At 50.0% G+C, this 57671-nt stretch carries 51 protein-coding genes, 4 tRNA genes, 1 rRNA gene, 3 pseudogenes and 1 other annotated feature (1 of these 60 running past the window's edge); of the genes and pseudogenes, 49 read left to right on the top strand and 10 right to left on the bottom strand.

Annotation, left to right across the window (positions count from 1 at the left end; genetic code table 11):
* Both pyrG and eno read left to right on the top strand, forming a co-directional pair.
* Positions 1 to 165: the final stretch of a glutamine hydrolyzing CTP synthase gene (pyrG, locus tag IEV89_RS10735; protein ID WP_188473398.1), read on the top strand. Its footprint begins 1473 nt before the window's first position; the window shows 165 of its 1638 coding nt (coding positions 1474-1638); its start codon lies off the left edge, out of view; it ends in the stop codon at positions 163 to 165.
* 80 nt (positions 166 to 245) lie between these two features.
* Entirely contained in the window at positions 246 to 1550 is a 1305-nt protein-coding gene (eno, locus tag IEV89_RS10730) for a phosphopyruvate hydratase (RefSeq protein WP_188473397.1), read from the top strand.
* An 89-nt stretch (positions 1551 to 1639) separates the two neighbouring features.
* Here the strand turns inward: eno and IEV89_RS10725 are convergent, their stop codons facing one another.
* The gene (locus IEV89_RS10725) at positions 1640 to 2440 is read right to left on the bottom strand and encodes a MurR/RpiR family transcriptional regulator (protein ID WP_188473718.1); all 801 of its coding nucleotides are present in this window, start codon (positions 2438 to 2440) and stop codon (positions 1640 to 1642) included.
* Between the two features lie 204 nt (positions 2441 to 2644).
* Between IEV89_RS10725 and IEV89_RS10720 the strand changes: the two genes are divergently transcribed.
* The 3 genes from IEV89_RS10720 to queE all read left to right on the top strand — a co-directional run bounded on the left by IEV89_RS10720 (position 2645) and on the right by queE (position 5665).
* A complete protein-coding gene (locus IEV89_RS10720; protein ID WP_188473396.1) occupies positions 2645 to 4198 on the top strand; it encodes a maltose/glucose-specific PTS transporter subunit IIC in 1554 nt (517 codons plus the stop codon).
* Complete coding sequence (locus IEV89_RS10715; protein WP_188473395.1) at positions 4195 to 4893, top strand: N-acetylmannosamine-6-phosphate 2-epimerase; 699 nt, start codon at positions 4195 to 4197, stop codon at positions 4891 to 4893. Before IEV89_RS10720 ends, IEV89_RS10715 begins: the two co-directional genes overlap by 4 nt.
* A 100-nt stretch (positions 4894 to 4993) precedes the next feature.
* On the top strand, positions 4994 to 5665 hold the full coding sequence (gene queE, locus IEV89_RS10710) for a 7-carboxy-7-deazaguanine synthase QueE (protein ID WP_188473394.1): 672 nt from the start codon (positions 4994 to 4996) through the stop codon (positions 5663 to 5665).
* A gap of 12 nt (positions 5666 to 5677) precedes the next feature.
* Here queE and queD read toward each other — a convergent pair whose 3' ends face one another.
* The gene (queD, locus tag IEV89_RS10705; protein WP_188473393.1) at positions 5678 to 6037 is read right to left on the bottom strand and encodes a 6-carboxytetrahydropterin synthase QueD; all 360 of its coding nucleotides are present in this window, start codon (positions 6035 to 6037) and stop codon (positions 5678 to 5680) included.
* Between the two features lie 223 nt (positions 6038 to 6260).
* Between queD and IEV89_RS10700 the strand changes: the two genes are divergently transcribed.
* The 4 genes from IEV89_RS10700 to IEV89_RS10685 all read left to right on the top strand — a co-directional run bounded on the left by IEV89_RS10700 (position 6261) and on the right by IEV89_RS10685 (position 11816).
* Positions 6261 to 7268 (top strand): hypothetical protein, encoded by a 1008-nt coding sequence (locus IEV89_RS10700; RefSeq protein ID WP_188473392.1) that lies wholly within the window; start codon positions 6261 to 6263, stop codon positions 7266 to 7268.
* A gap of 217 nt (positions 7269 to 7485) precedes the next feature.
* Positions 7486 to 9288, top strand: a complete 1803-nt coding sequence (gene cysJ, locus IEV89_RS10695) for an NADPH-dependent assimilatory sulfite reductase flavoprotein subunit (RefSeq protein WP_188473717.1) — start codon at positions 7486 to 7488, stop codon at positions 9286 to 9288.
* Between the two features lie 27 nt (positions 9289 to 9315).
* Complete coding sequence (gene cysI, locus IEV89_RS10690) at positions 9316 to 11052, top strand: assimilatory sulfite reductase (NADPH) hemoprotein subunit (RefSeq protein ID WP_188473391.1); 1737 nt, start codon at positions 9316 to 9318, stop codon at positions 11050 to 11052.
* A 32-nt stretch (positions 11053 to 11084) separates the two neighbouring features.
* Positions 11085 to 11816 (top strand): phosphoadenylyl-sulfate reductase, encoded by a 732-nt coding sequence (locus IEV89_RS10685; protein ID WP_188473386.1) that lies wholly within the window; start codon positions 11085 to 11087, stop codon positions 11814 to 11816.
* A gap of 140 nt (positions 11817 to 11956) precedes the next feature.
* Here IEV89_RS10685 and IEV89_RS10680 read toward each other — a convergent pair whose 3' ends face one another.
* A complete protein-coding gene (locus IEV89_RS10680; RefSeq protein WP_188473383.1) occupies positions 11957 to 12985 on the bottom strand; it encodes an aminopeptidase in 1029 nt (342 codons plus the stop codon).
* A 300-nt stretch (positions 12986 to 13285) separates the two neighbouring features.
* Here IEV89_RS10680 and cysG point away from each other — a divergent pair, with 300 nt between their 5' ends.
* The 13 genes from cysG to rpoS all read left to right on the top strand — a co-directional run bounded on the left by cysG (position 13286) and on the right by rpoS (position 24507).
* Positions 13286 to 14710: a siroheme synthase CysG gene (gene cysG / locus IEV89_RS10675; protein ID WP_188473381.1), complete on the top strand. Its 1425-nt coding sequence runs from the start codon at positions 13286 to 13288 to the stop codon at positions 14708 to 14710.
* Positions 14711 to 14719: 9 nt separating this feature from the next.
* Positions 14720 to 15628 carry a sulfate adenylyltransferase subunit CysD gene (gene cysD, locus IEV89_RS10670; RefSeq protein WP_188473379.1) on the top strand — a complete coding sequence of 303 codons (909 nt, stop codon included), beginning with the start codon at positions 14720 to 14722 and terminating at the stop codon, positions 15626 to 15628.
* Positions 15629 to 15640: 12 nt separating this feature from the next.
* Positions 15641 to 17068, top strand: a complete 1428-nt coding sequence (gene cysN / locus IEV89_RS10665; protein WP_188473377.1) for a sulfate adenylyltransferase subunit CysN — start codon at positions 15641 to 15643, stop codon at positions 17066 to 17068.
* Position 17069: 1 nt separating this feature from the next.
* Complete coding sequence (cysC, locus tag IEV89_RS10660) at positions 17070 to 17690, top strand: adenylyl-sulfate kinase (RefSeq protein ID WP_188473375.1); 621 nt, start codon at positions 17070 to 17072, stop codon at positions 17688 to 17690.
* Between the two features lie 61 nt (positions 17691 to 17751).
* The gene (locus tag IEV89_RS10655) at positions 17752 to 18108 is read left to right on the top strand and encodes a DUF3561 family protein (RefSeq protein ID WP_188473373.1); all 357 of its coding nucleotides are present in this window, start codon (positions 17752 to 17754) and stop codon (positions 18106 to 18108) included.
* 164 nt (positions 18109 to 18272) lie between these two features.
* Positions 18273 to 18596: a cell division protein FtsB gene (gene ftsB, locus IEV89_RS10650; protein ID WP_188473371.1), complete on the top strand. Its 324-nt coding sequence runs from the start codon at positions 18273 to 18275 to the stop codon at positions 18594 to 18596.
* A gap of 2 nt (positions 18597 to 18598) precedes the next feature.
* Complete coding sequence (ispD, locus tag IEV89_RS10645; RefSeq protein ID WP_188473369.1) at positions 18599 to 19318, top strand: 2-C-methyl-D-erythritol 4-phosphate cytidylyltransferase; 720 nt, start codon at positions 18599 to 18601, stop codon at positions 19316 to 19318.
* The gene (gene ispF / locus IEV89_RS10640; protein WP_188473366.1) at positions 19318 to 19791 is read left to right on the top strand and encodes a 2-C-methyl-D-erythritol 2,4-cyclodiphosphate synthase; all 474 of its coding nucleotides are present in this window, start codon (positions 19318 to 19320) and stop codon (positions 19789 to 19791) included. The genes ispD and ispF overlap by 1 nt, the downstream gene beginning before the upstream one ends.
* Before the next feature lie 19 nt (positions 19792 to 19810).
* Complete coding sequence (truD, locus tag IEV89_RS10635) at positions 19811 to 20857, top strand: tRNA pseudouridine(13) synthase TruD (RefSeq protein WP_188473716.1); 1047 nt, start codon at positions 19811 to 19813, stop codon at positions 20855 to 20857.
* Entirely contained in the window at positions 20838 to 21602 is a 765-nt protein-coding gene (surE, locus tag IEV89_RS10630) for a 5'/3'-nucleotidase SurE (RefSeq protein WP_188473364.1), read from the top strand. The genes truD and surE overlap by 20 nt, the downstream gene beginning before the upstream one ends.
* The gene (locus IEV89_RS10625; RefSeq protein ID WP_188473362.1) at positions 21592 to 22218 is read left to right on the top strand and encodes a protein-L-isoaspartate(D-aspartate) O-methyltransferase; all 627 of its coding nucleotides are present in this window, start codon (positions 21592 to 21594) and stop codon (positions 22216 to 22218) included. Before surE ends, IEV89_RS10625 begins: the two co-directional genes overlap by 11 nt.
* A 244-nt stretch (positions 22219 to 22462) precedes the next feature.
* On the top strand, positions 22463 to 23455 hold the full coding sequence (gene nlpD, locus IEV89_RS10620; RefSeq protein WP_188473360.1) for a murein hydrolase activator NlpD: 993 nt from the start codon (positions 22463 to 22465) through the stop codon (positions 23453 to 23455).
* 50 nt (positions 23456 to 23505) lie between these two features.
* Positions 23506 to 24507 carry an RNA polymerase sigma factor RpoS gene (gene rpoS / locus IEV89_RS10615; RefSeq protein WP_188473358.1) on the top strand — a complete coding sequence of 334 codons (1002 nt, stop codon included), beginning with the start codon at positions 23506 to 23508 and terminating at the stop codon, positions 24505 to 24507.
* A 114-nt stretch (positions 24508 to 24621) separates the two neighbouring features.
* Here rpoS and mutS read toward each other — a convergent pair whose 3' ends face one another.
* On the bottom strand, positions 24622 to 27177 hold the full coding sequence (mutS, locus tag IEV89_RS10610) for a DNA mismatch repair protein MutS (protein WP_188473356.1): 2556 nt from the start codon (positions 27175 to 27177) through the stop codon (positions 24622 to 24624).
* 227 nt (positions 27178 to 27404) lie between these two features.
* On the opposite strand from mutS, the pseudogene IEV89_RS22025 reads away from it, so the two are divergent.
* The 16 genes and pseudogenes from IEV89_RS22025 to luxS all read left to right on the top strand — a co-directional run.
* A pseudogene (locus IEV89_RS22025) lies at positions 27405 to 27624 on the top strand (tyrosine-type recombinase/integrase); the annotation flags it as partial.
* A gap of 133 nt (positions 27625 to 27757) precedes the next feature.
* A complete protein-coding gene (locus tag IEV89_RS10605) occupies positions 27758 to 28984 on the top strand; it encodes a mechanosensitive ion channel family protein (RefSeq protein WP_188473354.1) in 1227 nt (408 codons plus the stop codon).
* Positions 28985 to 29205: 221 nt separating this feature from the next.
* The gene (mltB, locus tag IEV89_RS10600) at positions 29206 to 30318 is read left to right on the top strand and encodes a lytic murein transglycosylase B (RefSeq protein WP_188473352.1); all 1113 of its coding nucleotides are present in this window, start codon (positions 29206 to 29208) and stop codon (positions 30316 to 30318) included.
* A 178-nt stretch (positions 30319 to 30496) separates the two neighbouring features.
* Positions 30497 to 30991 (top strand): nicotinamide-nucleotide amidase, encoded by a 495-nt coding sequence (gene pncC / locus IEV89_RS10595; RefSeq protein WP_188473350.1) that lies wholly within the window; start codon positions 30497 to 30499, stop codon positions 30989 to 30991.
* 110 nt (positions 30992 to 31101) lie between these two features.
* Positions 31102 to 31830 (top strand): annotated as a pseudogene (locus IEV89_RS10590) (recombinase RecA family protein).
* A 99-nt stretch (positions 31831 to 31929) separates the two neighbouring features.
* Positions 31930 to 32604, top strand: a complete 675-nt coding sequence (gene recX / locus IEV89_RS10585; RefSeq protein WP_373283370.1) for a recombination regulator RecX — start codon at positions 31930 to 31932, stop codon at positions 32602 to 32604.
* A gap of 137 nt (positions 32605 to 32741) precedes the next feature.
* Positions 32742 to 35369 (top strand): alanine--tRNA ligase, encoded by a 2628-nt coding sequence (alaS, locus tag IEV89_RS10580; protein WP_188473348.1) that lies wholly within the window; start codon positions 32742 to 32744, stop codon positions 35367 to 35369.
* A 256-nt stretch (positions 35370 to 35625) separates the two neighbouring features.
* The gene (gene csrA / locus IEV89_RS10575) at positions 35626 to 35811 is read left to right on the top strand and encodes a carbon storage regulator CsrA (RefSeq protein ID WP_002444426.1); all 186 of its coding nucleotides are present in this window, start codon (positions 35626 to 35628) and stop codon (positions 35809 to 35811) included.
* Positions 35812 to 36126: 315 nt separating this feature from the next.
* A tRNA-Ser gene (locus tag IEV89_RS10570) sits at positions 36127 to 36219 on the top strand.
* Positions 36220 to 36227: 8 nt separating this feature from the next.
* A tRNA-Arg gene (locus tag IEV89_RS10565) sits at positions 36228 to 36304 on the top strand.
* A gap of 113 nt (positions 36305 to 36417) precedes the next feature.
* Positions 36418 to 36494 (top strand) — tRNA-Arg (locus IEV89_RS10560).
* Positions 36495 to 36680: 186 nt separating this feature from the next.
* Positions 36681 to 36757, top strand: a tRNA-Arg gene (locus IEV89_RS10555).
* A 306-nt stretch (positions 36758 to 37063) separates the two neighbouring features.
* On the top strand, positions 37064 to 37630 hold the full coding sequence (yqaB, locus tag IEV89_RS10550; RefSeq protein ID WP_188473346.1) for a fructose-1-phosphate/6-phosphogluconate phosphatase: 567 nt from the start codon (positions 37064 to 37066) through the stop codon (positions 37628 to 37630).
* On the top strand, positions 37627 to 38055 hold the full coding sequence (locus IEV89_RS10545) for a YqaA family protein (RefSeq protein WP_188473344.1): 429 nt from the start codon (positions 37627 to 37629) through the stop codon (positions 38053 to 38055). The genes yqaB and IEV89_RS10545 overlap by 4 nt, the downstream gene beginning before the upstream one ends.
* Positions 38056 to 38139: 84 nt before the next feature.
* Positions 38140 to 39705: a glutamate--cysteine ligase gene (gshA, locus tag IEV89_RS10540; protein WP_188473342.1), complete on the top strand. Its 1566-nt coding sequence runs from the start codon at positions 38140 to 38142 to the stop codon at positions 39703 to 39705.
* A gap of 154 nt (positions 39706 to 39859) precedes the next feature.
* A complete protein-coding gene (luxS, locus tag IEV89_RS10535) occupies positions 39860 to 40375 on the top strand; it encodes an S-ribosylhomocysteine lyase (protein ID WP_188473340.1) in 516 nt (171 codons plus the stop codon).
* Between the two features lie 78 nt (positions 40376 to 40453).
* Here luxS and IEV89_RS10530 read toward each other — a convergent pair whose 3' ends face one another.
* Positions 40454 to 41743: an HlyC/CorC family transporter gene (locus IEV89_RS10530; RefSeq protein WP_188473338.1), complete on the bottom strand. Its 1290-nt coding sequence runs from the start codon at positions 41741 to 41743 to the stop codon at positions 40454 to 40456.
* 34 nt (positions 41744 to 41777) lie between these two features.
* On the bottom strand, positions 41778 to 42572 hold the full coding sequence (locus tag IEV89_RS10525; RefSeq protein WP_188473336.1) for a cytochrome C assembly family protein: 795 nt from the start codon (positions 42570 to 42572) through the stop codon (positions 41778 to 41780).
* A gap of 163 nt (positions 42573 to 42735) precedes the next feature.
* On the opposite strand from IEV89_RS10525, the gene ffh reads away from it, so the two are divergent.
* The 5 genes from ffh (at position 42736) to rplS (ending at position 46362) form a co-directional block, all read left to right on the top strand.
* The gene (ffh, locus tag IEV89_RS10520) at positions 42736 to 44097 is read left to right on the top strand and encodes a signal recognition particle protein (protein ID WP_188473334.1); all 1362 of its coding nucleotides are present in this window, start codon (positions 42736 to 42738) and stop codon (positions 44095 to 44097) included.
* A gap of 189 nt (positions 44098 to 44286) precedes the next feature.
* Positions 44287 to 44535, top strand: a complete 249-nt coding sequence (gene rpsP, locus IEV89_RS10515; protein WP_104924471.1) for a 30S ribosomal protein S16 — start codon at positions 44287 to 44289, stop codon at positions 44533 to 44535.
* An 18-nt stretch (positions 44536 to 44553) separates the two neighbouring features.
* Positions 44554 to 45102, top strand: coding sequence for a ribosome maturation factor RimM (gene rimM, locus IEV89_RS10510; RefSeq protein WP_188473332.1), 549 nt, complete (start codon positions 44554 to 44556; stop codon positions 45100 to 45102).
* An 81-nt stretch (positions 45103 to 45183) separates the two neighbouring features.
* Positions 45184 to 45927, top strand: coding sequence for a tRNA (guanosine(37)-N1)-methyltransferase TrmD (trmD, locus tag IEV89_RS10505; RefSeq protein ID WP_188473330.1), 744 nt, complete (start codon positions 45184 to 45186; stop codon positions 45925 to 45927).
* A 78-nt stretch (positions 45928 to 46005) separates the two neighbouring features.
* Positions 46006 to 46362 (top strand): 50S ribosomal protein L19, encoded by a 357-nt coding sequence (rplS, locus tag IEV89_RS10500; RefSeq protein WP_188473327.1) that lies wholly within the window; start codon positions 46006 to 46008, stop codon positions 46360 to 46362.
* 128 nt (positions 46363 to 46490) lie between these two features.
* Here rplS and IEV89_RS10495 read toward each other — a convergent pair.
* Positions 46491 to 46963, bottom strand: a pseudogene (locus IEV89_RS10495) (GNAT family N-acetyltransferase).
* Between the two features lie 305 nt (positions 46964 to 47268).
* Between IEV89_RS10495 and IEV89_RS10490 the strand changes: the two are divergent.
* Complete coding sequence (locus IEV89_RS10490) at positions 47269 to 48345, top strand: 3-deoxy-7-phosphoheptulonate synthase (protein WP_188473325.1); 1077 nt, start codon at positions 47269 to 47271, stop codon at positions 48343 to 48345.
* A 7-nt stretch (positions 48346 to 48352) separates the two neighbouring features.
* Positions 48353 to 49474: a bifunctional chorismate mutase/prephenate dehydrogenase gene (gene tyrA, locus IEV89_RS10485; RefSeq protein ID WP_188473323.1), complete on the top strand. Its 1122-nt coding sequence runs from the start codon at positions 48353 to 48355 to the stop codon at positions 49472 to 49474.
* Positions 49475 to 49532: 58 nt separating this feature from the next.
* Here tyrA and pheA read toward each other — a convergent pair whose 3' ends face one another.
* From pheA to bamD, 3 genes are all read right to left on the bottom strand, one after another.
* On the bottom strand, positions 49533 to 50690 hold the full coding sequence (gene pheA / locus IEV89_RS10480; protein ID WP_188473316.1) for a bifunctional chorismate mutase/prephenate dehydratase: 1158 nt from the start codon (positions 50688 to 50690) through the stop codon (positions 49533 to 49535).
* Between the two features lie 53 nt (positions 50691 to 50743).
* Positions 50744 to 50868 (bottom strand) — a sequence feature (Phe leader region).
* A gap of 130 nt (positions 50869 to 50998) precedes the next feature.
* Complete coding sequence (raiA, locus tag IEV89_RS10475; protein WP_188473314.1) at positions 50999 to 51343, bottom strand: ribosome-associated translation inhibitor RaiA; 345 nt, start codon at positions 51341 to 51343, stop codon at positions 50999 to 51001.
* A gap of 319 nt (positions 51344 to 51662) precedes the next feature.
* Entirely contained in the window at positions 51663 to 52397 is a 735-nt protein-coding gene (gene bamD, locus IEV89_RS10470; RefSeq protein WP_188473312.1) for an outer membrane protein assembly factor BamD, read from the bottom strand.
* A gap of 130 nt (positions 52398 to 52527) precedes the next feature.
* Between bamD and rluD the strand changes: the two genes are divergently transcribed.
* The 4 genes from rluD to IEV89_RS10450 form a co-directional block, all read left to right on the top strand.
* Positions 52528 to 53505 carry a 23S rRNA pseudouridine(1911/1915/1917) synthase RluD gene (rluD, locus tag IEV89_RS10465; RefSeq protein ID WP_188473310.1) on the top strand — a complete coding sequence of 326 codons (978 nt, stop codon included), beginning with the start codon at positions 52528 to 52530 and terminating at the stop codon, positions 53503 to 53505.
* Entirely contained in the window at positions 53505 to 54251 is a 747-nt protein-coding gene (gene yfiH / locus IEV89_RS10460) for a purine nucleoside phosphorylase YfiH (RefSeq protein ID WP_188473308.1), read from the top strand. Before rluD ends, yfiH begins: the two co-directional genes overlap by 1 nt.
* A gap of 121 nt (positions 54252 to 54372) precedes the next feature.
* Complete coding sequence (gene clpB / locus IEV89_RS10455) at positions 54373 to 56946, top strand: ATP-dependent chaperone ClpB (RefSeq protein ID WP_188473306.1); 2574 nt, start codon at positions 54373 to 54375, stop codon at positions 56944 to 56946.
* Between the two features lie 460 nt (positions 56947 to 57406).
* Positions 57407 to 57671 (top strand): 16S ribosomal RNA (locus IEV89_RS10450); the annotation flags it as partial.

Raw genomic sequence — 57671 nt, 5'->3', positions numbered from 1 at the left:
TCTGGCGATAAGCAACTGGTGGAAATTATCGAGTTACCGAACCATCCATGGTTTGTGGCTTGCCAGTTCCACCCTGAATTTACGTCAACGCCGCGTGATGGTCATCCGTTGTTTGCAGGCTTTGTGAAGGCTGCCGGTGAGTATCAGAAGCGTCAGGTAAAATAAAATACCAGACAAGTGATACGGAGCAATATGCCCAAATCACTTGCCTGAAGCTTTAGTTAACTTGTACTGAGGAAATCATAATGTCCAAAATCATTAAAGTCATTGGTCGTGAAATCATCGACTCCCGTGGTAACCCAACCGTAGAAGCTGAAGTTCATCTGGAAGGCGGTTTTGTTGGTCTGGCAGCTGCACCATCAGGCGCATCTACTGGTTCCCGTGAAGCACTGGAACTGCGTGACGGTGACAAATCTCGTTTCCTCGGCAAAGGCGTAATGAAAGCCGTTGCTGCAGTAAATGGCCCGATTGCTCAGGCTGTAATGGGTAAAGATGCGAAAGACCAGGCTAACATCGACAAGATCATGATCGATCTTGATGGTACCGAGAACAAATCTCAGTTCGGTGCAAACGCGATTCTGGCTGTTTCCCTGGCTGCTGCTAAAGCGGCTGCTGCTTCTAAAGGTCTGCCACTTTACGCTCACATCGCAGAACTGAACGGCACCCCAGGCAAATACTCTATGCCACTGCCTATGATGAACATCATCAACGGCGGCGAACATGCTGATAACAACGTTGATATCCAAGAGTTCATGATTCAACCTGTTGGCGCAAAAACGCTGAAAGAAGCTGTTCGCATGGGTTCTGAAGTGTTCCACACCTTGGCTAAAGTTCTGAAGTCTAAAGGCATGGGAACTGCTGTTGGTGACGAAGGCGGCTACGCGCCAAACCTGGGTTCTAACGCAGAAGCTCTGGCTGTTATCGCTGAAGCGGTAAAAGCTGCAGGCTATGAGCTGGGTAAAGACATTACTCTGGCAATGGACTGTGCGGCATCAGAATTCTACAAAGACGGTAAATACGTTCTGGCTGGCGAAGGCAACAAAGCTTTCACTTCTGAAGAGTTCACTCACTTCCTGGAAGACCTGACCAAACAATACCCAATCGTTTCTATCGAAGATGGCTTGGACGAATCCGACTGGGATGGTTTTGCTTACCAGACTAAAGTTCTGGGCGACAAAATCCAGCTGGTTGGTGACGATCTGTTCGTAACCAACACCAAGATCCTGAAAGAAGGTATCGACAAAGGTATCGTTAACTCCATCTTGATCAAATTCAACCAGATCGGTTCACTGACCGAAACTCTGGCTGCGATCAAAATGGCGAAAGATGCTGGCTACACTGCCGTTATCTCTCACCGTTCAGGCGAAACCGAAGATGCAACTATTGCCGACCTGGCAGTAGGTACTGCAGCGGGCCAAATCAAAACCGGTTCTATGAGCCGTTCTGACCGTGTTGCTAAATACAACCAGCTGATTCGTATCGAAGAAGCGCTGGCTGCACAAGGTACACCTGCACCGTTCAACGGTCTGAAAGAAGTTAAAGGTCAGTAATTATTGCCCCGTAACGCTTTCCTGAAAAACCCGCTCCGGCGGGTTTTTTTATGCCTGAAATTCAGGAAACGATGCGGGAAAGGTGTGGGTTACAGCAACAAAGAAAGCGTGGCACTGGCACTATGTTCGCTGGCCTGCAGATAAGCAGGGGAGAGCGTTAACAGCTGATTGATCAGTAATTCTACCAGCAACATCCCGCCAACTTTTGATGTTAGTAATCCCGCCGTCAGCGGGCCTTCCGGCTTGGCGGCGACCAGTAAAATATCCGCCAGTGAGGAAAGCGGGCTGCGCAGCGTATTGCTGATGCCGATGATAGTGGTACCCTGACGCTTCGCCAGTTCTGCCGCGTGCAGCACATCTTTGGTGGATCCTGAGCTTGAAATCACCACCACAATATCCCGTTTGTCCAGACTCACTGCGTTCATCGCTGCACGATGCATATCGGCAAAACATTGTGACGTTTTGCCCAGACGCAGCAACTTGTAACCCAGATAGTCCGCCACAATGGCGCTGGCGGCGACGCCATACACCTGCACGGAACGCGCATTATGGATGTGCAATGCCGCATCTGCCAATACCTGACGATCGAGCAGTTTACCGGTATCGCGCAGGGCGGCGATGCTGTCTTCGATCAGCGTCTGGACGTCGTCACCCCCTTCAGGGGCCTGCTGCGCCGGGTTCTGACGTGTCTCCAGCGCGAGCCCCATCTTGAACTCGGTAAACCCCTTGCACCCCAGTTGGCGACAAAGCCGGGTGACGCTGGCCTCGCTGGTGTCACTTTCACGCGCCAGTTCAGTGATGGTCAGGTAAAGCACGCGCTGCGGCTGTTCCAGCACAAAACTACCCAGCTTATGCAACGTCGGACTGTAATTCTCCAGCCCCTGACGCATTCGCAGTAATAGCGTGCCTGTTTCCTTGGTCTGACTCACTCGGCTCTCCTCAGAATAATTGACCTCCCTAGTTTGGCTGATGTGACGCAGTTAACGCCAGAAGAATTCCGTATGGATAACGTTGTGCATTTGATGGTAATTATTATTTTATTTATATAGTGTGGTGAAAATAATTACCACAACAACACAACGCGGAGTCATCTCATGTCAATATTCAATGGTTCAGGGGGCGGGGCGTGGTTCGAAAGAGCCCAAAAGTTTGGCAAGTCTTTCATGTTGCCTATCGCGATTTTGCCCGCAGCCGGATTGCTGTTGGGGATCGGCGGGGCGCTCTCTAATCCCAATACGTTATCTGCATATCCGTTTCTGGATATCCCGGCGTTACAGGCGATTTTCATCGTCATGGCCAGTGCCGGTTCTATCGTCTTCGCCAATCTGGCGGTGCTGTTTGCCGTCGGGGTCGCGGTCGGACTGGCGCGCAGTGACAAGGGAACGGCGGGATTATCGGCGCTGCTGGGGTATCTGGTGATGAACGCAACCATTAACGCCATCCTGATCCTCAAAGGCCAGCTCGCCACGACCAGTCTCAGCGCCGCAGGGCAGGGCATGGCGCTCGGCATCCAGACGCTGGAAACCGGTGTCTTTGGCGGTGTGGTAATTGGTCTTGTAACGTGGTGGCTGCACAACCGTTATAACAAAATCGAGTTACCGCAGTTTCTCGGGTTTTTTGGCGGTTCGCGCTTTATACCGATCATCTCTTCCCTTGCGGCCATCGTCGTGGGTGCGGTGATGTTCTTCATCTGGCCACATTTCCAGAAAGTGATTTTTAGTATGGGCGGGCTGGTGGATGCCACCGGTTACCTCGGCACCTTCATTTATGGCTTTGTGCTGCGCATGCTCGGTCCGTTCGGCCTGCATCATATTTTCTATCTGCCGTTCTGGACTACCGCACTCGGCGGCAGCGAGGTGGTGAATGGGCATCTGGTAGAAGGGACGCAGCGGATCTTCTTCGCCCAGTTGGCGGATCCAAATACGCAGCAGTTTTATATCGGCACCTCACGGTTTATGTCCGGGCGCTTCATTACCATGATGTTTGGTCTGGTGGGGGCGTGTCTGGCGATGTACCACACGGCGCGGCCTGAGAACAAAAAGCGCGTCGCAGGGTTGCTGCTCTCGGCCGCACTGACCTCCTTTCTGACCGGGATCACCGAACCGATTGAGTTCTCGTTCCTGTTTGTCGCACCGATGCTTTATGTCCTGCACGCGGTGTTCGACGGGCTGGCATTCATGATTGCCCACATTTTGCAGATCACTATCGGGCAGACTTTCTCCGGCGGCTTTATCGATTTCATTCTGTTTGGCGTTTTACAGGGCGAAAGCAAAACGCATTGGATGTACGTCCCGCTGGTCGGCGTGCCGTGGTTCGCGCTTTATTACTTCTCTTTCCGTTACCTGATCAGGCGCTTCAACCTGAAAACGCCGGGACGCGATGAGGTTGAAATTCAGCAGGATAACGTCGTGACTGATCGCGCCGGACTGATTATCGAAGCACTCGGCGGCGCGACCAATATTGCGGAGCTGGATTGCTGCGCAACCCGTTTACGTATCAGCGTCCGCCAGGCTGCCGACGTGAATGAAAGTAAGCTGAAGTCCAGCGGAGCAAGGGCCGTGCTGATCCGCGGGAACGGAATTCAGGTCATTTACGGGCCGCATGTCACGATCATTAAAAATGAAATTGAGGAGATGTTGGGAGTATGAATCAGTCAATGTTAACAACCATCAGGGGAAAACTGGTGGTGTCCTGTCAGGCGCTGGACGACGAACCGCTGCACAGCGATTTTATTATGAGCCGCATGGCGCTGGCCGCGATGCAGGGCGGGGCTGCGGGCATCCGCGCCAACAGCGTCGCGGATGTCAAAGCTATTCGCGCCACCGTACCCTTACCGGTTATCGGGATCATCAAGCGTGATTATCCCGCCAGCGACGTGTACATCACAGCAACCCTGAAGGAAGTGCGTGAACTGATGGCCGTGGCACCGGATATGATTGCGCTTGATGCCACTGCTCATCAGCGCCCCGGCGAATTACAACTCGCCGGGCTGGTACAACGCATTCGTGAAGAGTTTCCCGCTGTATTATTGATGGCAGACGTCGCGACTGTAGAGGAAGCGCAGAACGCGCAGACGTTAGGGTTTGATTGTATCGGCACGACGTTGCACGGCTATACTCAGGAAACGCAGGGCAGCAAACTCTGGCATGACGACTTCGCCTTCCTGCGACAGGTGCTGGCGCATTGCGATACGCCGGTCATTGCCGAGGGAAACGTGGATACACCTGAAATGGCGGTGCGATGCTTAACGCTTGGGGCGCACTCTGTTGTGGTCGGTGGTGCAATCACTCGCCCGCAGCAGATCACGCAAAGTTTTACCGATGCCATTCACTCTGCGGGCTGACAGATATTTTTGCAGACATTTCCGCTGCGCCCCGTGTTTGGCGCAGCGCCTGTGATCTGCGATAATGCGCGCTGACTTTTTAGAGATGACTGAGAAAACGATGCAGTACCCGATAAATGAGATGTTCGAAACCCTGCAAGGGGAAGGTTATTTTACCGGCGTGCCGGCGATCTTTGTGCGCCTGCAAGGCTGTCCGGTGGGTTGCAACTGGTGCGACACCAAACACACCTGGGATAAAATTGCCGATCGGGAAGTCGATATGCAGCGCATTCTGGTCAAAACCGAAGAAAGCGATGCCTGGGGCAACGCGACCTCAGAGCAACTGCTCGACGTCATCGTGCAGCAGGGTTATACCGCGCGTCATATCGTGATCACTGGCGGTGAGCCCTGTATTTACGATCTGATGCCGCTGACCCTGCTGCTGGAAAAGAACGGTTTCAGTTGCCAGATTGAGACCAGCGGAACACATGAAGTGCGCTGCTCGGTGAATACCTGGGTGACGGTTTCGCCAAAAGTGAATATGCGCGGTGGCTACGATATTCTGCCGCAGGCGCTGAAGCGTGCTGATGAAGTGAAACATCCGGTGGCGCGCCAGCGTGATATCGACGCATTGGATGAATTGCTGGAAACGCTGACCGACAGTAAAGCGCGCATTATCGCCCTGCAGCCGATCAGTCAAAAAGAAGAAGCCACCAAACTTTGCATTGCGACCTGCATAGCAAGGAACTGGCGGTTATCAATGCAAACCCACAAGTATCTTAACATCGCATAAATCGCGATGTTTTTATCCGCGGTAAACGCAACCCGCTGTGCAGGTTTCTTTCACGCGCACGGCGGAAAGCAAAGGTAACTTCGGCTTCATCTCATTCCAGATCCATTCGGCCAAGACTTCGCTGGTCGGGTTTTCTAATCCCGCAATGTCATTCAGATTGTAGTGATCCAGGCGCTCGAGGGTTGGGTTGAACGCAGCTTTCAGTTCGGCGAAATCCATCACCCATCCGGTATACGGATCCACTTCACCGGTAATTTCTATACGCACAGTGAAAGAGTGCCCGTGAAGACGGCCGCATTTATGGCCAGCCGGGACGTGCGGTAAATGATGTGCGGCTTCGAACTGAAAATCTTTAAATAATGTGGTGGTCATGGCATGGTCTCATTGCTCAAAAAACGCGGCATAGTACCCGAAATCAGCCTTTCACGCCACGAATACCCTCATCCTTCGTGGTTGCAGAGGTTGGCTGCAACACGAAGGATTTTAGGCATATCAAGAAGCCTGTGGCTGTACAAGGCGTTACCAACCGTTGCTTTACTCACCCCGTTTCACTGGCTTAAAGTGAAGCCAATGGATTAGTCTGTTGAGGGTTTGAATGATTACTGTGCTGCGTTGCGCTCTATTATCGCTGCTGTTCTCGGCAGGTGTCAGGGCGGAAACCTCTCTACCGCCTGTTGCGACCGCCTTACCCGAAGCGGTTGCCGCTAAATCGGCGGTTAAAGCTGCGGTGGCGGTGGCGACACCGACTACGAAGGCTGCTGCGCTGACCTTTCCGTCGGGGTCTGGTAGCATGCGCATCCCGCTTGGGCAGGGCAAAAAGTCACTGGAAGTTTTCACCTATCAGCCCGCAGGCGCCGATGCGACCACGCCGATTGTGATGGTGATGACCGGTGTTGACCGTAATGCGGTCACTTACCGTAATGACTGGGTGACCGTAGCGGATCAATACCATTTACGGGTGGTCGTGCCGCGTTTTAGCGAACAAGAGTTTCCTGGCGCTGCCGGTTATAATCTGGGTAATCTGGTGGATGGCAAAACGCATCATAAACTTCCGCCTTCCCAGTGGGCGTTCACTATTGTTGATACTCTATTCAGCCAGTTACAGAAAGAGGGCATCACCAGTCAGCCACAATATTATTTGTTCGGTAACAGTGCTGGATGCCAGTTCGTCCACCGCATGTTGACGTTGCTGCCTCAGCCTCAGGTAAAAGCTGCCGTCTGTGCTGCCGCTGGCTGGTGGACGCTGCCAGACACCGATCAGCACTGGCCTTATGGGTTACGGCAGTCGCCGGTCGCCGTTAGCCAGCAACAGTTAGACAGTTACTTTGCCAAACCGATGCTGATTGCCGTCGGCAGCGAAGATGACGATCCCGAAAACCATTTATTGCGCCGTTCAAAACAGGCGATGGCGCAGGGCAGTAACCGCCTCGAACGGGCTGAAAGTTACTTCACCACGTCCCAGCAACGAGCCGAGCAAAATAATACGCCATTTAACTGGCATTTTATCGACTTATCCGACACCGGACACAGCGGCATTAAAATGTCAGTCTTTGCTGCCGGGCAATTTGCCTGGTTCGAACAGCATGGCGGATTCCATCTGTAAACCGTGTCTGTGAAAAACGAATGTAAACCTCGTTCTTGCGGGGTTTTCTTTCTACCACTTTTAGCGGTTATTCCTATCGTAAAAACCACTTAGTCATTTTGGTTATTATTTATTTCCATCACTTCTTTAATTGTTACCATCTGGCTGGTTAATCTACCCACTCTCCAGGCCTTTATGTTGGCCGGAATGGCTTATGCATAAGGGAATTCGTACCGTAATGACGACTCAGGCTCCTCCAACTTCTTTGCTCCCGCTATCGCCGGAGCAACTGGCCCGCCTTCAATCGGCGATTGGTGAATACTCACCCACCCAACTGGCCTGGCTCTCTGGTTATTTCTGGGGAATGGTCAATCAGCAACCGGGCGCAGTGGCCGCTCCGGCACCGGTGCAGGCTTCCGCGTCGGTCACCCTGATTTCTGCGTCGCAAACCGGTAACGCCCGTCGTGTCGCCGAACAGTTACGCGATGATCTGACGGCTGCAAAAATTAACGTCAACCTGGTGAATGCCGGTGACTATAAATTCAAACAAATTGGTCAGGAAAAGCTGCTGCTGATCGTGGCCTCTACGCAGGGCGAAGGCGAACAGGCGGAAGAAGCGGTCGCGTTGCATAAGTTCCTGCAATCCAAAAAAGCTCCGAACATGAAAGACACGGCTTTTGCGGTGTTTGCACTGGGCGATACGTCCTACGAATTCTTCTGTCAGGCGGGTAAAGACTTTGATACCCGTCTGGGCGAGCTGGGCGCAGAACGTCTGTTAGACCGTGTCGATGCCGATGTCGAATATAAAGAAGTGGCAGAAGAGTGGCGTAAACGTATTGTGGCGGTGCTCAAACAGCGTGTGCCTGCTGATACCCCTGGGCAGCCTGTCGCAACGCTTGCCGGTGCTGTCAACCAAATCGACAGCAGCCCCTATACTAAAGAGCAACCACTGACCGCACTGCTGTCAGTAAACCAAAAAATAACTGGCCGTAACTCAGACAAAGATGTGCGCCATATCGAAATTGATCTCGGGGACTCCGGCCTGCGTTATCAGCCGGGCGATGCGTTGGGTATCTGGTTTGAAAACGATCCAGCGCTCGTACAAGAATTAGTGGAATTACTGTGGCTGGAAGGTGATGAGCCGGTTGACGTGAATGGCACCCAATATGCTCTTCGCGAAGCTTTGCAGCATCATATTGAACTGACCCAGAATACTACGCCGATCGTCGAGAAATATGCCACCTTATGCCGCGATGAAAAGCTCACGGCGATGCTGGCAGATAAGCATATGTTACAGCAGTTCGCGCAAACTGTGCCATTCGTGGACATGGTGCGCCGCGCGCCGACCGAACTGGACGCGCAACAACTGGTGGATTTGCTGCGTCCGCTGACGCCGCGCCTGTACTCCATCGCCTCTTCGCAGGCCGAGACCGAATCTGAAGTTCACATCACCGTTGGCGTGGTGCGTTACGACATCGACGGCCGCCCGCGCTCTGGCGGAGCATCCGGCTATCTGGCAGACCGCCTGGAAGAAGACGGCGAAGTGAAAGTCTTCATTGAGCACAACGATAACTTCCGCCTCCCGGCCAACCCGGAAACGCCGGTCATTATGATTGGTCCCGGCACCGGTATCGCGCCATTCCGCGCCTTTATGCAACAACGTGAAAACGATTCAGCGCCGGGCAAAAACTGGCTGTTCTTCGGTAATCCGCACTTTACCGATGATTTCCTCTACCAGGTCGAATGGCAGCGCTACGTTAAAGATGGCTTGTTGACGAATATCGATCTGGCGTGGTCACGCGATCAGGCTGAAAAAGTCTACGTGCAGGACAAACTGCGTGAGAAAGGCACGGAAGTCTGGCAATGGTTGCAGGAAGGTGCGCACGTGTATGTTTGCGGCGATGCCAACCGTATGGCGAAAGACGTAGAGCAGGCTTTACTTGAAATCATTGCCGAAAACGGCGTGATGGATCTGGAAACGGCCGACGAATATTTAAGTGAATTGCGTCTGGATCGCCGCTATCAGCGTGACGTTTATTAACGAATTTGAGCAATGAGCGAAAACCTTATGAGCAATAAATTGTGGAGCGAACAGAATCCCGGCCCCGGCCCTTTGATCGTCGATGCCCCGCTGGCCGATGCTGAGCGCCTGAAAAAGGAAAGTCATTTCCTGCGCGGGACCATTACCGAAGATTTAAAAGACGGCCTGACCGGCGGTTTCAACGGTGACAACTTCCTGTTGATCCGTTTCCACGGCATGTATCAGCAGGATGACCGTGATATCCGCGCCGAACGCGCCGAGCAAAAGCTCGAACCTCGTCACGCCATGATGCTACGTTGTCGTTTGCCGGGCGGGGTGATGACGCCTGCGCAGTGGCTGGGCATCGACAAATTTGCCGATGACAGCACGCTCTACGGCAGCATCCGTATTACTAACCGTCAGACGTTCCAGTTCCACGGCATCCTGAAGCCTAACGTTAAACCGGTGCATCAGTTGCTGAACAAACTGGGTCTGGACGCGCTGGCGACCGCCAACGACGTGAACCGTAACGTCTTGTGTACATCGAACCCGGTAGAGTCTGAGCTGCATCGCGAAGCTTACGAGTGGGCGAAAAAACTCTCTGAGCATCTGTTACCGCGCACCCGTGCGTACGCCGAAGTGTGGCTGGATCAGGAAAAAGTCGAAACCACCGATGAAGAGCCGATTCTGGGGTCCACTTACCTGCCACGTAAATTCAAAACGACCGTGGTCATCCCACCGCAAAACGACGTGGATCTTCACGCCAACGATCTTAACTTTGTGGCGATCGCCGATAACGGCAAACTGATCGGCTTCAACGTGCTTGTCGGTGGCGGATTATCTATCGCTCACGGTGACAAAGCGACGTATGCCCGTACCGCCAGTGAGCTGGGGTTTATTCCGCTGGAAAATACGCTGGCTGTCGCTGAAGCCGTGGTCACCACGCAGCGCGACTGGGGCAACCGTACCAACCGTAAAAATGCTAAAACCAAATACACACTGGAACGCGTTGGTGTGCCGGTCTTCAAAGCCGAAGTCGAAAAGCGCGCGGGCATTCAGTTTGCGGAAGTTCGTCCTTACGAATTCACCAGCCGCGGCGACCGCATCGGCTGGGTTAAAGGCATCGACAACCAGTGGCACCTGACGTTGTTTATCGAAAATGGTCGTATTCTGGATTATCCAGGCAAACCGCTTAAAACCGGTTTGGCAGAAATCGCCAAGATCCATAAAGGTGATTTCAGGCTTACTGCTAATCAGAACCTGATCGTCGCTGGTGTTGCCGAACAGGATAAAGACGCGATTGAAACGTTAGCCCGTAACCATGGGCTGATCGACGATAGCGTCAGCGATCAGCGCAAAAACTCGATGGCCTGCGTCTCCTATCCAACCTGTCCATTGGCGATGGCCGAAGCAGAGCGGTTCCTGCCGGAGTTTGTTACCAAGGTTGAAGGCATTATGCATAACCATGGCGTCGGAAAAGAGCACATTGTTCTACGCGTTACCGGCTGCCCTAACGGTTGTGGTCGTGCGCTGCTGGCTGAAATTGGCCTGGTGGGTAAAGCGATGAACCGTTACAACCTGCATCTGGGCGGTAACCGTGCGGGTACGCGGATCCCTCGCATGTATCGCGAGAACATTTCCGATACTGAAATCTTGACCATCATCGATGAACTGGTGGGGCGCTGGGCCGAAGAACGTGAAGCAGACGAAGGTTTCGGTGATTACGTTATCCGTGCAGGGATCATTCGTCCGGTACTCGATCCGGCCCGGGATTTTTACGATTAACTGTACGGCTGAATCTGAAAGACGGAGAGTGTATGAGTTTGCTTACTCTTGCTGCATTGAATGAGTTACCCAAGTCTGGACAGGCGCTTGCGCTGGCCGAAACCAATGGTCAGTTGGAAAAGCTGTCTGCACAGGAGCGTGTGCAATGGGCGCTGGAGAATATGCCCGGCGAATTCGCATTGTCCTCCAGTTTCGGTATTCAGGCGGCGGTGTGCCTGCATCTGGTCACTCAGCAGAAACCTGATATTCCGGTGATCCTGACGGATACCGGTTATCTGTTCCCGGAAACCTACCAGTTTATTGATGCGTTAACGGAACAGCTGAATCTGAACTTGCAGGTGTTCCGCGCGGAGCACTCTCCGGCCTGGCAGGAAGCGCGTTACGGCAAACTGTGGGAGCAGGGCGTAGAAGGGATCGAGCGCTACAACGACATCAATAAAGTTGAACCGATGAACCGCGCACTGGAAACACTTGGCGCGAAAACCTGGTTCGCGGGACTACGCCGTGAACAGTCAGGGAGTCGAGCCCACTTACCGGTATTGGCAGTGCAGCGTGGGGTGTTTAAAATCCTGCCGATCATTGACTGGGATAACCGCCAAATCTTCCAATATCTGAAAGAGAACGACCTGAGTTATCACCCGCTATGGGATCAGGGCTATTTATCCGTGGGCGATACTCACACCACTAAAAAGTGGGAAGAAGGGATGAGCGAAGAGGAGACGAGATTTTTCGGGCTTAAGCGCGAGTGCGGCTTACACGAATAATAGCCTATCTTATTTGACAGTTTGAACCCGGGCAGTGCTCGAACTCCTCATGGGCTACCTGTACGCTCCGGGTTCTCCGCGCTGTCCGTATCCAAACTGTCTGCAACGATAACGGCTATTTGCCAGGTGAATAAATGCTTTTATTGCGCAGGTTTAGCCAGTTCTTTCAGTAAGGGCAATAAAATCTTAACGCTCTCTTTGGCGCGTTTATCGATGCGGCCAGGCAGTACACGATCCAGGTATTGCAGGTTATCCCGTTGTCCCTGATGACGGGATGTGCCGGCCGGGAAATGCGGGCTGATGGCTCGTTGCTGTGCGCCGTCTTTCTGGCCTAATGCATAGTCGGTTGCGTTGACTATTAGCAAGGGAATATGTGCATCATCCAGCGCCTGCATACCACTACAGCAATCTTTGCCAGCGTAACTCTCTGCGGCAATGCCATAACGGTGTGCCAGTTTAACGGCCCGGTCGCGAGTCAGTTTGGTCACGGCCGCTGAGGTGTTTTTACCACTTTTGAAATAGAGCTTATCGCCGACAATCAGTGAATCGAGATCCACAGCCAGCAGGGTATTTTTTCTCTCTTCTGGCGACATGCGCTGAACATAATTCTCAGCGCCTTGTGCACCGGTTTCCTGCGCACTCAGCGCCACAAAGCGCAAACTATAGTGTGTCTTCACTTTGCTGAGCTGTTCAGCCAGCTCCAGCATGACACCCACACCTGAAGCATTATCGTCTACGCCCTGTAAGGTTAGGCCACCGAGATTGTGGTCGGAATCTGCGTCGCTTTTTGGCAGATAGGTGTCGAAGTGTGCCATGACGAGAATTTGCTGCGACACTTCACCTGGTCGGGCGGCAATGACTGACGTGGCGTGCACGTTATGCCAGCTCTGTTTGCCGTCTTTGCTGCTATAGATATAGCGGGTGTCGAAACCGCGTAAATCACTCTGGTAACCCAGCTTGGCAAAGTATTGATGTAGATAATCTGCGGCGAGAAGTTCGCCCGGGCTGCCGGCCATTCGCCCTGGGAAATAGGTCGCAATATGGCGTATTTGCGCCGCAGCAATAACGCCAGGCGCTGGCTCAATCGAAGGCTTAACCGCATGAGCAAAACCCACACAGCTGATACTGATAGCCAGCAGCGCGAGCTTCATGCGTAAAGTGGAAAACATAGCCGAAAAATCCTTATCAGAAGATCTGGGAGACTGGATGACGTCATCTGCCATCCTTTAAATATGCAGCAGTCTGCGTTGTGAGGTCTTTATTGCATAATAGTATGCGACTGTGCAGCCGGATAGACAATTTCCCTTCATCTCAAAGGGCTCTTTTTGCTGCTGAAATACATAATCTTCTGAAGCATTTTGCGGTCTATATACCATTCTGGAACTATTCATTCCATTTCGTCATTTCAGATCAATTATTACCACCACGTATAGTCATGTGAATTCTATTCGCTATTAAATAAGGCCGTTGTGGACTATCTACCCATTTTTGCCGACCTCAGACAGCGCCCGGTGCTGGTCGTAGGAGGCGGTGAAGTTGCAGCACGCAAAATTGATCTCCTCCTGCGTGCAGGCGCAGCAGTGCGTATTGTCGCGCAATCACTTTCTCCGGAACTCGAACATCGCCGTCAGGCATCACAGGTGAGCTGGTTGGCGGAACGTTTTGTGCCACAACAGCTTGATGATGTTTTCCTGGTGATTGCCGCAACGGATGATGCACGGCTTAATGCAGAAGTCTTCGAGCAGGCCAACCAGCGTCAACGACTGGCTAACGTGGTGGACGATCAACCCAAGTGTTCGTTTATTTTCCCGTCGATTGTCGATCGTTCACCGATTGTGGTGGCGATCTCCTCCAGCGGTACCGCACCGGTGCTGGCACGCCTGTTACGTGAAAAATTGGAAACTTTACTGCCCGCCAGTCTTGGGAAAATGGCTGAAATTGCCGGAGGCTGGCGTGAAAGGGTCAAACAGCGTTTTAGCTCGATGAGAGCCCGACGTCGTTTTTGGGAACAAGCTTTCGACGGCAGCTTCGCCTCGCTGATGGCTGCGGGAAAGATTCCACAGGCGGAGCAGGCGTTGCAGTACCAGTTAGATAATCCGGAAGCCATCGCGCAAAACGGAGAAGTGACGTTGGTCGGCGCAGGGCCGGGTGATGCAGGATTACTCACCTTACGCGGTTTGCAGGTTATGCAGCAGGCAGATGTGGTGCTGTATGACTATCTGGTCAGCGAAGAAGTTTTAGATCTGGTGCGCCGTGATGCAGACAAAATTTGTGTCGGCAAACGGGCAAGCAGCCATTCAGTGGCACAGGACGATATTAATCGTCTGCTGGTTAAGCTGGCGCTGCAGGGCAAAAAGGTGGTGCGTCTCAAAGGCGGTGACCCGTTTATTTTTGGGCGTGGGGGCGAGGAATTACAGGCGGTAAAAGCTGCGGGCATTCCTTTCCAGGTTGTTCCAGGCGTCACCGCAGCCGCGGGAGCTACGGCTTACGCGGGTATTCCACTGACCCACCGTGATTACGCGCAGAGCGTAGTCTTCGTGACCGGCCACTGTCGTCCTGAAGACAATGGCGTTCAGTGGGAAACGCTCGCGAAGGGCAAACAGACATTGGCTATTTACATGGGCACGCTGAAGGCTGCGGAAATCAGCCAGCAACTGATTGCTCATGGTCGTGCGGCTTCCACACCGGTCGCGGTCATCGGACGAGGAACCCGCACAGACCAACAGGTGCTTACGGGAACTCTGGATAATCTTGAACACTTAGCTCAACAGGCGCCGACACCGGCTCTACTGGTCATCGGTGAGGTGGTAGCACTTCACTCTCAACTTGCCTGGTTTGGGCATCATCTGCAGGCTGACGGCGTTCAGCGCCCGACAGTCGTGAATTTGGCTTAAGGATCTATTATGGACGAAAAACGACTCACACATTTGCGGCAACTGGAGGCGGAGAGTATCCATATCATCCGTGAAGTCGCAGCTGAATTCGCCAATCCGGTGATGATGTACTCTATTGGAAAAGACTCGTCGGTAATGTTACACCTCGCGCGTAAAGCCTTTTTCCCCGGTAAGCTGCCTTTCCCTTTGCTGCATGTGGACACCGGCTGGAAATTCCGTGAAATGTACGCGTTTCGAGATCGCACGGCCAAGAACTACGGTTTTGAACTGCTGGTGCATAAGAATCCGGAAGGTGTCGCAATGGGCATCAATCCGTTTGTTCATGGCAGCGCCAAACATACTGACATCATGAAAACGGAAGGCCTAAAGCAGGCGCTGAATAAATACGGTTTCGATGCCGCCTTTGGTGGTGCGCGACGCGATGAAGAGAAGTCACGCGCGAAAGAGCGTATTTACTCGTTTCGTGACCGCTTTCATCGCTGGGATCCGAAAAATCAGCGCCCGGAGCTGTGGCATAACTACAACGGCCAGATTAACAAAGGCGAAAGTATCCGCGTCTTCCCGCTATCCAACTGGACTGAGCTGGATATCTGGCAGTACATCTATCTGGAAAATATCGAGATTGTTCCACTCTATCTGGCTGCACCGCGTCCAGTACTGGAGCGTGACGGTATGTTGCTGATGGTGGATGACGACCGCATTGACTTGCAAGCGGGCGAAAGGGTGGAACAAAAAATGGTGCGTTTCCGTACTCTTGGTTGCTGGCCATTAACCGGCGCCGTTGAGTCTGAAGCGCAAACGCTTCCTGAGATTATCGAAGAGATGCTGGTATCTACCACCAGTGAGCGGCAAGGGCGGGCAATCGACCGTGACCAGGCGGGTTCGATGGAACTGAAAAAACGCCAGGGCTATTTCTGAGGAGCGACCAAAATGAACAATGCTATTGCACAACAAATTGAAGAACAAGGTGGTGTAGAAGCCTACCTGCTCTCCCAACAACATAAAAGCTTGCTGCGCTTCCTGACCTGCGGCAGCGTCGATGACGGAAAAAGTACTCTGATTGGCCGCTTGCTACATGACACTCGTCAGATTTACGAAGACCAGCTCTCATCCTTACATAATGACAGCAAGCGTCATGGTACTCAGGGCGAAAAGCTTGATCTGGCACTGCTGGTCGATGGTTTACAAGCTGAGCGGGAACAGGGCATCACTATTGACGTGGCGTACCGTTATTTCTCCACCGAGAAGCGTAAATTCATTATTGCTGATACGCCGGGACATGAGCAGTACACACGGAATATGGCCACCGGAGCCTCAACGTGCGATCTGGCGATTTTGCTGATTGATGCACGTAAAGGTGTGCTGGATCAAACGCGTCGCCATAGCTTTATTGCCACGCTGTTAGGGATCCGCCATCTGGTGGTGGCCGTCAATAAAATGGATCTGGTTGACTACAGCGAAACGGTTTTCGAACAGCTCAAGGCAGATTATCTCGATTTTGCCCAGCAACTTCCGACCGATCTGGATATCAAATTTGTTCCGCTGTCCGCCCTCGAAGGTGACAACGTGGCAAGCCCAAGCGATAAAATGGACTGGTATACTGGGCCTACGCTGCTTGATGTTCTGGAAACAGTAAATGTCATCAATATCCGTGAACAACAGCCGATGCGGTTCCCTGTGCAGTATGTTAACCGTCCGAACCTCGATTTCCGTGGTTATGCCGGTACACTGGCATCTGGTTCTATTCGCGTCGGGCAGAAAATCAAAGTACTGCCTTCTGGCGTTGAATCGACCATTGCGCGCATTGTGACGTTCGATGGTGACCTTCAGCAAGCCTGGGCAGGTGAAGCGATTACGCTGGTGTTGGCGGATGAGCGCGATATAAGTCGTGGTGATTTGTTGGTTGACGCAGATGAAACCGTGAAAGCTGTGCAGAATGCTAAAGTGGACATCGTGTGGATGGCCGAAAAACCGCTGAGTGTCGGGCAAAGTTATGGTATTAAAATTGGTGGCAAAAAGGCCCGTGCTCGCGTAGAAAATATAGAATATCAGGTGGAAATTAACTCGCTGACCCAGCGAACGGTTGAGCATTTACCGCTTAATGGCATCGGTTTAGTTGAACTGACCTTCGATGAGCCTCTGGTATTAGATAATTACCAAAACAATGCCGTAACCGGCGGAATGATCTTTATCGATCAGATGACCAATGTCACGGTTGGTGCCGGGCTGGTGTGTGAAGTGCTCGAACAGGAATCTCAGGAGTCCCACAAATTCAGTGCTTTTGAACTGGAACTGAATAATCTTATTCGCCGTCACTTCCCGCATTGGGGTGCCCGCGACCTGTTAGGTGGAAAATAGGATGGCTTTACAGGAAGCGAACGCAGACAACGAGAATATCGTCTGGCATCCGCATGCGGTAACCCGTGAGGATCGCGAGCAGCAGCATGGCCATAAAGGAACCGTGCTGTGGTTTACCGGGCTGTCAGGTTCAGGGAAGTCTACCGTTGCCGGGGCGCTTGAGCAGGCGCTTCATGCGCTCGGCGTCACCACATACCTTCTTGATGGCGATAATGTCCGCCACGGTTTGTGTCGGGATTTGGGCTTTAGCGATGACGACCGGCGCGAGAATATCCGCCGTGTCGGGGAAGTCGCTAAACTGATGGTGGATGCCGGACTGGTGGTGTTGACGGCGTTTATCTCACCGCATCGTGCCGAACGTGAAATGGTGCGTGATCTACTGGATGATGGGCAGTTTATTGAAGTCTTTGTTGATACTCCGCTCGCTATCTGCGAATTGCGCGATCCCAAAGGTCTGTATAAAAAAGCACGCGCCGGTGAGCTGAAAAATTTCACCGGGATCGATTCTGAATACCAGCCGCCGCAAGCTCCGGATGTTCATCTTGATGGCGAACAATTGGTAACACATTTGGTGCCGCAATTGTTAGATGTACTGCGTCATCACGCTATTATCAATCCCTGAATGTTACCGGCCAAACGTCCCAGAACGTGCCGGTTTACACTGTTACAACGGGGATCGCTCTATGCAGGCATTACTTCACAAAATAGTCAGTCGGATCCGGATAGACAGCCCCGTGGCGTTGTCTTACGATCCGACCACTGACGCCGACGATCCCTCGTACTCATTTTTTGGTGGAAGTGTCGGCTTTGTTTTTTATTGGCTGGCATTTACTATTCCATTCCTAATCTATGGCTCTAACACTCTGTTTTTCCTTCTATATACATGGCCTTTCTTCCTCGCTTTGATGCCGATAGCCGTGTTAATCGGTATCGCCTTCAGCATGCTGTTCAGTGGTAAATGGTGGCAAACGCTACTCACCACCGGTGTTGTGGTCATTGGGATGTTCTGGGCTCTGTTTTCTTTCCTATCTGGCTGGTAACTTCTGAACAATTTGTCGGCAATTTCTTATCGCTATGTAAACCATTGTGTCATTCTCACCGCTAATTACTCCCTTAACTCTGAATCTCACCGCCAATATCCCTGTCAGTGTGGAGTCCGGTTGAAAGTTGTGGGATGATTGAGCGGCTTTTTTAGGGGGCGGGGATGGGCAAATTAACGCTGCTGTTATTGGTTTTGCTTGGCTGGTTACAGTATTCACTGTGGCTGGGTAAGAATGGTATCCACGATTATGTTCGTGTGAATGACGACGTTGAGGTACAGCAGGCCAACAACGGCAAACTCAAGTCACGGAATGATCAACTCTTTGCTGAAATCGATGACTTAACCGGCGGTCAGGAAGCTATCGAAGAACGCGCGCGCAATGAACTGGGCATGATTAAGCCCGGTGAGACTTTTTATCGCCTGGTGCCTGACCAGTCAAAGCGTAATGCAGGTATCGGTGCTTCACAAAACAACCTAAAACAATAGCTATGAGTCACTTCGCAGGTTCCCTTCCAGAGGTTATTGCTGTTGTGCCCGCTGCCGGTATCGGCAGTCGTATGCAGGCAGAATGTCCTAAGCAATATCTCTCTATTGGCGGTATGACACTGATCGAACATTCGATTCGTGCGCTTCTTCAGAGTCCGCAGATTTCAAAAGTTGTGGTGTCGCTGAGTCCACATGATGTGCAATTTGCACAGTTATCCATTGCTTCAGATCCCCGTATTCAAATAGTGATCGGGGGTCGCCAGCGTGCGGACTCGGTGATGGCTGGTCTCGAACAGGCTGGCTCTCATGGCTGGGTGTTGGTGCATGACGCTGCTCGCCCCTGTCTGCACATTGACGATCTCAATCGTCTGCTGGCAATTTCTACATTCAGCGACGTCGGCGGCATTCTTGCTACACCGGTGCGCGATACCATGAAGCGCGGTGAACCGGGCAAGAGGGATATTGCCCATACGGTCGATCGTGAAGAGTTATGGCATGCGCTGACACCACAGTTTTTCCCTCTCGAATTACTCAAAACGTGTCTGCGTCGTTCGCTGGATGAAGGGGCGACGGTGACAGATGAAGCCTCCGCGATGGAATATTGCGGGTTTCATCCCATGCTGATAGCTGGACGTTCAGACAATATTAAAATTACCAGGCCGGAAGACCTGGCTCTGGCAGAATTCTATTTAACCCAGCTATATCTAAAGGAGAACGTATAATGCGTATCGGTCACGGTTTTGACGTGCATAAATTCGGCGGCGAAGGCCCATTGGTGATCGGCGGCGTGCGTATTCCTTACCCGCAGGGTTTGCTGGCCCATTCTGACGGTGATGTTGCCCTGCATGCGGCGACTGATGCTCTACTGGGTGCTGCTGCAATGGGGGATATCGGTAAGCTGTTCCCAGATACCGATCCTGCTTTTAAAGGCGCAGACAGCCGCGAACTGCTGCGAGAAGCTTACCGCCGGATCCGTGCCAAAGGTTATACATTGGGCAATATCGATATCACCATTATTGCTCAGGCGCCGAAAATGGCCCCACATATCCCACAGATGCGGGTATTTATTGCTGAAGACTTGCAATGTCATATGGACGAGGTGAACGTCAAAGCCACGACAACTGAACAGTTGGGCTTTACCGGTCGCGGCGAAGGTATTGCTTGCGAAGCCGTTGTCTTGTTGATTCAGGACTGAACCGGTGGAAATGAATCCAATGGATATGTCTCGCCTGACCTGGTTGTATGGTGAGCCGCTTTCAACCGGCAAACTGAAAGCCAACCCAGAAGATTTCATCGTCGAGGAAGATCTCGGCTTTGAACCTGACGGTGAAGGTGAACATCTGTTGGTGCGTATTCGTAAAAATGGCTGCAACACACAGTTTGTGGCCGAACAGCTGGCGCGTTTTGCGGGTATTCACCCACGTTTGGTCAGCTATGCTGGATTAAAAGATCGCCATGCGGTAACCGAACAGTGGTTCTGTCTGCATCTGCCTGGCAAAGAGGATCCGGATCTCAGCCAGTTTGCCCTGGAAGGGTGTGAGGTGGTGCGCGCTGCACGTCATCGCAAGAAAATGCGTATTGGCACCTTGAAAGGTAATGCTTTCACTCTGGTGTTACGTCAATTGAGTCATCTCGGTGATATCGAAACACGCTTGCAAAATATCCTTTTGCAAGGTGTGCCGAATTATTTTGGTGAACAGCGTTTTGGTCGCGGTGGCAATAATCTGGTGCAAGCTCGAAAGTGGGCCAATAACGAGATCCGTGTTAAAGAGCGGCCAAAACGCAGTTTTTACCTCTCTGCGAGTCGCAGTGCGATGTTTAATATTATTGCCAGCCGTCGGCTTGCCGATAATACACATCGTCAGGTAATGCTGGGTGATGCATTGCAACTTAGCGGACGGGGAAGCTGGTTCGTGGCGACAGAGGAGGAATTTGACAGCCTTCAGCCGCGTGTCGATAGTAATGAATTATTGATCACTGCGCCTTTACCGGGAGATGGCCCGCTGGGTACCCGTGAGGTGGCCGAGGTTTTCGAGCAGGGTTGTCTGACAGATTGCAACGAGCTGTTGTCGCTGATTAAACGTGAGCGGGTTGAACCGGCCAGACGTGCAATCATGCTTCAGCCTTTGCACATGAGCTGGAAAAGCTGGGACGAGGCCACACTGGAGCTGAAGTTCTGGCTTCCTGCCGGCAGTTTTGCGACCAGTGTGGTACGGGAACTGATGCGCCAGGAAAATAGTGATGCGGATATTACTGAGTAACGACGACGGTGTGCTGGCGCCGGGGATACAAACGCTGGCTGCTGCATTACGTGAGTTTGCTGATGTGAAGCTGGTGGCACCGGACCGCAATCGCAGTGGTGCCTCCAACGCTCTGACACTGGATGCTCCTTTACGTATTCAGTCTTACCCTAATGGCGACACTGCGGTGATTAACGGGACGCCTACCGACTGCGTTTATCTTGGTGTTAACTCGCTGATGCGACCGCGCCCGGATATCGTCGTGTCGGGTATCAATGCCGGCCCGAACCTTGGTGATGACGTGATTTATTCCGGCACGGTAGCCGCAGCAATGGAAGGCCGTCATCTTGGGTATCCCGCGCTGGCGGTCTCCCTTGATGGGTATCAGCACTATGATACCGCTGCCGCCATCACTTGCCGGATTTTACGTGCGCTGGCCATCGAGCCGATGCGCACCGGTAAGATCCTCAATGTCAATGTCCCGGATCTGCCTCTCTCTGAAATTAAAGGTATTCGCGTTACCCGCTGTGGCAGTCGTTATCCTGCGGAACAGGTATTTAGCCAGCAAGATCCAAAAGGTCAAAGCTTGTACTGGATCGGCCCGCCAGGTGATAAGTTCGATATCGCGCCTGACACGGATTTTGCCGCTGTCGCGCAAGGGTTTGTTTCCGTCACGCCACTTCAGGTCGATTTAACTGCTTATGCAGCTCAGGACGTGGTGAATGCGTGGTTAGTTAAATCTGGGGTCAACAGGCATGGTGAGTAAAGCGATGTATAACTTACTGGAGCAACTGCGGCAGCAGGGGATTCAGGACGAAAATCTACTGCACGCCATTGAAACTGTTCCCCGTGAGCGTTTTGTTGATGAAGCCTTTCAGCACAAGGCTTATGAGAACACTGCTTTGCCGATCGGTTCTGGCCAGACAATTTCGCAACCTTATACCGTGGCCAGGATGACTGAACTGTTGCATCTGACTCCTGCCTCGCGCGTGCTGGAAATCGGCACCGGTTCGGGTTACCAAACCGCGATTCTGGCGCATTTGGTCGAACATGTTTGTTCCGTTGAACGTATTAAAGGTCTGCAATGGCAGGCGAAGCGCCGCCTGAAGCAGCTGGATTTGCACAATGTTTCGACCCGTCATGGTGACGGCTGGGAAGGGTGGCCGTCACGGGGGCCATTTGATGCGATTATCGTCACTGCCGCGCCGCCGGAAATTCCTCAAGGTTTGCTTCAGCAACTGGACGAAGGTGGGGTAATGATTTTACCTGTGGGGGAGCAAAATCAGATACTCAAGCGCATCACGCGACGGGGGAGCGAGTTTGTTATTGAGAATATCGAAGCGGTACGATTTGTTCCTCTGGTAAAAGGCGAGTTGGCCTGAATTCGACCTGTAATCTGTGTCTGTCAGGACTAAACCCTTAAAATTTAAATACAAATGTTGTATGGTGCTGTACTGGTGATGTTGATAGCATTCCCTACAGTTTTTTACTGTCGCCATCTGGCGGGCATGTGCTTAGCCCGGATGTGTTTACCCGCTTATACTGTGCCAATTGGCATGTAGACCGCATATGGCGGCGTATAAGCGGTGAATAGATAGATTCTGAGATCGCCGTAACGGGGGAAATATGAGCACAGGAAGCCCAATGAAAACCTTAAGCCGCATTGCGGTGTGTACATTCATCAGCGCCTGGATGGTGGGATGTACTAATAAAGCTTCGACTTCGGCCCCAATTAGTAGCGTAAACGGCGGTGGGGGTCAGAATACTCTGAATTCTGCGTCCGCGAATGGCCCTGAAGGCCGCATCGTTTATAACCGTAGTTATAACACGATTCCAAAAGGCAGTTATAGCGGAAGTACTTATCAGGTCAAGCGTGGAGACACACTGTTTTATATCGCCTGGATCACTGGCAATGACTTCAGAGACCTTGCAGCACGTAACAATATCGCTGCTCCCTATAGCTTGAATGTCGGCCAGACAGTGCAGATAAATAACGTCTCATCCAACGCGAGCACGGGTGGAATGTTAGCCAGCACGGATGCCACAAATGGCGGTGTTCCGAAAGCGCCTTCCGCCGGAATGATGCAAGGAACGGTGGTTGCATCTCAACCAACTACCACGTATTCTGATTCCTCGGGTAAACAGAGTGTAGGTAAAATGTTGCCTTCATCAGGTGTGGCTACTACCACAGCACCTGTTGCCGTAGCCAGTACTCCTGTCACCAGCACGACGAATAATGGCGGTCCGGTTTCCTCTTGGAAATGGCCGACTGACGGGAAAATTATCGATAATTTCTCAGCTTCCGAAGGGGGAAATAAAGGGATCGATATTGCTGGCTCGCGCGGGCAATCTGTCGTAGCTACTGCCTCTGGGCGCGTAGTTTACGCAGGTAATGCTCTTCGCGGTTACGGTAATCTCATCATCATTAAACACAATGATGATTACCTGTCCGCCTATGCTCATAACGATTCAATGCTGGTCCGGGAACAACAAGAAGTGCAGGCGGGACAGAAAATAGCCACGATGGGTAGCACCGGAACCAGTTCAGTTAGATTGCATTTTGAAATTCGTTACAAGGGGAAATCCGTAAACCCGCTGCGCTATCTGCCGCAGCGATAACTCGGGCAGAGTTTTGATTCTGCCCTCGGGACCACGGGTAGGAGCAGCATATGAAACAGAATACGCTGAAAGTTAACGAGTTACATGATGATGTAGATTTCGACGAGAACAGCGCGGAAGCCTTTGACGATAAAAACACAGTCGAAGAGACGGCTGATAACGACACGATTGATGCTGATGCAGAAGAAGAGTTGTTGTCACAGGCTGTAAGCCAAAGAGTGCTGGACGCAACTCAACTGTACCTTGGTGAGATCGGTTACTCTCCTCTGCTGACCGCAGAAGAAGAGGTCTATTTTGCACGCCGTGCGCTGCGAGGGGATGTTCCATCTCGCCGTCGTATGATCGAAAGTAACCTGCGTTTGGTCGTTAAAATAGCCCGCCGCTACAGTAATCGCGGACTGGCACTGCTGGATTTGATCGAGGAAGGTAACCTTGGCCTTATCCGTGCAGTTGAAAAATTTGACCCGGAACGCGGTTTCCGCTTTTCAACTTATGCCACTTGGTGGATTCGTCAGACGATCGAACGGGCAATTATGAACCAAACCCGTACTATCCGATTACCGATTCACATCGTTAAAGAGTTGAACGTTTACCTGCGTACTGCGCGTGAACTTGCACACAAACTTGACCATGAACCGAGCGCTGAGGAAATTGCTGAGCAGCTCGATAAGTCGGTACATGACGTCAGCCGTATGTTACGCCTGAATGAGCGTATTACTTCAGTCGATACTCCGTTAGGTGGTGACTCTGAAAAAGCGCTATTAGACATTCTGGCGGACGAGAAAGAAAACGGTCCGGAAGACACCACCCAAGACAACGATATGAAACAGAGTATCGTGAAGTGGTTATTCGAGTTAAATGCAAAACAGCGTGAAGTTCTGGCGCGCCGCTTCGGTCTGTTAGGGTATGAAGCAGCAACGCTGGAAGATGTTGGCCGTGAAATCGGCCTTACGCGTGAACGTGTTCGCCAGATTCAGGTTGAAGGTTTGCGCCGCCTGCGCGAGATTTTGCAGGCACAGGGCTTGAGTATTGAAGCTCTGTTTCGCGAGTAATTTGCTCGTTTAGCCACCGTGACACACTGACAGGCTATCGTTAACTATACTGTCTTTAGCAAACAAAACGCCGGGGTATTTGATACCCCGGCGTTTTTTATTTCGCGAAAATTTTCACACCATATCTTTCAGGCGATAGATCCACTCCAGCGCCTGGCGTGGCGATAGTGAGTCAGCATCCAACGCTTCAAGCGCTTCCACTGCGGGCGAAATCTCTTCTGTGAGTAAAGCCAACTGGGTGCCATCCACTTTACTGGCTGCTGTACTGCTGGAGAGATTTTCCAGTTCTTTCAGTTTCTGGCGCGCCCGTTTGATCACATCACGAGGCACACCGGCTAGTGCTGCAACGGCCAGACCGTAGCTCTTACTGGCAGCACCTTCCTGAACACTATGCATAAAAGCGATGGTATCGCCGTGTTCGATGGCGTCGAGGTGGACGTTAACCGCACCTTCCATTTTTTCCGGCAAGGTGGTCAGTTCAAAATAGTGGGTGGCAAACAATGTCATGGCTTTAATGCGGTTGGTCAGGTTTTCAGCACACGCCCAAGCCAGCGACAGGCCATCATAAGTGGAGGTGCCACGCCCGATTTCATCCATCAGGACCAGGCTGTTTTCCGTAGCGTTGTGCAGGATATTTGCCGTTTCGGTCATTTCAACCATAAAAGTCGAACGCCCTGATGCCAGATCATCTGCTGCACCCACGCGGGTAAATATACGATCCACTGGGCCAATCACTGCCTGGTCAGCAGGCACATAGCAACCAATATGCGCCATCAACACAATCAGCGCAGCCTGGCGCATATAAGTACTTTTACCGCCCATATTGGGACCCGTTATGATCAACATACGGCGCTGTGGCGACATGGACAGCGGGTTGGAGATAAAGGGTTCGCTGAGAACCTGCTCCACCACCGGATGGCGACCACCGATAATGCTAATTCCGGATTTATCGCTGAGTGTCGGGCAGGTGTAGTTAAGTGTGTAAGCCCGTTCTGCCAGGTTACTTAACACGTCAAGCTCAGCTAGCGCATTGGCACTTTGTTGCAGTGCATTCAGATGCGGCATGAGTAGATCGAACAGCTCTTCGTATAGTGCTTTTTCCAGCGAAAGCGCCTTGCCTTTCGATGTCAGTACTTTGTCTTCATATTCCTTAAGTTCAGGAATAATGTAGCGTTCAGCATTCTTCAATGTTTGGCGACGGACGTAATGAATAGGAACTAAGTGGCTCTGCCCGCGGCTGACTTGGATGAAGTAACCATGAACGCCGTTAAAACCCACTTTAAGCGTATCCAGACCGAGTTTTTCGCGTTCGCGGATCTCCAGTTGGTCGAGATAATCGGTCGCACCGTCTGCCAGAGCACGCCATTCGTCCAGTTCGGCATTATAGCCTGGCGCAATCACACCACCGTCACGGACCAGTACAGGCGGCATCTCAACTACGGCATGTTCCAGCAGGGAAACCAGCTCATTAAACTCACCACAGTTTTTGATCAGCGCTTGAATATGTGCTGTTTGCAAAGGCTGCAACAATGCACGAATTTCCGGCAGTTGCTGCAAGGCGTGGCGCATACGGGCCAAGTCACGTGGTCGCGCACTGCGCAACGCCAGACGCGCCAGGATGCGTTCAAGATCGCCTACCTGGCGTAAAACCGGCTGCAATTCCGCGCTGAGATCCTGCAACGATCCCAGAGCCATCTGACGATGATTCAATACTTTTACATCGCGCGTTGGCATGTGGATCCAGCGCTTGAGCATGCGGCTGCCCATCGGTGTTACTGCGTGATCGAGTATCGCTGCCAGTGTATTTTCAATGCCACCTGACAGGTTCTGCGTTAGTTCCAGATTACGACGTGTAGCGGCATCCATAATAATACCGTCCTGCAGACGCTCCATGGTCACACCACGGATGTGCGGCAGGGCGGTGCGCTGGGTATCTTTTACATATTGCAGCAGACAACCCGCAGCGCGCAGTGCCTGAGGTGACTGTTCAACACCAAAACCACTCAGATCGCGGGTACCAAATTGTAGGTTAAGCTGTTGTTTGGCCGTCTCAAGTTCAAACTCCCATATTGGCCTGCGGCGCAGACCACGACGTGAAGATATCAGTGGCATAGCTTCAAACGTTTCAGGATAAAGCAGCTCTGCCGGGTTGGTACGCTGTATTTCAGCGGCCATGGTTTCCAGATCTTCAGGCTGTGCCACGCGAAAACGACCGGAGCTGATGTCCAGTGTTGCATAGCCAAAACCTCGCCCGTCCTGCCAGATCGCCGCCAGTAAGTTGTCATGGCGCTCATTGAGTAAGGCTTCATCGCTGACCGTTCCCGGCGTGACAATACGTACTACTTTACGTTCAACGGGACCTTTACTGAGCGCCGGGTCACCAATTTGCTCGCAAATTGCTACTGACTCACCCAGTTGTACCAACTTGGCTAAATAACCTTCGACGGCGTGATAGGGTACGCCCGCCATTGGAATAGGTTCACCGGCTGAGGCGCCGCGTTTAGTCAGGGAAATATCCAGTAACTGTGAAGCACGCTTTGCATCGTCATAGAACAGCTCGTAGAAATCTCCCATGCGGTAAAACATCAAGATTTCAGGGTTCTCGGCCTTCAGGCGAAGATACTGTTGCATCATCGGGGTGTGGGAATCTAAATTTTGCTTGTCAGTCATAGACTTAATCTTATTAATGGATTGAATTTAAAGTGAATTGTGATTTTTATAGTTCTCATTCGGTATCACAATGTCTAACTGGCGTTTACCGGCTCAGGCGTACGAGTACAGAATTTTATCCCGCTATACTAGCCCAGTGACCAATAAGCTGTCACAGGTAAAAATTGGAAGTTTCCCGCAAATCTCGCTTGCAATGGCCCGTATGAAGTTGCAAAAGCTCAAATTAAAATGACAACTTCACTAACCCGGCACTGTTAGCTAAATCCAGCCTACGTCAGACCAATATCAAACTGACCTGTGAACGTGGCACTCGAATACTGAGTGAGAAGGCGTTGGCGACGTTTTTACGAGGGTTACCGGGTTCTGCTTATAGCCACAACGAGCAAAAACGTGTTGCGGCTGACACTATGGACGGGGTGTCGAACAGGTGAGGTCTGCAACATGGCCCGCTGGGGGACCTGTTATCTACATTCGATTTATTCCGTGAAAATATTGGTCACGTATTTAAAGTACAATAGGAAGCAGTGAGCACGTAACCACTTATAATCAAGCGTTTTTAAAGGCGAGCAAAGGAGGCTTTATGCAGCAGTTGGACACAATTCTAAAGCAATATGGAATAGATTCAGACCACTCGATATCATTGATTATTATTTTTTTCACCGCGCTAATTGTTCACTTTATTCTGCATCGCATCGTTCTGCGCGTATTTGAACGACGTGCCCAGGCAAGCAGCCATCTGTGGCTACAGATTATTACCGGAAATAAGTTGTTTCACCGACTCGCGTTTACTCTGCAAGGGATGATCGTCAATATTCAGGCTGTACTGTGGTTGCAAAAGGGCAGCGATGCCGCGCTTATTCTTACCACTTGTGCTCAACTTTGGGTCATGCTTTACGCGCTGATGTCCTTATTCTCACTACTGGATGTTATCTCTGGTCTGTCGCACCGTTTTGCTTTCGCCTCGCAGTTCCCACTTAAGGGGATTTTCCAAGGGGTTAAGTTGGTGAGTGCGATTGTGATTGGCATCATGATGATATCACTGCTGATCGGCAAATCTCCGGCGATACTGATTAGCGGGCTGGGCGCGATGGCAGCAGTGCTGATGTTGGTGTTTAAAGACCCTATCCTTGGACTGGTGGCAGGAATTCAACTTTCTGCCAACAGTATGTTGAAACTGGGCGACTGGCTGGAAATGCCTAAATATGGCGCTGACGGTGAGGTGGTTGATATTGGGCTGACGACGGTAAAAGTGCGCAACTGGGATAACACCATCACCACCATTCCAACCTATTCGCTGGTGTCGGATGCGTTTAAAAACTGGAGCGGCATGTCAGCCTCTGGCGGGCGGCGTATTAAGCGCTGCATCAATATAGATACTACCAGTATCCGTTTTCTCTCCCAGGATGAGCAGGACAAGCTTATGCAGGTCCGCTTGCTTAAACCTTATATGGTGGCCCGTCAGGAGGAGATCGATAGTTGGAATGGTCAGGTTGCTGCCACGGCTTCAGTGCTCAATCAGCGCAGCATGACCAACGTCGGGATATTCCGGGCATACCTGACCGAGTATCTGCGTCAGCATTTGTTGATTCGTCAAGATATGACGCTGATGGTGCGGCAACTTTCCTCTGGTGCAGAAGGCTTACCCGTTGAGATCTATGCGTTTACCAATACGGTTGCCTGGCTCGAGTATGAAAGTATCCAGGCTGATATTTTTGACCATATATTTGCGGTAATAGGTGAGTTCGGCTTACGCATTCATCAGGCACCGACTGGCAGTGACATGCGCGCTATCGGGAGCTTAGGGTGAATTGATCTTGAAAATGCATAGGATGACCGTTGGTGGTTAATGTGATTTTATAACGCTATGTTATAAAAGGTAATTATCTTGAATCACTGTTAGTTGCGGCATCGAAAAGAGTGTAACTAACAGAGCTGGATTACAATTCACCTCTAGATTCCGGTTTGTCCACGCAGGGCAATGCTTTAACATAGCCGTCACTTATTTTTGTATGGCTATACGGATATCTGATGCGTCATTTGGTTGCCATTCTTCCTGTTATTACCCTGCTCACAGCCTGCAGTAGCAAGCCGGCACCCGCGCCAGAATACTCCGGCAATCCTTTCAAAGGTGGTGTGGAGACTCCCATCATTCGAGGCAACACGAGTGGTGGATTCATGCTGCAACCTGAGCATACAGGCCAGTTGCAAAACGGCGATTTTGCCTACGACGCAGGAATGAACCGGTTCGTGGAGAAGATGGTCAGCGAGCATGGTTTTGACCGCCAGCAATTGCATGATGTACTGGCACAGACCAAGCGTCTGGGATTTGTGTTGCGATTGATGGACCAACAAGCACCAAGTGGTGGGCCTTCAGTTGTGCCCAACGGTGCCTGGAACCGTTACCGCGCTAAATTCATTACGCCGGATAATGTGCAAAATGGTGTGGTGTTTTGGAATCAATACCAGGATGCGTTGCAGCGCGCTGAACAAATTTATGGTGTGCCGCCTGAAATCATCGTTGGCATTATCGGTGTTGAAACCCGCTGGGGCCGCGTGATGGGTAAAACCCGTATTATTGATGCGCTGGCAACGCTCTCTTTTGCATATCCGCGCCGGGCTGATTATTTCTCGGGTGAACTGGAAACCTTCTTGCTGATGTCGCGCAGCGAAGGCGATGATCCTCTTAGCTTACGTGGTTCTTTCGCCGGTGCGATGGGCTACGGACAGTTCATGCCCTCTTCTTATAAAGACTATGCGGTAGATTTCAACGGTGACGGTCACGCAAATCTTTGGGATCCGGTTGATGCTATCGGCAGCGTTGCCAATTATTTCAAAGCGCATGGCTGGACCAAAGGGGCACCTATTGCCATTCCTGCCGCCGGGCAAGCTCCGTTGCTTGAAAATGGCTTTAAGACCAAGTATCCGATCTTTACATTGAAGGCTGCTGGTCTGAGCCCTTTGGGGTCGTTGGCTAATTATCAGGAAGCCAGCCTGCTGCGATTGGATATGGGCACCAATTACCAGTACTGGTACGGGTTGCCTAACTTCTACACTATCACTCGTTATAACCACAGCGCGTATTATGCGATGGCCGTCTGGCAACTAGGGGAAGCAGTAAGTAAGGCAAGGCAGGGGAACTGAGCATCCAACTGTACTTAACAATAAGGGCCACGGTAAGTGGTCCTTTTGCTTTGTCAGGGTTCACCTGGTAGTGACGAATCGTTACCTGAATACATCTCGCAAAAAATGGTCACTAACTGATTTCTGCGATGCAGAAGTGTTAACATTGGCGAATGTGATCACTCTCTAAGGATCGGTTATGCGCGAGCATCAGCTACACCAGTTAAGTATGCTGGTTGGCAACAGCTTGAAAGAAAAAGGGTTATGGATCACCTGCGCTGAGTCGTGTACCGGTGGCTGGGTGGCAAAAGCGATTACTGATATCGCAGGCAGTTCAGCATGGTTTGATCGCGGCTTTGTAACCTACAGCAATGCATCGAAACACCAACTTTTAGGTGTGGCCGAGGCAACCCTGAATGAATTCGGCGCGGTCAGCGAAGAAACCGTACGCGAAATGGCGCAGGGGGCTTTACATGCCGCGGGAGCGAACCTAGCGCTGTCTATTAGTGGGATTGCAGGCCCTGACGGTGGTTCTGAAGATAAACCTGTCGGCACGGTATGGTTTGGATTTGCCGACAGCGAAGGGCGAATTTTGGCAATCAAACAACACTTTCCCGGCGATCGTGCATCAGTCCGTTTGCAAGCTGCTGTTTTTTCATTACAAACAGTATTGAGTGAGTTTCTTGAAAAATAGGCTTGATACTGTATGAGCATACAGTATAATTAGGCGCAATTACCTGTGCATAAATTACATTCAGTGACGTGAGTGAGGTCATTCACTCTCTGTCAGACGAAGGAGCAAAAATGGCTATTGATGAGAATAAGCAAAAGGCGTTAGCTGCAGCATTGGGCCAGATTGAAAAGCAGTTCGGTAAAGGCTCCATCATGCGTCTTGGTGAAGATCGCTCTATGGACGTTGAAACGATCTCTACCGGCTCTTTGTCTTTGGATATCGCGTTAGGTGCTGGCGGTTTACCGATGGGCCGTATCGTTGAGATTTATGGCCCAGAATCATCCGGTAAAACAACACTGACGCTGCAGGTTATTGCTTCGGCGCAACGCTTATGCTAAAAAACTTGGCGTTGATATCGACAACCTGCTGTGCTCGCAGCCTGATACGGGTGAGCAGGCGTTGGAAATCTGTGATGCCTTGACCCGTTCAGGTGCGGTTGATGTGATCAACTAAAATTCTATGCTTCTGTGCGTCTTGATATCCGCCGTATCGGTGCCATAAAAGATGGTGATGTGGTTATTTTGTATGGTGAGGGTATCAATATTCATGGTGAACTGGTCGATCTGGGCGTTAAACACAAATTGATCGAAAAAGCCGGTGCATGGTACAGCTACAACGGTGAGAAAATTGGGCAGGGTAAAGCTAATTCCAGCAACTTCCTGAAAGAAAATCCGAAAATCGCCGCAGAGATAGACAAAAAACTGCGTGATATGCTGCTTAGCGGCGGCACCGGTGAAATCAGCGCGAAGGCTACCGTTGAAGATCTGGGTGACAGTGTTGAAACTAGCGAAGAGTTTTAATTTCGCCTGGTCCTGAACCTGCTGTTCAGGATCTAATACGCTCTACAAAACGCCAGCCTGAGATCCAGGCTGGCGTTTTGCTTATATAAGGTGACCAAAATGTCTGATGACAACGCGGTAAATCTTGAACATCGATCCCAACATGATGAATTAGAAGATGCTTCCTCGCTTTTTTCACCAGCAAAAGAGGGAGATGCTGGAAAAATCAATGCGTTGATTAGCCGGGCTATGCGGTTATTATCCCAGCGAGATCATGGCGAAATGGAACTCCGACGTAAGCTGCTGACTCCACCGATAGCCTTCAGTAAACCCTCCTCTTTTAAGTCTCCAAAATCTCATGCTCGCAAATCCACGCTCTCCTTTTCAAAAGAGTGGCAAGAAGAAGAGGAGCAGAAAAAAATAGATCGTCAAATCCCTGAAGACATCTCTCCTGAACACGTCCAGTCTGTCATCGATTATTGTTACCAGCACAGCTGGTTGGATGACGCTAAATTTGCCAATCATTATATTTCAGGACGCAGCAAAAAAGGCTACGGCGCTCAGCGGATCCGTTCAGAACTGCAGCAAAAAGGCGTGGATAAAGAAACGATCATCCTCGCATTAGAAAATAGTGATGTCGACTGGTGTGCACTCGCGCGCGATCTAGCCGTGCGAAAATTCGATGAGCCATTACCCACTGATTGGAAAGAAAAATCGAAAGTGATGCGTTATTTGCTCTCTCGGGGCTTCTTTAACGAAGAAATCCAGTCAATTTATCGTGATTTTGATGATTGATCGCATACGGGATTTTACTTCCCTGCGAAGAAAATTTATCTTATCCACACTTTTTGTTCGTGGGATGCGCAGTCTGATGCCGAATTTGGCACTTTCTCGCTCACGAATCGTTTTTTAAGCCAGATTCCGGGACATTTATGAGCAAGAGCACCGCTGAGATCCGACAAGCGTTTCTCGATTTCTTCCATAGTAAGGGACACAACATTGTTTCAAGCAGTTCGCTTGTCCCGACTAACGATCCAACACTGTTGTTTACCAATGCTGGGATGAACCAATTTAAAGATGTTTTCCTGGGTCTGGATAAACGTGATTACAGCCGTGCGACCACATCTCAACGTTGTGTGCGTGCAGGCGGTAAACATAACGATCTGGAAAATGTTGGTTATACCGCACGTCACCACACTTTCTTCGAAATGCTGGGTAACTTCAGTTTTGGTGATTACTTTAAGCATGATGCCATCAACTATGCCTGGGAATTATTGACCGGTGAAAACTGGTTCAATCTGCCAAAAGATAAGCTCTGGGTTACGGTCTACGAGACCGATGACGAAGCCTTCGATATTTGGGAAGGGAAGGTTGGTATACCTAAAGAGCGTATTATTCGCATTGGTGACAATAAAGGTGGCGCCTTCTCGTCAGACAATTTTTGGCAGATGGGGGATACCGGTCCTTGTGGACCTTGTACCGAGATTTTCTACGATCATGGCGACCATATCTGGGGCGGTCCTCCTGGTTCCGCAGAAGAAGATGGCGATCGCTATATCGAGATCTGGAATATCGTCTTTATGCAGTTCAACCGTCAGTCTGATGGCACGATGCTTCCGCTGCCCAAGCCATCCGTTGATACCGGGATGGGTTTGGAACGTATTACTGCGGTAATGCAGCATGTGAACTCAAATTACGATATTGATCTGTTTAAGAAACTGATTGCCTCTGTTGCTCAGGTTACTGGCGCGAAAGACTTAAATAACAAATCACTGCGGGTTATCGCTGACCACATTCGTTCCTGCGCATTCCTTATCGCTGACGGCGTGATCCCGTCGAATGAAAACCGTGGTTATGTATTGCGTCGTATTATTCGTCGCGCAATTCGTCATGGCAACATGCTTGGCGCCAAAGATACCTTCTTCTATAAACTGGTTGCTCCGCTGATTGACGTGATGGGCTCTGCTGGGGAAGAGTTGAAACAACAGCAAGCGATGGTTGAACAGTTGCTTAAAACGGAAGAGGAGCAATTTGCACGCACGCTTGAGCGCGGTCTGGCATTGCTTGACGACGAGTTGTCTTCAATGAAAGGCGATACTCTTGATGGCGACATTGCTTTCCGTCTGTACGACACCTTTGGCTTTCCGCTGGATTTAACGGCTGACGTTTGTCGCGAGCGTGATCTTAAAGTTGATGAAGCCGGATTTGAACGAGCGATGGAAATTCAGCGCCGTCGTGCGCGTGAATCTAGCGGTTTTAGTGCTGATTACAACAATATGGTACGCATTGATAGCGTTACTCAGTTCTCCGGATATGAACACCTGGAACGTCAGTCAAAAGTAGTGGCATTGTTTATTAATGGGCAACCCGTTGATGCTATCAGCGCAGGTGATAACGCCATTGTCGTGCTCGATGACACCCCATTCTATGGTGAGTCTGGCGGTCAGGTTGGCGACAAAGGTGAACTGAAAACGGCATCCGGTGCATTCATTGTCTCTGATACACAAAAATACGGTAAAGCCATCGGTCATCAGGGGGCACTCAGTGCTGGTAAGTTAAGCATCGGTGATGTTGTCGAAGCGGTTGTTGATGTTGCCCGTCGTGAACGTATCCGGTTGAATCACTCAGCCACGCATTTGTTGCACGCAGCATTGCGTCAGGTTTTGGGCAAGCATGTTGCTCAGAAAGGCTCATTAGTGAATGATCACTACCTACGTTTCGATTTCTCGCATTTTGAAGCGATGAAACCGGAAGAAATTCGTCAGGTTGAAGACCTGGTGAATGCACAAATCCGTCGTAACTTGCCAATTCAGACCAAAATCATGGCACTAGATGATGCCAAAGAGCAGGGGGCGATGGCGCTGTTCGGCGAGAAGTATGATGACAGCGTCCGAGTACTATCGATGGGCGATTTCTCCACTGAGCTTTGTGGTGGTACTCATGCTAATCGTACGGGTGATATTGGGCTGTTCCGAATTCAGAGCGAGTCAGGCACCGCTGCGGGTATTCGTCGTATCGAAGGTATTACGGGGGAAAATGCTATTGAGGCACTGCATCAGCAAAGTGATTTGTTGCAGGACGTGGCGCATTTAGTTAAAGGTGACGTGAACAGCATCACAGATAAAGTCCGTATGTTGATCGACCGTTCGCGTTTGCTGGAAAAAGAGCTTAATCAAGTGAAAGCTCAGCAGGCCGCACAGGAAAGTGCTTCACTCTCCAGCCAGACCAAAGAAGTAAAAGGCGTTAAATTGCTGGTCCGTAAACTGGATAATGTTGAACCCAAAATGCTGCGAACCATGGTTGATGATCTGAAAAATCAGTTGGGCTCAGCCATTATTGTTTTAGCGACCATCGACGATGAAAAAGTCAGTATGATCGTTGGCGTTACCAAAGATCTGACCGACCGTGTTAAAGCCGGGGAGTTGATTGCTTCTATTGCGCAGCAGGTTGGCGGTAAAGGCGGTGGTCGTCCTGATATGGCACAGGCTGGGGGCAGTGACGTTAAAGCCCTTCCTGCCGCACTGGCGAGTGTAGAGGCCTGGGTAGACGCTAAACTGTAATAATAAATAAATCACTACACAAAGAAACGCCATAATGTATTGTACAGCATGGCGTTTTCACTATCGCAGGTAGGTTAGGCCAGGCAAGGAAAGCCACGAAAGTCTTGTTTTCAGCTAAGCTTAATGTATTGCTGACTCATGGCGCAGGCTCGTTACACTTAGTGTGGGGGTTATGGCTTACGTTTTACCCTCGGTTAATAGATAATGTCCGGGAAACTGAGAGACTCGACTCTTTTAATTCTTCAAGGAGCAAAGAATGCTTATTCTGACTCGCCGAGTTGGTGAAACCCTCATGATTGGCGATGAGGTAACTGTTACCGTTTTAGGTGTTAAAGGTAACCAAGTGCGTATTGGTGTTAATGCGCCCAAAGAGGTCTCTGTGCATCGTGAGGAGATCTATCAGCGCATTCAGGCTGAGAAGTCTCAACAAACGAATTACTGATTTACCAGGCGTCTCGCTAACGGCGAGGCGCTGACCTCTTTTCCTGCCTATTTCTATTTCCCCCTTTCTGTTTTTTTCTCATTCTTGCTTAAAGTGCACCTTATCTTTTGATCTCTATCTCAAGAAAAAATAATGTTTTTATGGTCTAAACGTCACTATTTGCCGTCAAACTGCGCATGTTGCGCGTGAATTGTCCAAACAGGTCGATGTTGTAAAAAAAGGGTTTGACTTATAAGTGCGGGAAAGTAATATGTGCGCCACGCAGTGCCGATGAGCTTAAACAAAGTGAGTCAGCACAACTCGAAAGAAGCGTATGGTGAGGTGGCCGAGAGGCTGAAGGCGCTCCCCTGCTAAGGGAGTATGCGGTCAAAAGCTGCATCCGGGGTTCGAATCCCCGCCTCACCGCCATTTAAAATGCACCCATAGCTCAGCTGGATAGAGTACTCGGCTACGAACCGAGCGGTCGGAAGTTCGAATCTTCCTGGGTGCACCATACTTTCCAAAGCGTATGTTGATTTGCAATCAAATGAGCGTAATGGGCGGAAGCGAAAGCTGAAGTAGTACGGACAGAAATGGTTGGGTAAAATCTGCAGTAAGAATCAAAATGCACCCATAGCTCAGCTGGATAGAGTACTCGGCTACGAACCGAGCGGTCGGAAGTTCGAATCTTCCTGGGTGCACCATATTTTGTGTATGTTGAAGCGACGGTAGGTATCTTATTGCGCACTCAACATGCAGATAGCACGAAGGAAGATAACGTTGCTTTAGCAACGGCCTGTAGGGCGAAGCGTTAGCTGAGTAATCTTCCCGGGTGCACCATTCTTTTTCTCTGCTTTTCCCGAATTACATAAAACACAAATACCCCAAACGCACCCATAGCTCAGCTGGATAGAGTACTCGGCTACGAACCGAGCGGTCGGAAGTTCGAATCTTCCTGGGTGCACCATATTTTGTGTATGTTGAAGCGACGGTAGGCATCTTATCGCGCACTCAGCATGCAGATAGCACGAAGGAAGATAACGTTGCGTTAGCAACGGCCTGTAGGGCGAAGCGTTAGCTGAGTAATCTTCCAGTGTGCACCCTATTAGATAAACTCGCTCCAGCGAGTTTTTTGTTTTTAGGCATTTCTTACGTCTTCAAATCTCCCTTCATCTCATTGTCCGCCCTTCTTATATCGCCCTGACAAAATGCGACTTTCGACAGACTTTACGCTAAAGTGGCTTCCTGTTTTTATCCTGAGCAGGAGTACAAGATGTACGATCTCTACGAGGGTTTGATCTTTGATATGGATGGAACCATATTGGATACAGAGCCCACGCACCGTAAGGCTTGGCATCAGGTATTGTCCAAATACAATATGCGCTATGATTTCAACGCCATGGTGGCTCTCAATGGTTCGCCGACGTGGCGCATAGCAAAGTTTATTATCGATGATAACCAAGCTGAATTGGATCCTCATCTTCTTGCTGCCGAGAAAACCACTGCCGTGCAAGAGATGCTTATGGATATCGTACAACCACTTCCGCTCATTGATGTGGTGAAGTTCTACCACGGTCGTCGCCCGATGGCTGTAGGTACAGGCAGTGAACGCTGGACGGCGGATGCTCTTCTTCGCCACTTAGGTCTACGTCACTGTTTTGACGCTATTGTGGGTGCCAGTGATGTACAGAACTACAAGCCAGCACCTGACACCTTTTTACTATGCGCTGAATTAATCGGCGTACCACCTGAAAAATGCGTAGTATTCGAGGATGCTGATTTTGGTATCCAGGCTGCACAGCGCGCCAATATGGCTGTCGTGGATGTTCGCGCACTTTGAGTACAATGCTGGCGGTGACATCTCTCTTTGGCAGCAGTTTTCTTAGTGCGACCTTGTTGCCGGGAAATTCAGAGATCTTACTGATTGGCTTGCTATCGTCTGGCAGTGCGTCGCCACTTTTATTGGTGGCAGCTGCATCTTTTGGCAATACCTTGGGCGGGATAACCAATATTATCATTGGTCGATTGCTGCCCGGGCTGAAACCCCAGCGCGGGCTTAATACCGCAATGGCATGGTTGAATCGTTTTGGTCCTGCTGCACTATTGTTGAGTTGGCTACCGGTAGTGGGTGATGTTTTATGTGTGTTGGCAGGCTGGTTGCGCATGCCTTGGGGTCCGGTGGTGTTTTTCCTCTGTATAGGGAAAACAATACGCTATGCGGTATTAACCGTCATTACGTTACAGGGGATTTCATGGTGGAGTTAGATTGGTATCGCTTATCATGATGGTTACGTCTATGCAGATTCAGTATGCTTGCAAGTTAATGATTTCAAATAGCGGGAGGTCAATTTGATCCCGGATGTATCTCAGGCGCTTTCCTGGTTGGAAGCCCACCCTCAGGCAGTAAAAGGTATTCGTCGTGGCATAGAACGTGAAACGCTTCGTGTTAATGCTGATGGTTCACTCGCGGCGACAGGGCATCCAGAGGTTTTAGGTGCTGCGCTAACGCATCATTGGATAACAACCGATTTCGCGGAATCCCTTCTGGAGTTCATTACTCCGGTTGATGGTGATATTGACCATCTGCTGAAGTTCTTGCGTGATGTTCACCGCCACGTTGCCCGTGAACTGGGTGATGAAAGAATGTGGCCGTTGAGTATGCCTTGTTTCGTTGGCGCGGAGCAGGAGATTAAACTCGCACAATACGGTTCTTCCAATATTGGGCGTTTAAAAAATCTGTACCGTGAGGGCCTTAAAAACCGTTATGGCGCATTGATGCAGATTATTTCTGGCATTCATTATAATTTTTCGCTACCGCTTGAATTTTGGCAAGCACGTCTTGGTATCACTGATGCGGAAAGTGGAAAGGATGAAATCTCTGCTGCCTATTTCAAACTCATTCGTAACTACTACCGTTTCGGGTGGGTTATTCCTTATTTGTTCGGAGCATCTCCGGCTATCTGTTCCTCCTTCCTGAAAGGGCGAGAAATAGACTTACCGTTTGAAACGACGGAATCAGGAATGTGTTATTTGCCTTATGCGACTTCATTGCGTCTGAGTGATCTGGGTTACACCAATAAAGCGCAGAGTAATCTGGGGGTTACATACAACGACCTGGAATCTTATGTTAAAGGCGTGAAGCAGGCGATCCGTACTCCTTCCGAAGAGTACGCTGCAATGGGCGTCAAGGATAAAGACGGCCAATATCTGCAGTTGAACACCAATGTGTTACAGATTGAGAACGAACTTTATGCTCCGATCCGTCCGAAACGCGTGACTCGTTCTGGCGAAACGCCTTCAGAAGCCCTGTTACGTGGTGGAATCGAATACATTGAGGTGCGTTCTTTGGATGTGAATCCCTTCTCGCCTATTGGTGTCGATGCGTCTCAGGCGCGTTTCCTTGATCTGTTTTTGATATGGTGTGCTTTGGCCGATGCACCAGAGATGAATAGCGATGAACTGCTGTGTACGCGTAAAAACTGGAATCGCGTGATCCTTGAAGGGCGTAAGCCTAATCAAACCATTGGCATCGGTTGTAACGACGAGCGTAAGCCACTTGATCAGGTAGGGAAGGCATTGTTTGCCGACTTGCGTCGTGTGGCGGAAGTGTTGGATGGTCAGAATGGTAACCAGCAATACCAGGAGGTTTGTAACGAACTGGTTGTTGGGTTTGATAACCCTGAGCAGACCTACTCCGCACGCATCTTACGAGATATCAAAGCGCAGGGTGCCGGTAACCTGGGGTTAGCGTTAGCCGAGAAATATCGCCAGATGCTATTGCAGGAACCGCTGGAAATTCTAAGCGCAGAACAGCTTGCTGTAGAATCAGCAGCTTCATGGCAGCGACAGCGCGATCTTGAAGCCAATGATAAGCTAAGCTTTGAAGAGTATCTGACCGCACTTAACGGCGGTTAAAAAGAAAAAGGCCACAATCAATGTGGCCAAATAACATCTCTGTTTACAGGGATGATGATAACGAATGTGCGTCTTTCATATATTCAGACTCGTATTATGGGAAAAGGTTTCCTGAGTTCGATAAAAAACATTTTTTCTTTAGGAGGGTGACGATATGCCACTGTTGGATAGCTTTACCGTAGACCATACCCGTATGGCAGCACCTGCTGTTCGCGTCGCAAAAACCATGAAAACCCCACATGGGGATACCATCACTGTATTCGACCTGCGCTTTTGCCGCCCGAATATTGAAGTCATGCCTGAGCGCGGTATCCACACTCTTGAACACTTGTTCGCGGGTTTTATGCGTAACCATCTCAATGGGAATGGTGTCGAAATCATTGATATTTCGCCTATGGGGTGTCGTACCGGTTTCTATATGAGTCTGATTGGCGTACCAACGGAGAAATTGGTTGCTGACTCCTGGAAAGCGGCGATGGGCGACGTTCTGAAAGTGACTGACCAGCGTAAAATTCCTGAGCTGAATGAGTTTCAGTGTGGGACTTACGAAATGCATTCCCTGAAAGAAGCTCAGGAAATAGCACAACACATTCTCGATAACGATGTGGTCGTCAATCACAACGACGATTTGGCACTGCCAAAAGAGAAATTGACCGAACTGCATATCTAGTTTCAATGCATTTAGTCACAAAAAAGACGCGATATCGCGTCTTTTTCTATTTCGATGAAACCCAAGTAAGTGGTTGGCTCAGTGCCGGTTAACACTGTTTTTTAGCGGTTGCATCGGTCTTACCTGAACTTGTTTAATCATATTCTCTTGTACGGCGAGGATTTCTACTGCGTAATTTTCAACGCGCAGACTAGCCCCCGCTTGAGGGATCTCTTCCAGTATTTCCAACAGCATACCATTCACCGTGCGTGGGCCGTCGGCTGGTAAAGTCCAATTGAAGGCTTTATTTAGCTCTCGGACGTTAGCACTGCCTTCAATAATCACTGAACCATCACTTTGCGGCATAACCTCTTCTGCCAGCGTCGGGGACATTGAGGTCGTAAAATCACCCACGATCTCTTCAAGAATATCCTCGACTGTCACCAGTCCCTGTATATCGCCATATTCGTCGACCACAATGCCAACTTTCTTCTTGTTGCGTTGGAATTTTACCAGTTGGATGTTGAGCGGCGTACCTTCGGGGATAAAATAAACCTCATCGGCGGCACGCAACAGGTTCTCTTTGGTGAACTCTTTTTTCTCGGTCATTAGGCGGTAAGCTTCGCGCAATCGCAGCATGCCGATGGCATCATCCAGGGAATTGCGATAAAGCAGAATGCGACCGTGCGGAGAGTGCGTTAACTGACGGATGATCGATTTCCAGTCATCATTAATATCAATCCCCACAATATCGTTACGTGGCACCATGATGTCATCAACGGTGACTTTTTCCAGATCGAGAACTGACAGCAACATGTCCTGATTTCTGCGGGAGATCTGCGAGCGTGATTCGTTCACTATGCTTCTCAACTCTTCCTTACTTACCGCATCGCTGATTCCGACATTGGTTTTGATACCAAGCATGCGCATGAGCAAACGCGACAGGCTGTTGAGGATCCACACCAGAGGCATCATGATTGTTTGCAGCGGTCGCAGCAGCAGGCTGCTGGGGAATGCAATACGTTCTGGGTTGAGCGCCGCAAAAGTTTTTGGCAGTACTTCGGCAAAAAGCAGTACCACAAAGGTCAAAATACCGGTTGCGATGGCGACGCCTGCGTCACCATACAACCGTATACCCACAATTGTTGCCAGAGCAGAGGCGAGAATGTTGACCAGATTATTGCCGATGAGAACCAGACTTATCAGCTGATCGGGACGTTTCAGCAGTTTCTCAACGCGACGTGCTCCACGGTTGCCTTGTTTGGCAAGGTGGCGTAACCGGTATCGGTTGAGCGTCATCATGCCGGTCTCGGAGGCGGAAAAATAAGCCGAAACCACCACCATAATGATCAATGTGATGATGAGGGTAGTTGTCGAGACGTGCTCCAACGGGGAATTCCTTATTTATTGATTGAACTGCAATTTATTGATGAATCATCAGTTGCTGGATCATGCGGCTGCCAAAGTAGGCCAGTGTCAATAACACGGCACCTGCCATGCTAAACCATACGACTCGGCGACCACGCCAACCTTCATGATAGTGGCCCCACAGCAAAACGATATAGACAAACCATGCGAGAATCGACAGCACTGCTTTGTCAATGTTCTCCCGACTGAATAGATTATCCATATATAGCAAGCCGGTGCAGAGCGTCAGCGTTAGCAAAATAACGCCAACCTGTGTGATGTGAAAGAGTTTACGCTCTATGGTCATCAGCGGCGGCATGTCATTGTTGAATGTCAGACGTTTATTTTTTAGCTGATAGTCGAGCCAGGCCAGTTGGAGCGCATAGAGCGCCGCAATAATAAGCGTCGCGTAGGCAAACAGTGCGAGACCAATATGTACCAGTAGCCCTTTGCTTTGCTCAAGGTGAGTGATGAACTCACCAGGAAGGAAGGTGACAAACGCCAGATTGATCAGTGCGAAACTATAAACGATAGGTAAAATAAACCAACCACGGTTGCGCGAAGCAACAATGGTCATTACCGTACATATGATCAGACTGACAACTGAGCCGATATTAACCAGACTCAGGTTTTGACCAGTACTGACATCGAAGATGCGTTGCTGGAGTGCCACAGCATGGCAAATCAGCGCGATGATCACTGAAATCAATGCTAACCGCCGATATGCGCCAGTCTTCCTGATAATGCTCGGGATGATCAGGGCAAGGCTGAGCAGGTAGGCAAACATGGCGATAACGGGAAAAACTGACATAGCGTATCATTAGCATCAAAAATGAATTAGACGGTCAGTATAACGTTACGCGCCTCACGCTCCAACCTATCTGAGATGCCAAAGCAGAGATCGTCAACACTTCGTGTTATAATCCCGCAATTGTGTCGCTAAGGCGGCCTGTCATTACGTTGAGCAAGAGACGATGTTTGAGAATTTAAGCGATCGATTGTCGCGCACATTGCGCAATATCAGCGGCCGTGGGCGGCTGACCGAAGAGAACATTAAAGAAACATTACGTGAAGTTCGTATGGCATTGCTGGAAGCTGACGTTGCGCTGCCAGTGGTCCGGGACTTTATCAACCGGGTTAAAGAGAGTGCCGTTGGCCATGAGGTCAACAAAAGCCTGACCCCTGGTCAGGAATTCGTAAAAATAGTCCAGAAAGAGCTGGAAACAGCCATGGGCGAGGCGAATTCAGAGCTTAATCTTGCCGCCCAGCCACCGGCTGTTGTGCTGATGGCGGGTCTGCAAGGTGCCGGTAAGACAACCAGCGTTGCAAAACTGGCAAAATTTCTTAAAGAGAAGAAAAAGAAGAAGGTTTTGGTTGTTTCTGCCGACGTCTATCGCCCTGCGGCGATTAAACAGCTGGAGACACTTGCCGAGCAGGTTGGCGTAGATTTCTTCGCTTCCGACGCCCAAGAGAAACCTGTTGATATTGTTAATCACGCACTGCAACAAGCCAAACTCAAGTTCTATGATGTGCTGATTGTTGATACTGCCGGTCGTTTGCATATCGACGAAGCGATGATGGACGAAATCAAGCAGGTTCACGCGGCAATAAAGCCAGTTGAAACGCTGTTTGTTGTAGACGCAATGACGGGTCAGGATGCGGCTAATACGGCGAAAGCCTTCAACGAGGCGCTGCCATTAACCGGTGTTATCCTGACGAAAGTCGATGGTGATGCCCGTGGCGGTGCAGCGCTGTCTATTCGTCATATCACCGGAAAGCCGATTAAATTCCTCGGCATGGGTGAAAAAACAGATGCGCTTGAGCCGTTCCATCCAGATCGTGTCGCCTCCCGAATTCTGGGGATGGGTGATGTTCTTACACTTATCGAAGATATTGAGAGTAAAGTTGACCGCGCTCAGGCTGAGAAGCTGGCGAACAAACTTAAAAAAGGCGATGGCTTCGATCTAACCGACTTCCTTGATCAGCTCAAGCAAATGCGCAACATGGGTGGCATGGCCAATATGATGAGCAAGCTGCCTGGCGTGGGTCAGTTGCCGGATAACGTCAAGTCACAAATGGACGATAAAGTGCTGGTCCGCATGGAGGCGATCATCAATTCGATGACCTTTAAAGAGCGGGCTAAGCCAGAGATTATCAAAGGTTCCCGCAAACGTCGCATCGCGATGGGTTCCGGCATGCAGGTGCAGGACGTCAACCGTTTACTCAAACAGTTCGACGATATGCAGCGCATGATGAAAAAAATGAAGAAAGGCGGCATGGCAAAAATGATGCGTGGCATGAAAGGTATGATGCCACCAGGTTTCCCAGGCCGCTGATCGACAATACTGGCTATTTATCAGCCACATAAACTGTTCAGAGATCACTCAGGTAAATAGCAGCGGAGGCAATCTACGCTTTCGATTGCTTTTTGCGCCAAAATGAGTAAAATTTTCGGGCTTTTTATATAGCAACCAGACCCCGTTCCCCGATGGGGTCTGGTTGTTTTATTAACTAAAGAGGATGTTATGGTAACAATTCGTTTAGCACGTGGCGGCGCAAAAAAGCGTCCGTTTTATCAAGTAGTAGTGACTGACAGCCGCAATGCTCGTGATGGTCGTTTCATCGAGCGTGTAGGTTTCTTCAACCCATTGGCATCTGGCCAGGCTGAAGCACTGCGTCTGGACCTGGATCGTATTACCCATTGGGTCGATCTGGGTGCAACCGTTTCTGATCGCGTTTCTTCGCTGATCAAAGACGCTAAGAAAGCGGCTTAATCTGTCGCGGTGGTAACAATGAGCAAGCAACTCAATCCAGTGACGCCCGCTGAGCCGATAGTACTTGGCAAAATGGGGTCAACATACGGCATTCGTGGTTGGCTCAGAGTGTTTTCATCCACCGAAGACGCCGAAAGCATCTTCGAATACCAGCCTTGGTTTATCCAACAAGCCGGTAAGTGGCAGGTTGTCGAGCTGGAAGGCTGGAAACGCCACACTCAGGACCTGATCATCAAAGTCAAAGGCTATGACGATCGGGACGCAGCGAATCTTCTTACCAATTGCGAAATTGTGGTTGATTCAAAGCAACTTCCATCACTGGAAGACGGCGACTATTACTGGAAAGACCTTTTTGGCTGCCAGGTAGTCACAACGACAGGTTATGAGCTGGGCAAAATCATCGATATGATGGAAACCGGTTCTAACGATGTGATTGTTGTTAAAGCCAACCTGAAGGATGCCTTCGGAATCAAGGAGCGGTTGATCCCGTTCCTCGATGGGCAGGTTATCAAGAAAGTCGATCTCACTACTCGCATTGTCGAAGTAGATTGGGATCCTGGTTTTTGACCTCCGTAGCGTTTACTGACGTAGTTAATACTGAAGTCGCTAAAGCAGGTTGGGTGGAATATTGTCTGACTGGAGTAGGCTATGTGGATCGGTATAATTAGCCTGTTTCCTGAGATGTTTCGCGCGATCACCGATTACGGGGTAACTGGCCGGGCAGTAAAGAATGGCCTGTTGAGCGTAAATTGCTGGAGTCCGCGCGACTTCGCATACGATCGACATCGTACCGTGGATGAGCGGCCTTATGGCGGCGGTCCCGGAATGCTGATGATGGTGCAACCTTTACGGGAAGCCATTCATGCAGCTAAAGCGGCGGCAGGCGAAGGTGTTAAAGTGATTTATCTTTCACCTCAGGGACGCAAGCTGGATCAAACCGGTGTTTGTGAACTGGCGGCCTATCAGAAAATTATTCTGGTGTGTGGTCGTTATGAAGGGATTGATGAGCGCGTAATCAAAACCGAGATTGACGAAGAATGGTCGATTGGCGATTACGTTCTCAGTGGTGGAGAGTTACCGGCAATGACGCTGATTGATTCAGTCTCCCGTTTTATACCGGGCGTTCTGGGTAGTCAGGCTTCAGCAGAAGAAGATTCTTTTGTTGATGGGTTGCTCGATTGTCCACACTATACCCGTCCTGAAGTGTTGGAAGGCATGGAAGTACCGTCGGTGTTACTGTCGGGAAACCACGCTGATATACGTCGCTGGCGCCTGAAACAGTCGCTGGGTCGAACCTGGCTTAGAAGACCTGAACTTCTGGAAAACCTAGCTCTGACTGACGAGCAAGAGGTGTTACTGAGAGAGTTCCGAAAGGAACATCGGCTCATTTAACAAAACTATTAAGGGATCGTATGAGCAATCTGCCATGCCCTCCCGATATATCAGTTTACCTAGGGTAAGAGACATATTATGAGCAATATCATTAAACAGATCGAACAAGAGCAGATGAAGCAAGACGTACCTGCATTCCGTCCGGGTGATTCCGTGGAAGTTAAGGTATGGGTCGTTGAAGGTTCTAAAAAACGTCTGCAGGCATTCGAGGGCGTGGTTATCGCTATTCGTAACCGCGGTCTGCACTCTGCATTCACTGTTCGCAAAATTTCTAACGGCGAAGGTGTTGAGCGTGTATTCCAGACTCACTCCCCAGTAATCGACAGCATTGCTGTTAAACGTCGTGGTGCCGTTCGTAAAGCTAAACTGTACTACCTGCGTGAGCGTACTGGTAAGTCTGCTCGTATTAAAGAGCGTCTAACTAAGACTCGCTAACGCGACATTTAAAAAGCTCTTAGTTAACAGGGGTCTGGCGAAAGCCAGGCCCTTTTTTATTGCGCTGATTTAGTGTTTGCTGGTTCCAATGACTTACACACCCACATATACCAGGTGCGAGAGGATGGTTAGAGATCGCAGCTCATGTCCATACAACGCAGCTCGATGTTTGCCCGCCGGGAATAGTGAAAACTTTCTCTGATCAAAGTGAAACCATTCTTTTTATAGAATTCAAAAGCGTTAGGCGTTGAAGATAAAACCAGTGTTTTCATCCCCCGTCTTTTAGCTTCGGCTTTTATAGCTTCAAGAATGGCCTTCGCCATTCCCTGGCCTGTAAATTCAGGAAGGGTGAAGATAGCTTCGACACTCTGATTTTCGAGATCGAGAAAACCCGTCGCGACGGTTTTCCACCCTTAGCGTCATCAATCACGAAAAATGGATTATCGGAGATCGTTTTACGAAAGCTCTCAGGCATTTCATCTTGCGTCCATGCCATGATGGTCTTTTCGTCATAGGATGTTTTGTAGCCATGTCGTATCGCGCTGTTTCTAATTTCCCATAGTTTTTCCGCTTCATGTGGTAGCGCACACCGGACAACCATCATTCTCTCCTTATCTCTTTGCCTGATTTATATACGGCTAATTACCATGATCTTTATCCTGGTGCACTATCCGCTTTGAATCTAATGCGCGGGGTAATTTCGTGGCTAGTTCAAAAGATTAAAGTCGAGTGATAGAGATAACAAGGTTAGTACAATTAACTGTAAATAAAAATTTACGATTTAAGGGCTATTGTTGGCAATGGTAATTAAAAGTTTACATATAAGCTTTGTGGAATTTACACTTTATGCTATCTTCTCTGCATGCTAATAAGCAGCACCCATTTTACTGACAGCGGATGGCCACCATGCAAAAAGATGCACTTAATAACGTACATATCAGCGCAGAACAGATCCTCATAACGCCTGAAGAACTGAAAGTTCGTTTCCCATTGGGGAGCAATGACGAAAATAATATTGCCCAGGCACGTAAGACCATCGCGGATATCGTACATGGTCGAGATCCTCGTCTGTTGGTGGTTTGCGGTCCTTGTTCAATTCATGATTTGGATGCGGCGCTGGATTATGCGCGCCATTTGAAAACCTTATCTGACGAACTAAGTGACCGTCTGTACATTGTTATGCGCGTCTATTTTGAAAAACCGCGGACGACTGTGGGCTGGAAAGGTTTAATTAACGATCCACATATGGACGGTACTTTCGATGTGGAAGGGGGCTTGCACATTGCACGTAATCTGCTGTTGCAATTGGTTGGTATGGGACTGCCACTGGCGACTGAAGCCTTAGATCCGAACAGTCCGCAATACCTAGGCGATCTGTTCAGCTGGTCAGCTATCGGGGCACGTACTACTGAATCCCAGACTCACCGGGAAATGGCGTCTGGCCTTTCAATGCCGGTGGGTTTCAAAAATGGGACGGACGGTAGTCTCGGCACCGCCATTAATGCTATGCGTGCAGCTGAAATGCCGCACCGTTTCGTGGGCATCAATCAAGCCGGTCAGGTTTGTTTGCTGCAAACTCAGGGTAATCCCGACGGACATGTTATTCTGCGCGGCGGAAAAACGCCAAACTACAGCAGTGAAGATGTTCAGTCCTGTGAAAAACAGATGCAGGATGCGGGACTCCGCCCTTCCTTGATGATAGATTGCAGCCATGGTAACTCGAACAAAGACTACCGCCGTCAGACCCTAGTGGCACAGTCAGTTATCGATCAAATCAAGGCGGGTAACCGTTCAATCACCGGTTTGATGCTGGAAAGTAATCTGCACGAAGGTAACCAGTCTTCTGAACAACCCCGTTCAGAGATGAAGTATGGTGTCTCTGTCACTGATGCCTGTATTAACTGGGAAAGCACAGAAACATTGCTGCGCACTATGCACCAGGAATTGGGCGAGTCGCTGGCGGCACGAATCGCAGGAGAATAGGTTTTATATGGTGGCTGAACTTAACGCATTGCGCGATCAGATTGATGAAGTTGATAAAGCTTTGTTGGATCTTCTATCCCGTCGCCTAAATCTGGTGGCGGAAGTGGGTGAAGTTAAAAGCCGCTACGGTCTGCCTATTTATGTGCCTGAACGAGAAGCCGCCATGTTGGCTTCTCGCCGACAGGAAGCACAGCAGTTAGGTGTTCCTCCCGATTTGATTGAAGATGTTTTGCGCCGCGTGATGCGCGAGTCTTATTCCAGTGAAAATGATAAGGGCTTCAAAACTCTACGCCCGGAATTACGATCCATCGTTATTGTCGGTGGACGGGGTCAGATGGGGCGTTTATTCACCCGTATGCTTGAGCTGTCGGGTTATCAGGTCAACGTGCTGGAGCAAGAAGATTGGTCGCAGGCAGAAGCGCTGCTTTCGGATGCTGGCATGGTTATCGTTAGCGTGCCGATTCATTTGACCGAAGAGGTGATTAGCCAGTTACCCAAACTGCCTGATGATTGTATTCTTGTTGATCTTGCGTCAGTGAAGAATCGTCCGCTTCAAGCGATGCTTGCAGTACACGAAGGGCCCGTGCTGGGCCTGCACCCTATGTTTGGACCCGATGTGGGTAGCCTTGCCAAACAGGTCGTGGTCTATTGTGACGGTCGCGAACCGCAGGCATATCAGTGGTTGCTTGAGCAGTTACAAGTCTGGGGCGCAAGGTTGCATAAAATCAGTGCGGTTGAACATGATCAGAGCATGGCATTCATTCAGGCACTGCGCCATTTCGCGACTTTCGCTTATGGTCTTCATTTGTGCGAAGAGAATGTACAAATTGAGCAACTGCTGGCTTTGTCTTCCCCTATTTATCGCCTTGAACTGGCCATGGTTGGACGACTGTTTGCCCAAGATCCCCAGCTTTATGCTGACATCATTATGTCTTCGGAAAGTAACCTGGCATTGATCAAACGCTATTATCAGCGTTTTGGTGATGCACTGGCGTTGCTTGAGAACGGTGATAAGCAGGCATTTATAAGCAAGTTCAAACAGGTTGAGAGTTGGTTCGGTGATTACGCGCCGCGTTTTTTGAAAGAGAGTGGGTCGTTGCTGCGACAGGCGAACGATAACCGGCGTTAATTAAGCTCTGTATATAAGAAAGGCCATCCGTTTAAACCGGTATGGCCTTTCTTGTTATTCAGCGTGGATTGACAGCAACAATGTTCTCTCCGGGATAGCAGCCCAGTACTTTCAATGAGCGGGTTATGGCGCTGAGGCCGCGTAACGCTGCCTCCATTGGCTCCGAACGCAGATTAGCCAGCACATCAATATAAAACATCTCTTCCCACGGGTTACCGTTAATCGGACGGGATTCAAGTTTAGTCATAATAATGCTCTGTTCGCGCAGCACCAGCAATGCTTCAACCAGGGCACCTGCCTGTTGCCCTGTCGCCATGATAAAGGTGGTCTTTGCGGGTACCTGTTCAGTCACTTCGATAGCTTTACGCGCCAGCACAATAAAGCGGGTGATGTTCTGCTGCTGATTCGCCAAATTGTATTCCAGCACTTGAAGGCCATATAGCGCACCGCCTGCTTCGCTGCCAAGTGCTGCAGCATGTGGTGATTTTGATGCTGCAACTTTTTCCATTGCTGCGGCGGTACTTTCGCAATATTCAATCTTCCAGTGTGGGAAACGGTTTATGAACTGACTGCACTGCTGGAAAGGTTGTGGATGGCTGTAAACCGTTTCAATTTTAGATAGGTCAGTGTCTGCCGCAACCAGCACGCAGTGATCGATTGGGTTGGTCAGTTCGCCGACAATCGATAGGCTGGTGTGCTGCAGTAGATCGTAGACGTCGTTAATGGAGCCAGAACTGGTATTTTCAATCGGTAGTACGGCATAGTCTGCTTGGCCGGTTTCGACCTGAGTGAAAATATCTTGGAATTTCTGGCAACCGCATTCGATAAATTGTTCGAAATGGCGCGCAGCGTACTGCCTGGCTGCAAGATGCGAGTAGGAGCCTTTGGGGCCCAGGAAAGCGATGCGTGCGGAGTTTGGCGTGGTTTGATTTAGATGTTGTTGTAATAACGCCTGCTGGGTCAGAACCGAGTCTTCAATAATGAGTTGAAAAACGCGGGTAATGTAGTGGCCATCCAGTCCCTGTTTTTTTCCTTCCAGAATTAGGGCACTCATTAGCTCTTTTTCGCGCTCCTTGTCACGGATCGGTCGATGAGAATGCAATTTTGACATGCCGACTTCTACTGCAAGGCTGCGTCTTTCACCTAACAACGCCAGTAATTTTAGGTCCAGTGCGCTGATGCGTTCACGTAACGCCAGCAATGGATTCTCGGTCATTATCTCATCCTTTTTATGTGCTTTGTTCTATCGAATTTGTCAAACTATGAGCATAAAAAAAAGCCCCCTTTTCAGGAGGCTTTATTGTTCGTCTTCGCATTGATTCTTACACGACGAAACGCCTCCCATTCAGGGGAAGGTAAAAAAGGATGCGAAGAAAAACAGTTTTGTGTTCATGCGTAGCGTTTTCTCTGAATAACTCTACTCTAAAGTAACCGCTGGCTTTTCTCTGTGTCAATACAATTTCCTGCGGACATAAATAACGCGCTCCCGGGAGCGCGTTATTCTTTGCGATTAAACGTCGAAAATTACTTCTCTTCTTCTTGCTCAGGTTCAAGATTTATCTCTTTAACGCAAGATTCTGCGCGGCGTGCTTCGCCTTTGTGTTGCGCCTTATTCAACTGACGTTCGAGTTTCGCAATCAACTCATTGACGGCAGCATACATATCATCGTGCGTGGCACTAGCAACCAGTGGCCCATTAGCCGTGGTAATGGTCGCGTCGGCAACGAATCCCTGAGGTTCTTTCGAAAGAACAATATGCGGGTTAATTAACTGAGTTTGCCATTTTTCCAGTTTTTTTAGACGGTCTTCAACGTGGTCCCGAATTGCTGGGGTGATGTCCATTTGTTTGCTGGTAATGTTCACTGTCATGTAATTTACCTCTCTCTTTCCGTCTAGGATGGATTCAGCATACCTGCCTTTGAGACAAAATGCGTGATAGAAATCACGTTTTTTTGTCACTTTTTGTCAAGTGAAACAAAACTGTGACTTAGGGTGATTAACGGCCGGATAGGGCTTGTGACTTAAAGCAGAATAAAGCATTATCGATAAGATCTATGCGATAATATTACTCCCTCGTGAATCCCCTCTGCTTTAAAAATCATCAAGTTACTTGTCAAAATCCAATAAAAAACGGCAGCCTGAGCTACCGTTTTTTCCAGACCACAACATTATTGGCCTTTTCGCTGAATTATGACGCGTTGTTGGTCGCGATAATTTTCGCCACTTTGTCCGCTTCGTTATTCAACTGCAGTTGGCGATAGGCATTTTCCATCATTGGCAGCGCATCACGCGTTGCTTTGGTATCCGGGTAATCCTTCAGCATTTGCTCTACACGATTAACGACGGCGACGTATGCGCCACGTTTAGTGTAGTATTGCACGACCGATAGCTCATATTTGGCCAGACGATCTTTCAGGAATACCAGACGCTTATTGGCATCGGTAGCATACTGACTGTTCGGATAGCTATGAATGAGCTGGCTGAAGTCACGGAAGGCGGCACGTGCATGTTGAGGATCACGGTCTGAGCGATCAATACCGAAGAAGCCCTGCAACGCACTGTCGTCCAGCGCCATATCCGTCAGACCACGCATATACATGACGTAATCGATATTCGGATGGGTGGGGTTTAGGCGCATAAAGCGATCAATTGAGGCCTGAGCCAAAGGCAAGTCAGCAGACTTGTAGTAAGCGTAGATTAGATCTAACTGCACTTGCTGTGAGTAAGGTCCAAATGGATAGCGGTTATCCAACGCTTCTAATTGAGCAATTGCGCCCTTAAAGTTACCGTCCTGCAGCTTTTGCTGGGCAGTAGCATAAAGTACGTTTGGTGGGTTATCAGGAACCGTTTCTTTGGAACCAGAGCAACCGACCAGCGCCAGGCTCAACGTGGCTGCCGCCACCAGATATTTCACACGCGTCATGACGTTTTGATTATCCTCAGGTGTTATTCTGGGAGACTGTCCGTTAAGCTCCCGACAAAGACCAGCTACAATAGCACATTATTTTAAACGGCATCGCCGTGAAAACCCAACGTTAACCAAGAAGCTGCATATGGCACAACAAGTACAACTCACCGCAACGGTGGCCGAATCTCAACTCGGTCAACGGTTAGATCAAGCTTTAGCCGAATTGTTCCCTGATTATTCACGATCTCGCATAAAAGATTGGATCCTGGATGACAGAGTACAAGTTAATGGCAAGAAAGTGACCAAACCAAAAGAAAAAGTGTTGGGTGGCGAAGCTATCGCAATCGATGCGCAAATTGAAGAAGATGCGCGTTGGCTGCCACAGGATATCGCATTAAACATTGTGTACGAAGATAACGATATTTTAGTCATCAATAAACCCCGCGGTCTGGTTGTTCATCCTGGCGCAGGCAATCCAGATGGCACAGTGCTCAATGCATTATTGCATTATTACCCAGAAATCATGGACGTACCTCGGTGTGGCATTGTTCACCGACTGGATAAAGACACCACGGGTTTGATGGTGGTGGCTAAAACCGTTCCAGCGCAAACTCATCTGGTCGAAGCTTTACAGGCGCGCGAAATTACACGCGAATATGAAGCGGTAGCGATGGGTACCATGACTGCTGGTGGTACGGTTGATCAACCTATTGCCCGCCATGCGACCAAGCGCACGCATATGGCCGTTCACCCAATGGGTAAACCTGCTACTACGCACTACCGCATTATGGAGCACTTTCGCGCTCATACGCGTTTGCGTTTGCGTCTGGAAACGGGGCGTACGCACCAAATCCGTGTGCATATGGCCCACATTAGCCATCCTCTGTTAGGTGACCAGCTTTATGGTGGACGTCCCCGTTTGCCAAAAGGGGCTTCAGAAGCGTTCATTGCCACGCTGCGCAGTTTTGACCGTCAGGCTTTGCATGCCACTATGCTGCGTCTTTATCATCCGGTAACCGGTATTGAGATGGAATGGCATGCTCCGCTCCCACAGGATATGGTTGATATGATTAATGCTCTAAAAGCCGATACCGAAGAGTTTAAGGACCAGATGAATTGGTGATGAGACCGCTCATCTTGCCACAGTGGCCGCAGCCTGCAACGGTGCGGTCATGCGTAACAACCCGTCAGGGCGGTGTCAGTTTGCCGCCCTATGACGCGCTTAATTTAGGTTTACACGTTGGTGACGACCCTTACGCCGTTAATGCTAACCGCCTTTCTCTTATTGATTTAGCTGGCCTTCCTGCAGCACCTCACTGGCTTGAGCAAGTGCATGGGACTGACGTGGTACGACTAACCAAATCCACCCCTTATTTGCCAACCCTCATCGCTGATGCTGTTTACACCAACCAGCCCGGTGTGGTCTGCGCTGTCATGACTGCCGATTGCCTGCCCGTCCTTTTCTCCAGTTGTACAGGTGATGAAGTCGCCGCTGCGCATGCAGGATGGCGGGGGCTTTGCGCGGGTATGCTCGAAAAAACCGTGGCTGAATTCTCTGCAGAGTCTTCCGATATCGTTGCATGGCTGGGGCCAGCAATTGGCGCGCAAAAGTTCGAAGTGGGTGGTGAGGTGCGTGAAGCGTTTATGTCAGCAGATTCAGCGGCCAGCGAGGCTTTTCAACCCGCGGGGAATAAATTTCTGGCAGATATTTATCATCTGGCACGGCTGCGGCTGATGGCGTGCGGGGTAACACACATCTATGGTGGGGAATATTGCACCGTCACTGACAGCACAACATTTTATTCTTACAGACGTGATGCCAAGACCGGGCGGATGGCAAGTTTAATTTGGTTCGTATCACCTTCCTAATCAAGATGATCCGCCGACGCATGGCGTTGTATGCATAATATACTGACGAGATAACCTTGAAAATGGCAGGGTTGACCTCATCTATTCTCCAGTAGCAATTTTGTTCAGCAAAGGAGGTGTTATGCGTCTGGATCGTCTTACTAGCAAATTCCAGCTTGCTCTCGCCGACGCCCAATCACTCGCACTTGGGCGCGACAACCAATTTATCGAACCTGTTCACCTGATGAGCGCTTTACTCACTCAGGAAGGTGGAACCGTGAGTCCGTTACTTACTGCAGCCGGGATTGATACCCCGAAACTGCGCACGGGCATAGAACAGGCTTTGGGGCGATTGCCGCAAGTTGAAGGTACTGGTGGTGATGTTCAACCATCCAGCGAATTGATCCGTATTTTAAATCATTGTGACAAATTGGCGCAGCAACGCGCTGACACGTTTATTTCGTCCGAACTGTTTATTCTCGCGGTACTTAAAGACCGCGGCACGTTGACCGATCTGCTTAAAGCAAGCGGTGCAACCGTGGAGAAAATCAGTGCGGCAATTGATCAAATGAGAGGTGGCGACAAAGTGGATGATCAAGGAGCCGAAGACCAACGCCAGGCTTTGAAAAAATACACTATCGATCTGACCGAACGTGCGGAACAAGGAAAGCTTGACCCGGTGATCGGTCGTGACGAAGAAATTCGTCGTACCATTCAGGTATTACAGCGTCGTACCAAAAATAATCCAGTGTTGATCGGTGAGCCTGGTGTAGGTAAAACGGCCATCGCCGAAGGGTTGGCTCAGCGTATTGTTAATGGTGAGGTCCCTGAAGGCCTGAAAAACAAACGCGTTCTTTCTTTAGATATGGGCGCGCTGGTGGCCGGTGCCAAGTACCGTGGTGAGTTCGAAGAACGCCTGAAAGGCTTGCTTAGTGACCTGTCAAAGCAGGAAGGTAATGTCATCCTCTTTATTGATGAATTACATACCATGGTTGGTGCGGGTAAAGCTGATGGAGCAATGGATGCAGGTAACATGCTTAAGCCGGCGCTCGCTCGCGGTGAACTTCACTGTGTCGGTGCCACGACGTTAAGTGAATACCGTCAGTATATAGAGAAGGATGCGGCGCTTGAACGTCGCTTCCAAAAAGTGTTTATTGCCGAGCCATCTGTCGAAGACACCATCGCGATCTTGCGCGGTCTGAAAGAACGTTATGAATTGCATCATCATGTGCAGATCACCGACCCGGCGATCGTGGCGGCAGCGACATTGTCACATCGTTACATCTCTGACCGTCAGTTGCCGGATAAGGCGATTGACCTTATAGATGAAGCAGCATCGAGTATTCGTATGCAGATGGATTCTAAGCCGGAAGCGTTGGATCGGCTGGAACGTCGCATCATCCAGCTAAAGCTGGAACAACAGGCACTCAAGAAAGAGTCTGATGACGCCAGTGTTAAACGTCTGGAAATGCTTAACACCGAACTTAAGCAAAAGGAACGCGCGTTCTCGGAGCTTGATGAGGAGTGGAAAGCAGAGAAAGCTTCCCTGACCGGTACTCAGAATATTAAATCTGACCTGGAGCAGGCGAAGATTACGCTTGAACAGGCGCGTCGTGTGGGCGATCTTGGCCGCATGTCTGAATTACAGTACGGTAAAATTCCTGAACTGGAAAAACAGCTGGCTACCGCCACTCAGGCTGAAGGCAAAACGGTGAAAATGTTGCGTAACCGCGTAACAGATGTGGAAATTGCCGATGTATTGGCTCGTTGGACTGGGATTCCGGTCGCCAGGATGTTGGAAGGCGAGCGTGAAAAACTGTTGCGTATGGAAGATGCTTTGCATCAGCGAGTGATTGGGCAGGATGAAGCGGTCGAAGCTGTGTCTAATGCGATACGTCGTAGCCGGGCGGGTTTGTCTGATCCAAACCGACCAATTGGTTCATTCCTGTTCCTGGGGCCAACGGGTGTGGGTAAAACGGAACTTTGTAAAGCGCTGGCGACTTTCCTGTTCAATAGCGATGACGCTATGGTGCGTATCGACATGTCAGAATTCATGGAGAAGCACTCAGTCTCTCGGTTGGTCGGTGCACCTCCGGGCTATGTCGGTTATGAAGAAGGTGGCTACCTGACCGAGGCCGTTCGCCGCCGTCCTTATTCTGTCATTTTATTGGATGAAGTGGAAAAGGCGCATCCAGATGTCTTCAATATTCTGTTGCAGGTATTGGATGATGGGCGCCTGACAGATGGGCAGGGCAGGACAGTCGATTTCCGTAATACTGTGGTGATCATGACGTCGAACTTAGGTTCAGACCTGATCCAGCAGAATTTTGGTGTGGCAACTTATGCGCAGATGAAAGAATCAGTGATGGAAGTGGTGACTCATAACTTCCGTCCTGAGTTCATCAACCGTATTGACGAGGTGGTGGTGTTCCATCCACTGGGTCATGCACTCATCAAGAGTATTGCGCAAATCCAGCTTGGGCGGTTATATAAACGTCTTGAGGAGCGCGGCTATACGGCGACTTTAACCGATGCTGCACTTGAGCTGCTTGGTAACAGTGGTTTCGACCCAGTATATGGGGCACGACCATTGAAACGAGCAATTCAGCAGGAAATTGAGAACCCGTTGGCGCAGCAGATACTCTCAGGGAAACTCATTCCTGGAGTGCCAATTACTATAGATGTCGAAAATGACCATATAGTGGCGCGCCAGTAATTCTCTATTTAGGCCGCCATAAAACCGATAAAAAGGGTTCAGAGTTAATCTGAACCCTTTTTTTGTTCATATATTAATCGAAAAACACGTATTTGTTCGAAATGCGAACGGTCAGTAATTTATTTGAAATTAAGGGTTGCGGCCTTCTGAGAACTCCCTATAATGCGCCTCCACTGACCGGGAACAACGACTGACAAGTCGCTCGGACAGGAAGAGGAAAAGATGAAAGTTCGAATGAATAATCTCTTGACTCTTCAGCGGGAAAACGTAATATACGCCTCCCGCGCCGCATAAGATTCCTTGCGAACCACAAGACGATATCAGCCACTTCGGTGGCAAAAAATATCAAGTCTTAAAGAGTGACCAAGCAGTAATTCATTTAGTTGAATTATTACGAACTTTTAGTTTTGCAAAAGTCAGTTTTTGAGCATCGCTTCACGAGTTGAAGCAAATCGAACTTTAATTGAAGAGTTTGATCATGGCTCAGATTGAACGCTGGCGGCAGGCCTAACACATGCAAGTCGAGCGGTAGCACAGGAGAGCTTGCTCTCTGGGTGACGAGCGGCGGACGGGTGAGTAATGTCTGGGAAACTGCCTGGTGGAGGGGGATAACTACTGGAAACGGTAGCTAATACCGCATGACCTCGCAAGAGCAAAGTGGGGGACCTTCGGGCCTCACGCCATCGGATGTGCCCAGATGGGATTAGCTAGTAGGTGAGGTAATG

The organism is Hafnia psychrotolerans, from assembly GCF_014639435.1.
GTDB classification, from domain to species: Bacteria; Pseudomonadota; Gammaproteobacteria; order Enterobacterales; family Enterobacteriaceae; genus Ewingella; species Ewingella psychrotolerans.
The sequence above is the reverse complement of the archived record's forward strand: the minus strand, read 5'-3'. Positions and strand labels throughout refer to the sequence as shown.

Excerpts from the sequence above, each read along its gene's own strand:
- cysN (WP_188473377.1), top strand. The coding sequence starts at position 15,641 with ATGAACAATGCTATTGCACAACAAATTGAAGAACAAGGTGGTGTAGAA.
- IEV89_RS10680 (WP_188473383.1), bottom strand. The coding sequence starts at position 12,985 with ATGTTTTCCACTTTACGCATGAAGCTCGCGCTGCTGGCTATCAGTATC.
- IEV89_RS10525 (WP_188473336.1), bottom strand. The coding sequence starts at position 42,572 with ATGTCAGTTTTTCCCGTTATCGCCATGTTTGCCTACCTGCTCAGCCTT.
- bamD (WP_188473312.1), bottom strand. The coding sequence starts at position 52,397 with ATGACGCGTGTGAAATATCTGGTGGCGGCAGCCACGTTGAGCCTGGCG.
- raiA (WP_188473314.1), bottom strand. The coding sequence starts at position 51,343 with ATGACAGTGAACATTACCAGCAAACAAATGGACATCACCCCAGCAATT.
- cysD (WP_188473379.1), top strand. The coding sequence starts at position 14,720 with ATGGACGAAAAACGACTCACACATTTGCGGCAACTGGAGGCGGAGAGT.
- recX (WP_373283370.1), top strand. The coding sequence starts at position 31,930 with ATGTCTGATGACAACGCGGTAAATCTTGAACATCGATCCCAACATGAT.
- trmD (WP_188473330.1), top strand. The coding sequence starts at position 45,184 with ATGTGGATCGGTATAATTAGCCTGTTTCCTGAGATGTTTCGCGCGATC.
- queD (WP_188473393.1), bottom strand. The coding sequence starts at position 6,037 with ATGACCACCACATTATTTAAAGATTTTCAGTTCGAAGCCGCACATCAT.
- IEV89_RS10625 (WP_188473362.1), top strand. The coding sequence starts at position 21,592 with ATGGTGAGTAAAGCGATGTATAACTTACTGGAGCAACTGCGGCAGCAG.
- pheA (WP_188473316.1), bottom strand. The coding sequence starts at position 50,690 with ATGACCGAGAATCCATTGCTGGCGTTACGTGAACGCATCAGCGCACTG.
- IEV89_RS10490 (WP_188473325.1), top strand. The coding sequence starts at position 47,269 with ATGCAAAAAGATGCACTTAATAACGTACATATCAGCGCAGAACAGATC.
- eno (WP_188473397.1), top strand. The coding sequence starts at position 246 with ATGTCCAAAATCATTAAAGTCATTGGTCGTGAAATCATCGACTCCCGT.
- rpsP (WP_104924471.1), top strand. The coding sequence starts at position 44,287 with ATGGTAACAATTCGTTTAGCACGTGGCGGCGCAAAAAAGCGTCCGTTT.
- IEV89_RS10720 (WP_188473396.1), top strand. The coding sequence starts at position 2,645 with ATGTCAATATTCAATGGTTCAGGGGGCGGGGCGTGGTTCGAAAGAGCC.
- IEV89_RS10655 (WP_188473373.1), top strand. The coding sequence starts at position 17,752 with ATGCAGGCATTACTTCACAAAATAGTCAGTCGGATCCGGATAGACAGC.
- luxS (WP_188473340.1), top strand. The coding sequence starts at position 39,860 with ATGCCACTGTTGGATAGCTTTACCGTAGACCATACCCGTATGGCAGCA.
- rpoS (WP_188473358.1), top strand. The coding sequence starts at position 23,506 with ATGAAACAGAATACGCTGAAAGTTAACGAGTTACATGATGATGTAGAT.
- mltB (WP_188473352.1), top strand. The coding sequence starts at position 29,206 with ATGCGTCATTTGGTTGCCATTCTTCCTGTTATTACCCTGCTCACAGCC.
- rplS (WP_188473327.1), top strand. The coding sequence starts at position 46,006 with ATGAGCAATATCATTAAACAGATCGAACAAGAGCAGATGAAGCAAGAC.
- ispF (WP_188473366.1), top strand. The coding sequence starts at position 19,318 with ATGCGTATCGGTCACGGTTTTGACGTGCATAAATTCGGCGGCGAAGGC.
- IEV89_RS10685 (WP_188473386.1), top strand. The coding sequence starts at position 11,085 with ATGAGTTTGCTTACTCTTGCTGCATTGAATGAGTTACCCAAGTCTGGA.
- surE (WP_188473364.1), top strand. The coding sequence starts at position 20,838 with ATGCGGATATTACTGAGTAACGACGACGGTGTGCTGGCGCCGGGGATA.
- queE (WP_188473394.1), top strand. The coding sequence starts at position 4,994 with ATGCAGTACCCGATAAATGAGATGTTCGAAACCCTGCAAGGGGAAGGT.
- IEV89_RS10605 (WP_188473354.1), top strand. The coding sequence starts at position 27,758 with ATGCAGCAGTTGGACACAATTCTAAAGCAATATGGAATAGATTCAGAC.
- nlpD (WP_188473360.1), top strand. The coding sequence starts at position 22,463 with ATGAGCACAGGAAGCCCAATGAAAACCTTAAGCCGCATTGCGGTGTGT.
- cysC (WP_188473375.1), top strand. The coding sequence starts at position 17,070 with ATGGCTTTACAGGAAGCGAACGCAGACAACGAGAATATCGTCTGGCAT.
- clpB (WP_188473306.1), top strand. The coding sequence starts at position 54,373 with ATGCGTCTGGATCGTCTTACTAGCAAATTCCAGCTTGCTCTCGCCGAC.
- IEV89_RS10715 (WP_188473395.1), top strand. The coding sequence starts at position 4,195 with ATGAATCAGTCAATGTTAACAACCATCAGGGGAAAACTGGTGGTGTCC.
- csrA (WP_002444426.1), top strand. The coding sequence starts at position 35,626 with ATGCTTATTCTGACTCGCCGAGTTGGTGAAACCCTCATGATTGGCGAT.
- tyrA (WP_188473323.1), top strand. The coding sequence starts at position 48,353 with ATGGTGGCTGAACTTAACGCATTGCGCGATCAGATTGATGAAGTTGAT.
- ffh (WP_188473334.1), top strand. The coding sequence starts at position 42,736 with ATGTTTGAGAATTTAAGCGATCGATTGTCGCGCACATTGCGCAATATC.
- alaS (WP_188473348.1), top strand. The coding sequence starts at position 32,742 with ATGAGCAAGAGCACCGCTGAGATCCGACAAGCGTTTCTCGATTTCTTC.
- ftsB (WP_188473371.1), top strand. The coding sequence starts at position 18,273 with ATGGGCAAATTAACGCTGCTGTTATTGGTTTTGCTTGGCTGGTTACAG.
- rluD (WP_188473310.1), top strand. The coding sequence starts at position 52,528 with ATGGCACAACAAGTACAACTCACCGCAACGGTGGCCGAATCTCAACTC.
- ispD (WP_188473369.1), top strand. The coding sequence starts at position 18,599 with ATGAGTCACTTCGCAGGTTCCCTTCCAGAGGTTATTGCTGTTGTGCCC.
- yfiH (WP_188473308.1), top strand. The coding sequence starts at position 53,505 with ATGAGACCGCTCATCTTGCCACAGTGGCCGCAGCCTGCAACGGTGCGG.
- truD (WP_188473716.1), top strand. The coding sequence starts at position 19,811 with ATGGATATGTCTCGCCTGACCTGGTTGTATGGTGAGCCGCTTTCAACC.
- pncC (WP_188473350.1), top strand. The coding sequence starts at position 30,497 with ATGCGCGAGCATCAGCTACACCAGTTAAGTATGCTGGTTGGCAACAGC.
- IEV89_RS10700 (WP_188473392.1), top strand. The coding sequence starts at position 6,261 with ATGATTACTGTGCTGCGTTGCGCTCTATTATCGCTGCTGTTCTCGGCA.
- IEV89_RS10725 (WP_188473718.1), bottom strand. The coding sequence starts at position 2,440 with ATGCGTCAGGGGCTGGAGAATTACAGTCCGACGTTGCATAAGCTGGGT.
- cysI (WP_188473391.1), top strand. The coding sequence starts at position 9,316 with ATGAGCAATAAATTGTGGAGCGAACAGAATCCCGGCCCCGGCCCTTTG.
- cysJ (WP_188473717.1), top strand. The coding sequence starts at position 7,486 with ATGACGACTCAGGCTCCTCCAACTTCTTTGCTCCCGCTATCGCCGGAG.
- mutS (WP_188473356.1), bottom strand. The coding sequence starts at position 27,177 with ATGACTGACAAGCAAAATTTAGATTCCCACACCCCGATGATGCAACAG.
- rimM (WP_188473332.1), top strand. The coding sequence starts at position 44,554 with ATGAGCAAGCAACTCAATCCAGTGACGCCCGCTGAGCCGATAGTACTT.
- yqaB (WP_188473346.1), top strand. The coding sequence starts at position 37,064 with ATGTACGATCTCTACGAGGGTTTGATCTTTGATATGGATGGAACCATA.